At 43.5% G+C, this 57,671-nt stretch carries 52 protein-coding genes, 4 tRNA genes and 3 pseudogenes (1 of these 59 running past the window's edge); 34 read left to right on the top strand and 25 right to left on the bottom strand.

Features of this window, described 5'->3' with window-relative positions; all coding sequences use genetic code 11:
- Positions 1-98: the 3' end of a hypothetical protein gene (locus JK130_RS07910; RefSeq protein ID WP_218353776.1), read on the top strand. 1,612 nt of this gene lie to the left of the window's left edge; 98 of the gene's 1,710 nt are visible here — the last part of the coding sequence; its start codon lies beyond the left edge, outside the window; it ends in the stop codon at positions 96-98.
- Between the two features lie 318 nt (positions 99-416).
- A complete protein-coding gene (locus JK130_RS07905) occupies positions 417-1,127 on the top strand; it encodes a hypothetical protein (protein ID WP_218353775.1) in 711 nt (236 codons plus the stop codon).
- Between the two features lie 292 nt (positions 1,128-1,419).
- On the opposite strand, the gene JK130_RS07900 is transcribed toward JK130_RS07905, so the two are convergent.
- From JK130_RS07900 to JK130_RS07880, 5 genes are all read right to left on the bottom strand, one after another.
- The gene (locus JK130_RS07900) at positions 1,420-2,019 is read right to left on the bottom strand and encodes a methyltransferase family protein (protein WP_004588581.1); all 600 of its coding nucleotides are present in this window, start codon (positions 2,017-2,019) and stop codon (positions 1,420-1,422) included.
- 125 nt (positions 2,020-2,144) lie between these two features.
- Complete coding sequence (locus JK130_RS07895) at positions 2,145-5,255, bottom strand: efflux RND transporter permease subunit (protein WP_218353774.1); 3,111 nt, start codon at positions 5,253-5,255, stop codon at positions 2,145-2,147.
- Positions 5,256-5,315: 60 nt separating this feature from the next.
- Positions 5,316-6,251: an efflux RND transporter periplasmic adaptor subunit gene (locus JK130_RS07890; protein ID WP_218353773.1), complete on the bottom strand. Its 936-nt coding sequence runs from the start codon at positions 6,249-6,251 to the stop codon at positions 5,316-5,318.
- A complete protein-coding gene (locus JK130_RS07885; protein ID WP_218353772.1) occupies positions 6,251-7,585 on the bottom strand; it encodes a TolC family protein in 1,335 nt (444 codons plus the stop codon). Before JK130_RS07885 ends, JK130_RS07890 begins: the two co-directional genes overlap by 1 nt.
- A 454-nt stretch (positions 7,586-8,039) precedes the next feature.
- Positions 8,040-8,657 carry a cation efflux transmembrane domain-containing protein gene (locus tag JK130_RS07880; protein ID WP_137168620.1) on the bottom strand — a complete coding sequence of 206 codons (618 nt, stop codon included), beginning with the start codon at positions 8,655-8,657 and terminating at the stop codon, positions 8,040-8,042.
- Positions 8,658-8,736: 79 nt separating this feature from the next.
- Here JK130_RS07880 and cadR point away from each other — a divergent pair, with 79 nt between their 5' ends.
- The 7 genes and pseudogenes from cadR (at position 8,737) to JK130_RS07845 (ending at position 17,196) form a co-directional block, all read left to right on the top strand.
- Positions 8,737-9,126 (top strand): Cd(II)/Pb(II)-responsive transcriptional regulator, encoded by a 390-nt coding sequence (gene cadR, locus JK130_RS07875; protein ID WP_015065929.1) that lies wholly within the window; start codon positions 8,737-8,739, stop codon positions 9,124-9,126.
- A gap of 128 nt (positions 9,127-9,254) precedes the next feature.
- On the top strand, positions 9,255-10,019 hold the full coding sequence (locus tag JK130_RS07870; RefSeq protein ID WP_053911488.1) for a helix-turn-helix transcriptional regulator: 765 nt from the start codon (positions 9,255-9,257) through the stop codon (positions 10,017-10,019).
- A 76-nt stretch (positions 10,020-10,095) separates the two neighbouring features.
- On the top strand, positions 10,096-10,947 hold the full coding sequence (locus JK130_RS07865; protein WP_108566110.1) for a sterol desaturase family protein: 852 nt from the start codon (positions 10,096-10,098) through the stop codon (positions 10,945-10,947).
- Between the two features lie 420 nt (positions 10,948-11,367).
- A complete protein-coding gene (locus tag JK130_RS07860) occupies positions 11,368-11,973 on the top strand; it encodes a recombinase family protein (RefSeq protein WP_218353771.1) in 606 nt (201 codons plus the stop codon).
- Positions 11,974-11,987: 14 nt separating this feature from the next.
- Positions 11,988-13,618: pseudogene (locus tag JK130_RS07855) on the top strand (transposase family protein).
- Positions 13,608-14,411 carry an ExeA family protein gene (locus JK130_RS07850; RefSeq protein ID WP_246587731.1) on the top strand — a complete coding sequence of 268 codons (804 nt, stop codon included), beginning with the start codon at positions 13,608-13,610 and terminating at the stop codon, positions 14,409-14,411. The pseudogene JK130_RS07855 and the gene JK130_RS07850 overlap by 11 nt, the downstream one beginning before the upstream one ends.
- Positions 14,412-16,137: 1,726 nt before the next feature.
- On the top strand, positions 16,138-17,196 hold the full coding sequence (locus JK130_RS07845; protein ID WP_218353770.1) for a tyrosine-type recombinase/integrase: 1,059 nt from the start codon (positions 16,138-16,140) through the stop codon (positions 17,194-17,196).
- A 295-nt stretch (positions 17,197-17,491) separates the two neighbouring features.
- Here JK130_RS07845 and JK130_RS07840 read toward each other — a convergent pair whose 3' ends face one another.
- The 3 genes from JK130_RS07840 to JK130_RS07830 form a co-directional block, all read right to left on the bottom strand.
- Entirely contained in the window at positions 17,492-17,743 is a 252-nt protein-coding gene (locus tag JK130_RS07840; protein ID WP_218353769.1) for a GlsB/YeaQ/YmgE family stress response membrane protein, read from the bottom strand.
- 115 nt (positions 17,744-17,858) lie between these two features.
- Positions 17,859-18,449, bottom strand: a complete 591-nt coding sequence (locus tag JK130_RS07835; RefSeq protein WP_218353768.1) for a carboxymuconolactone decarboxylase family protein — start codon at positions 18,447-18,449, stop codon at positions 17,859-17,861.
- A gap of 464 nt (positions 18,450-18,913) precedes the next feature.
- The gene (locus tag JK130_RS07830) at positions 18,914-19,966 is read right to left on the bottom strand and encodes an NAD(P)-dependent alcohol dehydrogenase (RefSeq protein ID WP_218353767.1); all 1,053 of its coding nucleotides are present in this window, start codon (positions 19,964-19,966) and stop codon (positions 18,914-18,916) included.
- Positions 19,967-20,570: 604 nt separating this feature from the next.
- Here JK130_RS07830 and JK130_RS07825 point away from each other — a divergent pair.
- The 5 genes and pseudogenes from JK130_RS07825 to JK130_RS07805 all read left to right on the top strand — a co-directional run bounded on the left by JK130_RS07825 (position 20,571) and on the right by JK130_RS07805 (position 25,941).
- Positions 20,571-21,446: a DNA replication terminus site-binding protein gene (locus JK130_RS07825; RefSeq protein WP_218353766.1), complete on the top strand. Its 876-nt coding sequence runs from the start codon at positions 20,571-20,573 to the stop codon at positions 21,444-21,446.
- A 108-nt stretch (positions 21,447-21,554) separates the two neighbouring features.
- Positions 21,555-22,407, top strand: a pseudogene (locus JK130_RS07820) (IS30 family transposase).
- A gap of 123 nt (positions 22,408-22,530) precedes the next feature.
- Positions 22,531-24,129 (top strand): FAD/NAD(P)-binding protein, encoded by a 1,599-nt coding sequence (locus JK130_RS07815; RefSeq protein WP_218353765.1) that lies wholly within the window; start codon positions 22,531-22,533, stop codon positions 24,127-24,129.
- Positions 24,130-24,201: 72 nt separating this feature from the next.
- Entirely contained in the window at positions 24,202-25,467 is a 1,266-nt protein-coding gene (locus tag JK130_RS07810) for a DUF945 family protein (RefSeq protein WP_218353764.1), read from the top strand.
- Positions 25,468-25,584: 117 nt separating this feature from the next.
- Positions 25,585-25,941: a hypothetical protein gene (locus JK130_RS07805; protein WP_218353763.1), complete on the top strand. Its 357-nt coding sequence runs from the start codon at positions 25,585-25,587 to the stop codon at positions 25,939-25,941.
- A gap of 57 nt (positions 25,942-25,998) precedes the next feature.
- Here the strand turns inward: JK130_RS07805 and JK130_RS07800 are convergent, their stop codons facing one another.
- Both JK130_RS07800 and JK130_RS07795 read right to left on the bottom strand, forming a co-directional pair.
- Positions 25,999-26,364: a diacylglycerol kinase gene (locus JK130_RS07800; RefSeq protein WP_218353762.1), complete on the bottom strand. Its 366-nt coding sequence runs from the start codon at positions 26,362-26,364 to the stop codon at positions 25,999-26,001.
- 165 nt (positions 26,365-26,529) lie between these two features.
- Entirely contained in the window at positions 26,530-28,164 is a 1,635-nt protein-coding gene (locus JK130_RS07795; RefSeq protein WP_218353761.1) for an FMN-binding glutamate synthase family protein, read from the bottom strand.
- Between the two features lie 273 nt (positions 28,165-28,437).
- Here JK130_RS07795 and JK130_RS07790 point away from each other — a divergent pair, with 273 nt between their 5' ends.
- The 15 genes from JK130_RS07790 (at position 28,438) to rssA (ending at position 42,563) form a co-directional block, all read left to right on the top strand.
- Positions 28,438-29,385 carry an alpha/beta fold hydrolase gene (locus JK130_RS07790; RefSeq protein ID WP_218353760.1) on the top strand — a complete coding sequence of 316 codons (948 nt, stop codon included), beginning with the start codon at positions 28,438-28,440 and terminating at the stop codon, positions 29,383-29,385.
- Between the two features lie 54 nt (positions 29,386-29,439).
- Positions 29,440-31,032 carry a cation:proton antiporter family protein gene (locus JK130_RS07785; protein WP_218353759.1) on the top strand — a complete coding sequence of 531 codons (1,593 nt, stop codon included), beginning with the start codon at positions 29,440-29,442 and terminating at the stop codon, positions 31,030-31,032.
- A gap of 118 nt (positions 31,033-31,150) precedes the next feature.
- Positions 31,151-31,627, top strand: a complete 477-nt coding sequence (bfr, locus tag JK130_RS07780; protein WP_218353758.1) for a bacterioferritin — start codon at positions 31,151-31,153, stop codon at positions 31,625-31,627.
- On the top strand, positions 31,627-32,094 hold the full coding sequence (gene bfr, locus JK130_RS07775; RefSeq protein WP_218353757.1) for a bacterioferritin: 468 nt from the start codon (positions 31,627-31,629) through the stop codon (positions 32,092-32,094). The genes bfr (JK130_RS07780) and bfr (JK130_RS07775) overlap by 1 nt, the downstream gene beginning before the upstream one ends.
- A gap of 295 nt (positions 32,095-32,389) precedes the next feature.
- Positions 32,390-33,823 (top strand): cytochrome-c oxidase, cbb3-type subunit I, encoded by a 1,434-nt coding sequence (gene ccoN, locus JK130_RS07770; protein ID WP_218353756.1) that lies wholly within the window; start codon positions 32,390-32,392, stop codon positions 33,821-33,823.
- Between the two features lie 14 nt (positions 33,824-33,837).
- Entirely contained in the window at positions 33,838-34,443 is a 606-nt protein-coding gene (gene ccoO / locus JK130_RS07765; protein WP_218353755.1) for a cytochrome-c oxidase, cbb3-type subunit II, read from the top strand.
- 1 nt (position 34,444) lies between these two features.
- Positions 34,445-34,618, top strand: a complete 174-nt coding sequence (locus JK130_RS07760; RefSeq protein ID WP_218353754.1) for a cbb3-type cytochrome oxidase subunit 3 — start codon at positions 34,445-34,447, stop codon at positions 34,616-34,618.
- Between the two features lie 4 nt (positions 34,619-34,622).
- Positions 34,623-35,582: a cytochrome-c oxidase, cbb3-type subunit III gene (gene ccoP / locus JK130_RS07755; RefSeq protein ID WP_218353753.1), complete on the top strand. Its 960-nt coding sequence runs from the start codon at positions 34,623-34,625 to the stop codon at positions 35,580-35,582.
- A gap of 105 nt (positions 35,583-35,687) precedes the next feature.
- On the top strand, positions 35,688-36,167 hold the full coding sequence (locus JK130_RS07750) for a FixH family protein (protein WP_218353752.1): 480 nt from the start codon (positions 35,688-35,690) through the stop codon (positions 36,165-36,167).
- A complete protein-coding gene (locus tag JK130_RS07745; protein ID WP_218353751.1) occupies positions 36,167-38,554 on the top strand; it encodes a heavy metal translocating P-type ATPase in 2,388 nt (795 codons plus the stop codon). The genes JK130_RS07750 and JK130_RS07745 overlap by 1 nt, the downstream gene beginning before the upstream one ends.
- Positions 38,551-38,784, top strand: a complete 234-nt coding sequence (ccoS, locus tag JK130_RS07740) for a cbb3-type cytochrome oxidase assembly protein CcoS (RefSeq protein ID WP_218353750.1) — start codon at positions 38,551-38,553, stop codon at positions 38,782-38,784. The genes JK130_RS07745 and ccoS overlap by 4 nt, the downstream gene beginning before the upstream one ends.
- Positions 38,771-39,463, top strand: a complete 693-nt coding sequence (locus JK130_RS07735; protein WP_218353749.1) for a sulfite exporter TauE/SafE family protein — start codon at positions 38,771-38,773, stop codon at positions 39,461-39,463. Before ccoS ends, JK130_RS07735 begins: the two co-directional genes overlap by 14 nt.
- 242 nt (positions 39,464-39,705) lie before the next feature.
- Positions 39,706-40,626 carry a universal stress protein UspE gene (gene uspE, locus JK130_RS07730; RefSeq protein ID WP_218353748.1) on the top strand — a complete coding sequence of 307 codons (921 nt, stop codon included), beginning with the start codon at positions 39,706-39,708 and terminating at the stop codon, positions 40,624-40,626.
- 88 nt (positions 40,627-40,714) lie between these two features.
- On the top strand, positions 40,715-41,656 hold the full coding sequence (gene ttcA / locus JK130_RS07725; RefSeq protein ID WP_218353747.1) for a tRNA 2-thiocytidine(32) synthetase TtcA: 942 nt from the start codon (positions 40,715-40,717) through the stop codon (positions 41,654-41,656).
- Between the two features lie 7 nt (positions 41,657-41,663).
- Positions 41,664-42,563 (top strand): patatin-like phospholipase RssA, encoded by a 900-nt coding sequence (rssA, locus tag JK130_RS07720; protein WP_218353746.1) that lies wholly within the window; start codon positions 41,664-41,666, stop codon positions 42,561-42,563.
- A gap of 23 nt (positions 42,564-42,586) precedes the next feature.
- Here the strand turns inward: rssA and JK130_RS07715 are convergent, their stop codons facing one another.
- The 6 genes from JK130_RS07715 to JK130_RS07690 are packed head-to-tail and all read right to left on the bottom strand — an operon-like array spanning position 42,587 to position 47,017.
- Positions 42,587-43,225: a DUF2987 domain-containing protein gene (locus JK130_RS07715; RefSeq protein WP_218353745.1), complete on the bottom strand. Its 639-nt coding sequence runs from the start codon at positions 43,223-43,225 to the stop codon at positions 42,587-42,589.
- A complete protein-coding gene (locus tag JK130_RS07710; RefSeq protein ID WP_218353744.1) occupies positions 43,222-44,013 on the bottom strand; it encodes a glucosaminidase domain-containing protein in 792 nt (263 codons plus the stop codon). Before JK130_RS07710 ends, JK130_RS07715 begins: the two co-directional genes overlap by 4 nt.
- Complete coding sequence (locus JK130_RS07705; protein ID WP_218353743.1) at positions 44,006-44,746, bottom strand: hypothetical protein; 741 nt, start codon at positions 44,744-44,746, stop codon at positions 44,006-44,008. The genes JK130_RS07710 and JK130_RS07705 overlap by 8 nt, the downstream gene beginning before the upstream one ends.
- 58 nt (positions 44,747-44,804) lie before the next feature.
- The gene (locus tag JK130_RS07700) at positions 44,805-45,443 is read right to left on the bottom strand and encodes a LysE family translocator (protein WP_218353742.1); all 639 of its coding nucleotides are present in this window, start codon (positions 45,441-45,443) and stop codon (positions 44,805-44,807) included.
- A 17-nt stretch (positions 45,444-45,460) separates the two neighbouring features.
- A complete protein-coding gene (gene cobB / locus JK130_RS07695) occupies positions 45,461-46,174 on the bottom strand; it encodes a Sir2 family NAD+-dependent deacetylase (RefSeq protein WP_218353741.1) in 714 nt (237 codons plus the stop codon).
- A gap of 3 nt (positions 46,175-46,177) precedes the next feature.
- Positions 46,178-47,017 carry a sulfurtransferase gene (locus tag JK130_RS07690; protein WP_218353740.1) on the bottom strand — a complete coding sequence of 280 codons (840 nt, stop codon included), beginning with the start codon at positions 47,015-47,017 and terminating at the stop codon, positions 46,178-46,180.
- A gap of 332 nt (positions 47,018-47,349) precedes the next feature.
- Here JK130_RS07690 and JK130_RS07685 point away from each other — a divergent pair, with 332 nt between their 5' ends.
- From JK130_RS07685 to JK130_RS07670, 4 genes are all read left to right on the top strand, one after another.
- Entirely contained in the window at positions 47,350-48,219 is an 870-nt protein-coding gene (locus tag JK130_RS07685) for a glycosyltransferase family 2 protein (protein ID WP_218353739.1), read from the top strand.
- A 231-nt stretch (positions 48,220-48,450) separates the two neighbouring features.
- Positions 48,451-50,418, top strand: a complete 1,968-nt coding sequence (locus tag JK130_RS07680) for an acyltransferase family protein (RefSeq protein WP_218353738.1) — start codon at positions 48,451-48,453, stop codon at positions 50,416-50,418.
- A 268-nt stretch (positions 50,419-50,686) separates the two neighbouring features.
- Positions 50,687-50,771 (top strand) — tRNA-Tyr (locus JK130_RS07675).
- Positions 50,772-50,924: 153 nt separating this feature from the next.
- Complete coding sequence (locus tag JK130_RS07670) at positions 50,925-51,305, top strand: dihydrolipoyllysine-residue succinyltransferase component of 2-oxoglutarate dehydrogenase complex (protein WP_218353737.1); 381 nt, start codon at positions 50,925-50,927, stop codon at positions 51,303-51,305.
- Between the two features lie 285 nt (positions 51,306-51,590).
- On the opposite strand, the gene JK130_RS07665 is transcribed toward JK130_RS07670, so the two are convergent.
- From JK130_RS07665 to uvrY, 9 genes and pseudogenes are all read right to left on the bottom strand, one after another.
- The gene (locus JK130_RS07665) at positions 51,591-51,923 is read right to left on the bottom strand and encodes a hypothetical protein (RefSeq protein WP_218353736.1); all 333 of its coding nucleotides are present in this window, start codon (positions 51,921-51,923) and stop codon (positions 51,591-51,593) included.
- 51 nt (positions 51,924-51,974) lie between these two features.
- Positions 51,975-52,361, bottom strand: coding sequence for a hypothetical protein (locus JK130_RS07660; RefSeq protein ID WP_218353735.1), 387 nt, complete (start codon positions 52,359-52,361; stop codon positions 51,975-51,977).
- A 446-nt stretch (positions 52,362-52,807) separates the two neighbouring features.
- Positions 52,808-53,086: pseudogene (locus tag JK130_RS07655) on the bottom strand (IS3 family transposase); the annotation flags it as partial.
- A 367-nt stretch (positions 53,087-53,453) separates the two neighbouring features.
- A tRNA-Leu gene (locus JK130_RS07650) sits at positions 53,454-53,540 on the bottom strand.
- Between the two features lie 51 nt (positions 53,541-53,591).
- Positions 53,592-53,665, bottom strand: a tRNA-Cys gene (locus JK130_RS07645).
- Between the two features lie 37 nt (positions 53,666-53,702).
- Positions 53,703-53,778, bottom strand: a tRNA-Gly gene (locus JK130_RS07640).
- A 196-nt stretch (positions 53,779-53,974) separates the two neighbouring features.
- Entirely contained in the window at positions 53,975-54,541 is a 567-nt protein-coding gene (gene pgsA / locus JK130_RS07635) for a CDP-diacylglycerol--glycerol-3-phosphate 3-phosphatidyltransferase (RefSeq protein ID WP_218353733.1), read from the bottom strand.
- A 56-nt stretch (positions 54,542-54,597) separates the two neighbouring features.
- On the bottom strand, positions 54,598-56,415 hold the full coding sequence (gene uvrC, locus JK130_RS07630) for an excinuclease ABC subunit UvrC (RefSeq protein WP_218353732.1): 1,818 nt from the start codon (positions 56,413-56,415) through the stop codon (positions 54,598-54,600).
- A 7-nt stretch (positions 56,416-56,422) separates the two neighbouring features.
- Positions 56,423-57,067, bottom strand: a complete 645-nt coding sequence (gene uvrY, locus JK130_RS07625; RefSeq protein WP_218353731.1) for a UvrY/SirA/GacA family response regulator transcription factor — start codon at positions 57,065-57,067, stop codon at positions 56,423-56,425.
- A gap of 192 nt (positions 57,068-57,259) precedes the next feature.
- Between uvrY and JK130_RS07620 the strand changes: the two genes are divergently transcribed.
- A complete protein-coding gene (locus JK130_RS07620; RefSeq protein WP_218353730.1) occupies positions 57,260-57,487 on the top strand; it encodes a ChaB family protein in 228 nt (75 codons plus the stop codon).
- The last annotated feature ends 184 nt before the right edge of the window (positions 57,488-57,671 follow it).

Below are 57,671 nucleotides of genomic sequence, written 5' to 3'. Positions count from 1 at the left end.
AAACAGCAGCAAGCGCGGCTTGGTGGATATTTATATCTGCATTAGTGAGCGGCGGCTCAGCATTACTAGCCGGAGCATTAGCGAGTAATTTAATCTAACTACATCGGTCATTGTAATCGGATAAGCCCCGCATAGTCGGGGCTTTTTTGTGCCAATAAATTGTTAGCTTTAAAGTGCTAAAATTTATTCTACTAATTAGACGTGCGATTAATAGCGTGGTAGGTTAGATTTTACCTGCATTTTTCGGACGGTCTGTACACGGAAAAGTAATCAGATGTCATAAAATATCATGCCTGAACTTTAAACAGGCATCACGGTTTGTGTTATAGAGTAAATTTTCCAGGTATATGAGCACCATCATTTAAATTTTTATAGACTGCGGCAAAAAAACAAAGTGAACAGGGAAGGGCGCACAAATGGTAATTATTATAAAATCTATCGGATTACTGCTGTTTATTTTTATTATCTCTGGTTGTACGCCAGAACCTGTATTAACTGAATCGATGTTAAGACGCAAGGCTGCAGAAGCCGATGTGCAGTTGCTGGTACGCAAAGCCGAAAATATGATGACGTCACATTTGTTGGCAGAACCTTATAAGTATCTTGATGAACTTATGCTTATTGAGCGTGCATTGTACAATGCAAAGCTGGTCTATAAAAAAGCAAAAATTGTCGGCTGGGAAAACGAAAACCTTGTTTATCTAGAAAGGAGAATGCAGACATTAAATAAGCCTCTGGCTCTCTATACATTGGAAACTTTTCAACAAGCCATAGATCGCTCACTGATTTTAAAGCAGAAAAAATTAAATGTTGAAGCATTACCTCAGTACGATAAAGTTTTAGCGAAAAAAGCATTATTTCAGTACGTTGATACATTTAATCAGGAACTGAAGCAATGTTGTGTGGAGAGAATAAATCTAATAAACCAGTTTCTATTATCTGAAAAAGATAAATACGGCGATGTTATAAAGCTCACCCATAATACTATGCATTACATGGGAAAAATGATTCGCGGCGAAATCAGCGAAGCTCGTTTACGTGATAAAGTAAATCAGAAAAGAATACTTGTTGAGAAAGATATGTTTGTTGAGAATGATACTAAGCTGGTTCGAGTTTCAAAAGACTAGGTGTTTTTCAATGTAGAATACCAATCAGTCTATTAGCTGTAGTGGCTCGCGAACATAATCCCTCTGACTTGATTACATCGTACATTTTGGACTCACATTAAGTGAGAATATGACCGGTGCCTGACTCACTTTAATTGACAATGAACTCACGCTAATCGAGAACGGGCTTGCAAACATAATCAGTCGGCTCACTTTATTTAAGAATAACGACAGTTCATAAAAATGGACGTTAAAAGATACCGTTCGTTAGTTTATGCATATAAAGCAGCCTGCGCCATTACTTATTTAAGCGTCAAAACTTAAAGCGTGAAAGCTTAGGTATGTATCGGTTAGTGTCAGACTTATATTTTAGAAAATCATCGCCATGCACTTTCTTCAAATAAGGCTCTTCAATTTGTCGAACAATCACTTCAATGCAAATCCAACATACAAAAGCACATGCCCAAAGCAGCAAATGTGGGAACGTTATACACACCCCTGCCCAAAATAGAAAAATACCAAAGTAAATGGGGTTGCGAGACTTTGCGTAAATCCCGTGGGTAATAAGTGCAGTCGTTTCTTGCTGGTCAACGCCAATACGCCATGAATCTCCCATTTGAATTTGAGACAACAAAGTTACAGCAATTCCGCAGGCGCCAATCAAGGAGCCGAGAAGCTGAAATGGAATTGAAGGAACAAATAGTAGGGGCGCACGTCCTAAGTAACCAAAAAGAACTAGACCAAATGCAAAGCAAAACGTAACCACGAATATAGCCCCTGGTACAATTTCTATTAATGGTGCGTTTATAGATGCTGCTCTTATACCAAAATCACCATTTCTCTTATATTGAACAAAGCTTCTACCGAGGACGGCTAGCGCCAAAAAACTACTAATTAAAATAAGCGAAACCATATCTATCCTTATCGTACATGACGTTAAGAATATGATTGTAAAGTCTATACTTAATAAAGAGTCAATAGGTACCTAAAAATCGTTCAGGTAAAACTTGGGCATTTACGAATAAATGCCCAAGAACACTACTGATCCCCTTTACTATGCACGAGTCGATAGAGTACAGGCAGCACTACCAGTGTTAGCAAGGTTGACGATATTATCCCGCCGATGACCACCGTGGCCAAAGGCCGTTGCACCTCTGCACCTATGCCCGTATTGAGCGCCATGGGCACAAACCCTAAGCTTGCCACTAATGCCGTCATTAGCACTGGACGTAATCGAATCAGTGCTCCTTCAACAATGCTATTCACTAATTCTCCGGTTTCTAGCAAACGTTGCTTTATAAAGGACAGCATTACCAATCCGTTTAGCACGGCAATCCCAGACAACGCGATAAACCCTACCGATGCGGATATGGATAAAGGCATATCCCTTAACCAAAGAGACACTACACCGCCTGTTAATGCCAAAGGGATACCTGTGAAGATAATTAACGCATCGCGTATAGAGCCAAACGCAATCACCAGCATAGTCAATATCACAAGCAACGTAACGGGTACCACAATAGTCAATCGTTGACTCGCACTCTCGAGCTGCTCAAAGGTTCCACCATAGTCGAGCCAATAACCAGCAGGTAAATCTACTTCATCATTGATTCTCGCCTGAGCTTCTTCAACAAAAGTGCCAATATCTCTGTCACGCACATTTGCTGTGACAACAATACTACGTTTGCCATTTTCCCGGCTTATTTGGCTAGGTACTTCTTTAAATGCCAGTGTGGCTAATTCGCTTATCGGTACATGCTCACCAGAGGGCGTAACTATGGGAACGCTCTCAAGCTGAGTGAGTTCATTTCGAATGTCGTCGGCATATCGCACGACAATTTCAAAGCGTCTGTCGCCTTCAAAAATCATTCCAGCGGTTTTTCCACCTGTCGCAGCATTGAGCCATAACTGCAAGTCGGCTATATCCAAACCAAAGCGTGCCAATTGATTAGGCTTTGGTGTGACGGTGAAGATTGGAATGCCTTCTACCTGCTCAAGCCTCGCGTCATCAGCCCCTTCAATCGTTGAAATAACGGACAAAATGTCAGAAGCAGATGCAAAGAGGGTATCTAAGTCATCCCCAAATAGTTTTATGCCCAAATCTGCCCTTACCCCACTGATCAATTCATTAAACCGCATTTGAATAGGTTGGGTAAATTCATAATTATTGCCGGGCAAGGTAAACAAGTCCTCTTCAAACGTTTCGACTAGCTCGGCTTTAGTCATTGATGGATCGGGCCATTGCTCCCGAGGCTTTAAAATAACAAACGTATCAGTAATGTTGGGCGGCATAGGGTCGGTGGCGACCTCACCCGTACCCGTGCGACCGAATACCGTCTGTACTTGCTCATACTGCATAAGTTTCGCTTCAAGAGTTTTTTGCATTTCAACTGCTTGTTCTATCCCTGTCCCAGGGATCCGTATTGCCTGTACTAAGATATCACCTTCATTGAGCTGGGGAATAAACTCGGAGCCTAATTTACTGCCCATCCATAAACTGCCGACAACCAAAGCACTCGCTGCTACTACCACTAGCCATCTAAAACGCAGCGCTCCGGTTAAAACAGGACGATAGACTGCCTTTGCACCTTTAATAATTGGGCTTTCTTTTTCGCTAATTTTACCTCTCATGAAAATCGCTATCGCCGCAGGCACTACGGTAAAACAAAATACCATTGCGGCAAGCAAAGCCATTATCACGGTCGCTGCCATGGGGTGGAACATTTTACCTTCGACGCCAGTGAGCGTGAACAAGGGGATATAAACAATGGTAATGATCAATACACCAAACAAACTGGGACGTATGACTTCATTAGTGGCTTCATATACAACATTCAGTCTTTCTTTGAGCGGTAGAGTTGCGCCGTTTTGCTTCTGGGATTCGGATAATCGCCTGATACAGTTTTCAACAATGATAACTGCGCCATCGACAATCAAGCCAAAATCCAGTGCGCCTAAACTCATTAAGTTAGCAGACACATCGGTTTTGACCATACCCGATATCGTGGCAAGCATTGCCAGGGGTATTACAGCGGCTGTAATAAGTGCAGCTCGCACATTCCTAAGCAAAACGAATAGCACAACGATGACAAGTAAAGCGCCCTCGACGAGGTTTTTCTGTACTGTGTCGATGGTTTTGTCAACGAGGCTTGTTCTATCGTAAACCGCTTCAAGGATAACGCCCTCGGGTAAGCTTGTTTTAATGGTTTCGAGCTTACTGTCCACAGCTTTGGCGACCGTACGAGAGTTTTCTCCCACTAACATCATTGTCGTGCCAATCACTGTTTCTTGGCCATTTAACGTGCCGGCTCCAGAGCGCAGCTCTTTACCGAGGTTGATTTGGGCGATGTCTTGAATTTTTACCGGTACGCCATCAATGATCTTAACAACCACTTGGCCGATATCGTCGATGCCCTTCAGTTGGGCTTCCGATCTGATCAGGACTTGTTGCCCATTTTGTTCTACAAAACCAGCGCCTTGATTCGCATTGTTGCGTTCTAGCGCACTGAGAAGGTCACCTGTACTTATCCCAAAGTTTATCATTGCGACTGGATTAGGATTCACATGATATTGCTTTTCAAATCCGCCTACCGCATAAACCTCGGTCACCCCCTCAACAAGCGACAATTGGGGCTTAACTACCCAATCATGGATCTCCCTTAATGCCATAGCATCATAGGGTTGACCGTTGTCCTGTCGCGCCTGAGGCTCAGCACTTAACGAGTACATGTAAATTTCACCCAAGCCTGTGGCGATAGGGCCCATTTCAGGGGTTAACCCTGTTGGCAATTGCGCCGCGATGGCGGTGAGACGCTCGTTGACGAGATTTCGTGCGAAATATAAATCGGTGCCCTCTTTAAACACGACTGTGACTTGCGACAAGCCATAGCGTGATATCGAGCGGGTATACGATAAATTAGGCAAACCGGCCAGCGAGGTTTCAACTATAAACGTTATGCGTTGCTCAGTCTCCAAAGGCGAGTAACCTGGGGCTGCGGTATTTATCTGCACTTGCACGTTGGTGATATCAGGCACAGCATCAATCGGCAGTTGTTTGTAACTGTACATACCAAAAAAGGCGACAAACAAGGCGAACAACATCATGACACCACGGCGCTCAATCGACAGACGGAGTATTCGTGCAATCATGCTCTCACCTCACCGTTTTTATGGACTTGGCTTTGCTTTTGACAATAAATGCGCAGGTAATTAGTCATCATCGCCCGCCTCCATTTTTAATAAATCAGCTTTTAGTAGATAGCTATTTTCTACAACGACTTGCTGGCCTATTTGAACGCCCTTCACAATCTCTACTAAACGGTTGTCCGTGTTCCCAAGTTTTACTTGGCGGGGGTAAAATCGTTCCCCTTCTTTGACAAAAACAATGGTTTGCCCATCTAACTCTTGTATTGAACTTTTGGGGAGTGCCAGATTGACTTCTTGGAAACCAATCTGAATATAACCCTCTACCATAGCGCCTAAAGGCCAATAACCACTGCCATTATCAACGTTTACAAACGCGATAGAATAGGGTTTGTCATCCGGTGAGGACGTAATGTGGCTTATACTTGATTGTTGCTGCAATTCCTCAAGCCTTAAAGTGACTTCCATATCAGCGGCAATATGAGTACGTTGTTTGGGGAAAATAGCCAATTGAGCAATTGCGCGAGAGTAATTAGCAACAGAAAGCAGCACTTGACCGTTGGTGAGCTCACCATCATTGGCGTGTCTAGCTATGATTTTTCCAGACATCGATGAGGTGATTGAGTATTGATTTAAACTCTCGTTTGACTCAATGATTGCCAGTGTGTCACCTTTTTCTACTTTATCTCCAATATTCACCATGATACGTTTTACAACACCGTCGAAGCGGGCACGAATATGACTCAGTGACGCAGGATCATGAACTATCCGCCCAAAGGTTCTGGTTGTGAGCGATAATGTTCCTGATGCGGCCGATGCAGTCACGATATCGTGTTCAAGCATCCGTTCTTGAGATAACACTACGTACTCGGGTCTTTCTTCGGCTTCCTCATCGTCATCATCAGCCAGGGCGACAGAAGCAAACAGTAAAGTAACTAGCATGGCTAACACGCCAAGCAAGTCACGTGCGCTAGTGAGTAATGTAAATTGTGATGTATTCATTATTTTTTCTCTAGTAATTCTGATGATTGAGCAGACGTCGAGGGAGAGTCAGAAAACACGGGAATTCCCGTAAGTGCCTCTAGATCTGCGCTTCGAAGGTGGACTAAGCCTGCGGCTTTTATCAGTGTTCGTTGCATATCTATGAGTTGCTGTTGCGTTGTCACCCACTCTATATAGTTGTAGCGACCACTTTCATAGCCATCCCGCGCCAATTTCAATGCAGATTCCAATGTGGGAACGACATTGTCTTGAAGGGTCGTAACAGTGAGCAAGGCTTGGTCTTTTGCGCTAATGACTTGATTTAATTGGCGAGTGAGTTCACGAATTTTCGCTTGTTTTTGATAGTCGATACTGTCAAGCAATGCGCGCTGTTGTTCGTATTCTCCTAGATTCCGCTGCTTGGTATTTAACGGCACCGAAATACTGGCGACTAACGCTGTGTCATTAATTCCCTGCATTCTTCGGATACCGGCTTCCCACGCAATGTCGAACTGCTGACTGGCCTGAACCACTCTCAATCTGGCCTCTTGTACCCGATAGTTATCAGCATAAAGCAGAACGTGTGGATTGCTTTGAAGCTGTGAAAGCATATGTTCAAGTGATAGTGAATTTGGAAACGATAACAGTGTCCCTTCAACTTCCGCAAACGCAGCGGTAGTGTCACCCCACATGATGGCCAGGTCGCGTTTATACTCATTGAGTTTTTGTTCACTTATCAATAACGACAAACGCGCCTGCGACAACGCTGACTCTGCACGTTTTTTCTCAAGTGGTGAAGAAGCCCCCGCTTCAACCCGTGTTGAGACTGTCTGAAGCATTGTGCGAGCCAGCATTTCAGCTCGTTGCTCAGTCTTGTGCAACGCTTGTTGGACAATGACATTGATATATCGTCGAGTTGTTTCACCCAAGATGTCCAGCGTACGAATGCGCCGTTGTGTAAGCAGTTGTGCTTTTTTTGAACTCACCACATTCATTCGGCCGCTGACTTTATCTCCAAGCTCGATGACCGACGATAAGGTCAGTGTCAATTCGGCATCTTTGATACCAGACACTTCGCCTGTTCCCAACACATTTTCAACTTCAACCCCAACAGACATTTCAGGTCGTAAGCTGGCCATTTTTGATTCACCATCCAAAGCCGAAGATTTAAATTCGAACACAACTAAATCTGGGTTGTTTGATAATGTGCGTTTGAGCACATTTTCAAGCGTGATTGAAGACTTTTGCGCATTGGCAGATTGAACAGATATGCTCATGGTTACCAGTGCAGCAGATATCAATTTCAGATACGCTGAGCTAGCTTTTTTTATGCCCAATGGGCGTGAAGAACTCATAAAAGAACCTTTTGTTCATAAGATAACGACATACATGGAAAGCACCCATGCAAACATATAGGAGGGAATGGATTAATGTTGAGGTGGGCGCAAAAGGCCTTCGACTAGGCCGTCAGTGACGTTGCGGGAATAACTGTATTGATTGGTATATAACGGTTTAGATACGTCATTTATTGGGTGTTGTGCCAGAAACTTAATCTGTCCACATTGACACAGCACACAATGGAAACACTTAGACTCTTCACTCGACGTATTATCACCAGCATTTACATTTTTTTCGGGAACATCATAAGTGCCTATCGACTTTGATTGTTCAGGGACTGACGATACCTCCGCAGGGTAGTCATCGCATTGAGCGGCGAACGAAAAGCCCGATTGACACATGAGCAAAGTAATAAGTAGCCATGCCAACCTACGCAGTTTTGATGTGCAATTAAAAATTGGCATTTTCTTATCAACTTTGCGTATTAAGCGCTCGCTGTCTTTCATTTCCAGCATCTTCGAGGATCATTTTTGCCCCGCGCAACACAACGCACGAAACTATCACACCGATAACCAGATCAGGCCATCGAGAATCGAGCCAAAACACCAAAACGCCAGCAAAGATAACACCTAAGTTGGCAATCACATCGTTGGCTGAAAATATCCAGCTTGCCCGCATATGCACTTCTTCATTTCTTTGTTTGCGTATGATCACAAGACAAATGACATTAGCAACCAGTGCAACTGCCCCCATAGCCATCATTAGTCCCGATACAGGTTCGCTACCGTAAATTGACCGTCTTACAATATCAATGATAATCAACACACCCAGTGCCATCTGAAAAAAGCCGCTAATTCTAGCCGCATTGGCTTTGTGCAATAGCGATTTACCAATAGCATAAAGGGCAACACCATAGACAACTGCGTCGGCGAGCATATCAAGTGAATCGGCTATTAATGCGGTTGAATCAGCAAGCAACCCGATCCCCATTTCTATAACAAACATTGTCGCGTTTATTCCCAAAAGCCAATACAAAACCTGTCGTTGAGACTGGTCTTTTATTTCAACTTCGCACCCACATCCGCTCATTAGAAACACACTCTTTACTGATGAATAGTATGAGTATAAAGTCTATACTTGGTATAGAGTCAACGGTTAGGAGAAAAAAATGAAAATTGGTGATGTCGCAAAGACGACAGGTTGTAGTATTCAGACCATTCGTTTTTATGAAAAGAAGGGGCTCTTGCCTGAGCTTAAGCGCTCAAGTGGAAATTATCGTGTCTACGACAAGGGGACTATTGAACAACTCCTGTTTATCAAACAGTGTCGTTCATTAGATATGTCTATCATGGAAGTAAAAACGCTAATGGACAGTCGTTCGAGGCCAGATCAGAGCTGTTCAAATATCAATACGTTAATAGCTAAGCATTTATCAGACGTCATTATTCGCATTGAAGAGCTAAACGCATTAAAGTCATCACTCGAAAATATGGCGTCATCGTGTGACCAAGACAAAACCATTAGGGACTGTGGTATTTTAAATTATTTACACACTTAAAATTGTAAGAAGAACACAATTTCACTGTGCGCGCTCACCTTAACTTGTATCTATCGGCTAACATTCGTCATTTGTGTAGATTTATAAGGCAAAAATCAATAGCCTGAACTTTTGATACTGAGTCAGCCATGCATATTCATTTGTGGCCCTACAAAGCGATTTACATCGGAATCAGTCCTGATAATGATGTTCATGCACATCATGCTGTCCAAATTTGCATTGGTTTAGACAAAGACATCTCGGTTCAAGATTACAAGGCACAAAGTATTCACACCGGACAATGTATTGTGATTTTCGAAGATGTCCCTCACAAGGTTTTGGCACAGGACAATCAGATTGTAGTGATCTATTTAGAGCCTGAAGATAGGCAAAACCAACAATTTCTCAAAGCCTTACGTCAAGCCAGGAGTGATGGAATTAATACTCTGCCGCTTACTAGCAAAGAATTGGGATCCATTTCTCAGCATCTATTTACTGACGTCGATATCGACAAAGTGTGGAAAACAGTAAATAAAGCGGTAGGGCTAGTCTATAGTCCTGCGCTTTCATCGCGCCCTGAGGATAAACGGGTACGAGCGGTCATCGACATTATTGCTTCGCAGAGAGGTTGTGCAATCGATATGGCGTTTTTATCATCGAAGGTTTTCTTGTCCCCAAGTCGTCTAACACATCTTTTTAAGCAAGAAGTGGGTATACCTATTAGTCGTTTTATTGTCTGGTGGCGTGTGCGCGCCGCAATAGAACAACTGAGTAAGTCAGCAACATTGACTGAGGCTGCCCATGCTTCGGGTTTTTCTGACTTACCTCATATGAGTAAAACGTTTAAACAGCTGTTTGGATTTGCACCTTCCTCGTTATTCAAACCGCACACCATTAAAATTCACAGTAATTAGCCGTTTGATACAAGCCGAATTAAGTTTGACTAGGGAATAATATACGCATCAATAAAAACGCGAATGTGTAAATACTATGAGAACGTTGGTCCAATGGATGTTCAGCCCATTATTTTTTTTAAGCTTTATCTTTGCTGCATCCAGTATCTCCCAAAACACAGGATCTGCAGCTTGGCTTATACCCCTGCTTTTATTCGCCATCGTCGTATCTTTTGCAGCTGAGAAATGGTTACCATATGAAAAAGCATGGAATACACCGCAGGGAGATTTCGGGCGAGATATAGTGCATGCCATTGTCAATGAAGGCTCTTTGGCTCTCACGGTCGCGTTTATCCCAATAATGACCGCGATAGTGCCCCACTTCAGTATTTGGCCACACCATTGGCCACTACTAGTACAACTTGGCTTTGCCATCATCGTCGCTGACTTTGGGATAACGATGGCACATTATTTTAGTCATAAATACAAAGTGCTTTGGCGCTTACACGCGGTTCATCATAGCGTTGAACGAATGTACGGGTTCAATGGATTGTTAAAGCATCCCCTTCACCAAGCGATTGAACTAAGTGCAGGTACACTCCCATTACTTTTGATAGGTATGCCCTTAGAAATAGGCGCATTGGTAGGGTTTAGTGCTGCCATACAGTTGCTGTTGCAACACTCTAACGTTGATATGCGGCTTGGCCCGCTAAAATATGTTTGGGCTGTTGCTCCAGGTCACCGACATCATCACGTAAAAGACGGTACCAAAGGTGACGTTAATTTTGGGTTGTTTACACATTTATGGGATCACCTCCTTGGTACATTCGTCACCAATTCTAATGAACGACCCTCACCACGTAATGGGGAGCTAGGAATTGGTAGTCAACCAAATTACCCCAAGAATTACATCGCACAGCTTATTCAGCCTTTTATGAGAAAGGTATAAACACTTCACGGAAGTTGAAAATGTTCTTTAGAAACGAGCGAGATAACAGCATCTTTAAAGTCTTTAAAGAATTAGCACGATTGTTAAGAACAACCATGGGGAGAGGTCGCGTGCATTCCTCAATTTTTTCGTATTTTAAGTAATAAATCATCAAATGAGCACCATTGCCCAGAGCATTCATTAGAACTATCAATAAAAGATATCACGAGTACTTCAAATAGTGTTACTCGACTATAGTTGTCCTTCAATTGAACTCTCACAATCATTACTTCGCTAAATGTTCGAATATACCCTCGTTTATTCATACTTTCCAACCATGGCGACTGGCTTCCCTCTTATAAATAATTATTAGTACGAAAAACCCATTGCTATAATCAAGGTTCATTAAACAACAAAGTTAATGGATAGCACGAACTATTTATGATTTTCGGGTATCAACGTGTCAGCACCAAAGACCAAGGATTCGATTTACAAACGGATGCTTTGAAGAAGTACGGTTGTGACAAAATATTTTCAGATGTGGCATCGGGAGCGAAAGCCAGTAGGCCATCACTGGATAATCTCATTTCTCAATTGAGAGATGGGGATGTTATCGTTGTATATAAATTAGACAGACTTGGTAGGTCACTAAAACATCTCATTGAACTTATCGACTCGTTAACTGCAAAACGGATTGGATTAGTAAGCCTTAATGATCCTGTGGATACCACATCTCCCCAAGGCCGATTGATTACGAATATTTTTGCTTCAATTGCAGAGTTCGAACGGGAACTTATCGCCGAACGCACTAAAGCGGGTTTGGATGCTGCTCGGGCTAGAGGTAGACATGGTGGTAGACCTGAAGGTCTTTCAAAAGAGGCCGAGAATAAAGCCGCTGCTGCTGAAGCATTGTATAAAGCAGGGAAATTAAGTGTTACAGATATTTGCGTTCAACTCAGTATTGCCAGGTCAACGCTCTACAAGTACCTGAGAATAAGAGGGGTTGATATTGGAAAATGCGAAAAACAGGCCCAATCAACGAGCTAATGGCACACAAACGGATAGCGCAAGAGGTTCTAATTGATCTACACCGGAGGATAGAAAATCTTCCTGCGCGTGATCATGCGAGGCGAGAAATCATCAAGCAAGCCTCTAACCTCTATGGTGTCTCAGAAAGTACACTTTACCGCCAACTATCCCAAGTTAAAAAACCTAAGTCTGTCCAACGCAATGATGCTGGTTGTCCACGAATTATACCTGAAGAAAAGATGATGCAGTATTGTGAACTGATTGCTGCACTCAAAATTAGGACAACCAATAAAAATGGGCGCCATATATCTACCGTCACAGCATTAGAAGTGCTCGAATCGACGGGTATTGAATCAGAATATGGCTTTATCAAGGTTCCTAAAGGTTTGCTGAATAAAGCTACAGTAAATAGATACCTCACTCTTTACGGTCTGGACAAATCCAATCTGATAAAGAATGCGCCAGCGGTCAGATTTCAAGCTAAGCATAGTAATGAATGTTGGCAGTTTGATTTAAGCCCATCAGATCTTAAAAGTGTTGATGAGCCTGTTTGGTATGACAAGTCAAAAGGCTTACCTATTCTAATGCTCTACTCGATAGTGGATGACCGTTCGGGTGTTTGCTATCAGCAATATCGCAATGTACACGGCGAGACGCGGGCAATGCGCTGCGCTTCCTTTTTGATGCCATGTCCCCAAAAGATGATCCAGATATTCCTTTTCATGGCATACCCAGTGTTATCTATCTGGACAATGGGCCAATCGCAAAAAGCACTGTTTTTCTCAACGTCATGCACTTTCTTGGCATTGAAATAAAAATACACATGCCTGATAGCAAGGACAAACGACGTAAAACTGCTAGGTCAAAAGGAAAGGTTGAACGGGCTTTCCGCACTGTAAAAGAATGTCATGAGGTTCTATATCATCTGCGCGAGCCAAAAAATGAAATAGAAGCCAATGAAATGTTGAGTGACTATCTGAAGAAATACAATGATCACCAGCACCGTTTTGAGCAGCACTCTCGGATGGATGATTGGCTTAAAAATATCGACGGTACCGTAAAGAAAATGTGCACTTGGGAACGCTACTGTGCATTTGCCAGAGAGCCAGAGAAACGCACCGTTGGTATCGACGCAAGGATTACCGTTGATGGCAGTGTATATGAGATAGATGCTGATCTCGCGGGGGAGAAGGTCGTCCTTTGGTGGGGGTTGTTTGATGAAGAGCTTTATGTTGAACATGGTGGTCAACGCTATGGTGCGTACTTCCCAATAAGTGGGCCTGTCCCACTATTTAGGTATAGGAAGTTTAAAAAGACAAAAAACGAAGAGCGGCTGGATAAACTTGAGTCATTGGCAAAGTCACTGAAATTGCCTGAGTCTGGTGATGCTAATAGTGAGGTTATTTCTGCAATAAAAAAAGTTGTGGAGCCGGTACCTACAAGAGAGTTTGACGATCCTGATCCTTTCTACGAAAAACAGTATGAAAATATACTCAAAGCAAAACAGGCAATATCAAAATATTTGGGCAAAGCTTTAGCAGTACTACCTCAATGCGACAGGGATATGATTGACGCTATCTTGTCTGAGTCGTTAGACAAAGATGCTGTAATGAAACGAATAAAAGAATATTTCAATAATAGGAGCGGGGAGCATGCAAATTGAAGTCATGGAACACTTTGGGATAAAGAAGTATTTTCGAGATGCAGATTTCTTCGAAACCGACACAGCCAAACGGCTATTCAAACAACTCAAGAAAATCATACCAGAAGGACAACTCATAGCGTTAACGGGGGTCGTTGGTATCGGCAAAACGACCTACCTTGAACGTATTCAAAAACAGTTGACGGTCGAGAAAAAGGTGATTGTGGCCAAGTCGCTTTCAGTTGAGAAGTCCAAGACTAATTTGACAACGTTAATCACCGCATTATTTTATGACGTATCAGGTGACAATGACTATAGAGTTCCAAAACTTGGCGAAAAGCGTGAGCGTGATTTACAGGAATTAATTAAGAAAAGTAAAAAGCCCGTAGTACTATTTTGTGATGAAGCGCATGATCTTCACCACCGCACGCTTACAGGTTTGAAACGCTTGATGGAAGTCATTCAAGAAGGTGGTGGTAAACTTTCCATTGTCTTGGCTGGACATCCCAAACTAAAGAACGACTTAAAATCTCCGACGATGGAAGAGGTTGGATACCGAACTGTCACTATGTCACTTGATGCTTCTCAAGGTATTTTGCGGGACTATATTCATTGGCTCTTAGATAAATGCACAAACGATAATGTAAAGACCAAAGATGTTATCGAAGAGCAAGCAATTGATTATCTGGCTGAACATCTCACTACGCCGCTTCAGGTAGAGCAACATCTTACCCTTGCACTAGAAGAGGGTTATAAAGTTGGTGTTAAGCCAATCAGTGTGGTCTCCTGGAAGAAACTCTGTCCAGTAGAATAGATGAAATTGAACCCATGCTTATCAGACATGGCTACAATGAGCGCGTGATTGCAGAACAGTTCCGTTATCGACCAGCCGAAATCAGAAAGCTCTTTTCAGGCGGTTTAGATCCAAGTAGAGCAAAGGAGATGACTACCGAAATGCGTGAAGCAGGTTTGCCTATCTAATTCTTAAATAAAGTGAGCCGACATATTATGTTTGCAAGCCCGTTCTTAATTAAAGTGAGTCCATTATCAATTAATGTGGGCCTGGCAACAGGCTTATTCTCACTTATTGTGAATCAAAAAGATCGGATGTAATCAAGTCGGCGGGTATATGTTCGTGAGCCGCTACAATTAGCAAATGTAGGCGTAAACCTGGATAGTCACTTTCTGGGAGTAATTAACGCCAATCAGCGGGATAGAATTTGTATGTAGTTCAGCGTTGTGCCGTATATCATTGTGAACAGGCAAAAAATCTTGTGCACATCCAATTACTTCCATTTGCCTCGAGCTGAGTCCGGCAAGAGACTGGAGTAACTTACAAAGTTTGTCATCGATGTTCACTAAAAATTCAACACTAAACTGAACGGGCCTCGTTTTGAATATAAGATGCATCTAAGGCTACAACAGTAAGAAACGCTTATCCGATTAAACATTTAGGTAGGTAGGTTATTTTATGCAAATAGTAGTTGCGCAAGTTTTACCTCAGGTAGATACAATAGCTTGGGTAAGCCACTGAAATAAAATAATATATAACTTCACATAATGTATATTATGTTAAATAGGATATTATCAGATTGAAAGTGAGGGTTGTACAGCTCACCTACTTTATACGAATTCGCTCAGGTGCTTCGCTAACCGGTTTGCAGCTATCCTTGATGTTTTTCCAACGAGCTTGTTTAAACAGGCTTAGCGAGATTGGAAAATATGTGTTGCGTACATAAGTGTTCGATATCAATAATCGATAACTTTACCGCTTGGCGTTACTACGTCTTACACCCGTATTGTAATTACTGGATGAGTACCATTACTGAATAAACTACGTAACGTGCTGACTTTTCACCGGTTCAGGTTATCAGTATCAATCCACAATAATGAGTCACCAGATATGCCGCGATAAACATAAGTGAGAAACTGAAAATCGGAGCCTGAATATCGAAACCTGCTACAGGCATTAAATACGATTAAAATAGCTCAAATTTAAGGCGACGCTACGTAAAATCTGAAATGATTAAGGTACTGTTACCCGTCAGATTTCACACAGAACTCGATTTAGAAAGTAGTTTTTTTGTCCAAATTCGTCAGGAATATTCAAATTCCAACCATACTTTTTGAAAGACCACCTTAATTCATTTGAAGATGACTAAAACAATGCGAAGTAACTATAATTTTGAAAGAGTGCCTGCCACAATTTTACCGAGAAGCCATCCTAAAAGTAACAGAAACTGACAACCATTATTCCTATTTAACATGTTTATTAGACTTAGTCCTTTAGCTTTAAATCCCCATTCAACTGTAAACAAAGCTAAGTACTTGCAAATTACAACGCAAGCTGTATATTTATACAGTTGCCAATAAAAAGGCATCTAAGAAGAAACGGGCAAGTTTAGATATCGAGATCTACTGCGATCCATCACGCAAGATAACTGGAATTATCATGCGTGATGATAACGCATATTCGTATAGTTTGATCGAGTAAATTTTATATCTCACTTAATATCAATAAGTTAATAGCAAAGGAATTCATGGGTTACTCAGCTTTAGCACCGATCCCGGGGTTTGTCAGTGTCTATAAAGATGCGGTTAATAAATATTTCACCGACATATTTACCAAGCTGCCCCGCAATACTCAGCGTGCTTACGTAAGTGATTTCAATGAGTTTGCTATTTTTTGCGAGCAAGAAAATCTTGAAGGCTTTAATGATTCCATGCATAACAACGAAGACTGCATAAAACGTTATGTAGAAGTTCTCTGTCAAAGCCCCCTTGCCTATCGAACCATAAAGCGTCGCCTCAGTGCTTTGAGTAAATTTCTAGGAATTGCCCAGTTACCAAATCCTATTGTGCATTCCGTGTATCTTAAGGATTTTGTCAAACTTTCGCTTGCTCAGAACGAAAAATACCAGCTTAGTAGCCATCAGGCTGTTCCGCTTACCCTGGATATTCTGGAAAAAATCAACAATAACGTTATTCCAGATACCTTATTAGAGATGCGTGATCTCGCATTAATTAATCTGATGTTTGATGGTTTGCTTCGGGCCGATGAGGTTGTTCGTATACGATTGGAACATATCAATAAACGAAACAATGCTCTACTGGTCATAACGTCAAAATCTGATCAGTCTGGCAAAGGCTCTTATCGTTACATCTCGAACAGCACTATCGCAATGATTGACGAGTACATTAATGAAGCCAACTTCAATAAAGCAAAAGAAATCGAACGGGATATGCAGGATCCGCGAAGGATAAACAAGGGAATTTTGTTCAGACGAGTATCCAATCGCGGCCACGCCCTACTTCCTTATGACGAATCCAAAGCCGGTAAATCATCACCTATTTTAGAATATTCAAGTATTTACCGAATTTGGAAACGCATAGGCAATCTGGCAGATATCAAAGAAAATATTACCCCTCATTCCGGACGCGTTGGCGGTGCGGTTTCATTAGCCGAAAATGGCGCTACGTTACCAGAGATGCAATTAGCTGGCGGCTGGAATTCGCCAGAAATGCCTGGTCATTATGGCCAACAGGCCAACGTAGGGTTAGGCGGAATGGCGAAGCTATCCTTGAAGCGAGGAAGGTGAGTATATTCCTAATAACTAGGGTTTCGATAATCGGTTGTTGTTTTATCAGAGTTTTTTTACTGATACGGTTAATCAAATCAACCACTTATATAAATCTACATCACTGATTAAATTTTCAGTTTATATCTGCTCTAGCTATTATATTGTCGCTAACCAATTTAAATTATTCGTAATGCGTGAATTTAATTACTCATAATTTGGCCGTATCTCAATTTCGATATCAAAAAAAGCCTCGAAAATGAGGCTTTTTAGTTATTTATGTTTTAAACGCTTGGCTAATCTTGTAGTAAACCCGCTAGGCTCGTTTAACCAAACCAACAATAAAGAGAAGTACGATGGCACCTACGGTGGCCGTTATAATAGAGCCTATTAATCCGCCGGCGCTGATTCCAAGTAAGCCGAACAAAAAGCCGCCTAATACTGCTCCGATTATGCCGATAATGATATTACCGATAAGACCAAAGCCACCACCTTTCATTATTTTGCCAGCTAACCAACCAGCAATAGCGCCAATCAATAGAAATATTATTATTCCTGTTGCATCCATAACATTACCTTCTTCGTTAATAACTTAGTGTGTTAATTAATAATGATAATAATAACAAATGGTTCACATTGGATGAAAAAACATACTTTGTTGAATCTAAATATACCCCGTGTAACTATCGATGCTTTCCAACTTCCCAATCAGTATCAGACAGCAATGCTTCACCGGATTCAATTGCGCCAGGTTCCATAGTGGTCCCCATAGAATCATTCCACCGGTTTAAATACCCAAATAATGAAATAACACCCATGATTTCGACAGTATCCTGTTCGCTCCAATGTTGTTTCATTTCATCTATTACTGTTTTATCTACATTGTTAGGAACCGTAGATGCAGCTACCGTTAAATTTAAGGCGGCTTTTTCAGCAGCACTAAACGCAGAACTACTCTGGTAATCCCAAACATCTTCAAGCTGTTTTTGTTCAGCACCATAGCGTTCAGCTGCACGAATGGTGTGAGCCTGACAATAGCGACATCCGGTAACATTGCTTGATACGTAGGCAATGAGACGTTTGAAAGCACTGGTCACATTTCCCTGATTTTCCATAACCGCCATATTAAGGTTTATAAAGGCTTTAGCGATGGCAGGGCGATGCATCATGGTCAAAACACTGTTAGGGCAAAAACCCAGAGTTTCGTTAAAAAACTTAGCCATTTCTGCTACTTCGGGGTTGGTGTCAGCGGCAAGTGGTGTAACTAAAGGCATCGATAATTCCTGGATAAAATTTAACTGATTACAATCAATATAAACTGCTTCGTTCGGCTATTACAAGCTGACTTTATTGAATCTTCTCGCCTTATCTTCGCGAGAACTTATTGCATGAGGTGATTCAAAATTTTGGAAAATGCCCGTCAACCGCCCTATTTGTTCAAAACTTAAGTCCATATTAAACAGCGTTTAAAATACAGCGGTTGGTATCGGATATTGTTAATCGAAACCCGGTTTGTCACCCTTATCTATGTTGGATATGAACGCAAGTGGTCGTTCTAGAGGCTTTGTAACGAAGAAGAGTTAGATAAACAGAATGCTTAGGGTTCGGCATACAGGTAAGTAAACTAGGACGGTAGATTAAAGAATTGATATCAAATCGCTGTACGCATAAAAAACCGGTGACAACCTAATTAGGCTGGCACCGGTTTATGGTAAAAAGCGAATGTACGCGCTTCGGTTTATGCATCAACGCTTAGTGATGACATATCCATTACAAATCGATACGCGATATCGCCTTTAGCTAAATGCTCGTAAGCGGTATTGACCTCTTCTGGTCGAATCATCTTACATTCAGGGTGAATATTATGCTCAGCACAAAAATCAAGCACCTCTTGCGTTTCTTTAATGCCCCCGATTAATGAGCCAGCAATACGACGACGCCCTGTAACCAGTGGAATAGTAGAAGGCTCATCTAATGGACCTACCTGGCCTACGATAACCAAAGAACCATCTACATCAAGTAGGGGCGCATACTGGGTAACGTCATGCTTTACCGGCACGGTATCTAAAATAAGATCGAACGCATTGGCCGACTTTTTCATCGCCTCTTCGTCGGTAGACACCAAAATTCCAGAAGCTCCTAACTCTTTTGCTTCCTCATCTTTTGCATCAGAACGACTGATTACGGTCACTTCAGCGCCCATGGCTACAGCCAATTTAACGGCCATATGACCCAAGCCGCCCAGTCCGATAACACCTACCCGGCTGCCCTCTTTAACATCCCATGTACGCAATGGCGAGTAAGTGGTAATTCCGGCGCACAAGATAGGGGCTGCTTTAGCCATGTCTAATGCTTCTGGCAAGCGCAGCACAAACTGTTCGCGCACAATAATATGCTTAGAATATCCACCTTGGGTTATTGTCTCATCAATGCGATCAGGGGCACCATAAGTGGGTGTCATACCGTTTCGGCAGTACTGTTCTTCGTGGTTGTCGCATTGGTCACACTGCTGACAACTATCGACCATACACCCAACGGCCACATGCTGGCCTACTTCAAAACCTTTTACGTCTGGCCCTACTTCCAGCACTTTACCTACAATTTCATGTCCGGGTACAAGCGGATAGGACTGGGGTCCCCAGTCGCCGTTTACAGTATGCAAGTCGGAATGACAAACCCCGCTATAAAGTATTTCTATTGCAACATCGTTGTCACGAATATCGCGACGTTCGAAGTGATATGGCACCATGTGCGCATTTGAATCGTGTGCTGCATAACCAACTGTTTTCATCTATTACCTCGAAGTATCTATGAATGTGGGGTAATTACGTATTTAACTTAGTTTTAGCCTTACCGCTTTAGCAAAAATGCACTGTTTGTCTAAAAGATGTCCAGCATCGGCTAAATTAGTAGGATTTATGCCATATTCCAAGCCAGGATACTTCGCGTACCCGTGTTAAAACCAGCGTTTATAAACTATCATTCTTGCTATAAGCAATAGCTTTTAGGTTATTGATAAGAAATACGATTATTAGTAAATTTGCGTTCTATAGCTCGAGTCATCTATTTTCAGTAAACCAGAAGTTTATACATTTTGATCGCTTTTTTTTGCCTGTCCAACTAACCCCCTTTATTATGATTATTCATGGAAATGGTTTTCCTTCAAAGCCTGCTATTTCCTTTGAAGAAGGTTTTGGCCTTAAGAACTCTAAAGTCTCCCCTACAGACAGTTTTTGTGCCGCTATGCGGCATTTATTAGTTTTAATATACCTATGGTATGGTGCCGTAAATTTCAATGGAGAAAACTATCAGCCGTTGATACATCGTTAATTACACTAGTATATTACCATCTATTATTTTAACATGTATATATATACAGCATGTGAAGATATCCTATGAATCTGCTTCGTTACTATATGATGAAAATTGAAGAACATAGTGATGCTCTTGTCCAACTTGTGCATCAGTATGGCGAACCTAATAACGCAGTTATGTTTGCTTTGCCCCGAATTACCAAAGAACAAGAGCAAAAGATTATTGATGATGACTACGACTCTATTAACGTCACTACCATAGTAGGTCAGCAGGCGGTAAACATGGCCGCTCAGGCTTTTAAAGACATGTATGTATATGAAAATGACTTAAGTCGACGGTTTGTTCAGAAGTACCCCGGACTTATTTCACTGTCATGCGACTACACAATGTTAGCGGCAGTAGTTACAGAGCTAAATAAAGCGAAAGCCGCTTTTAAAGCTGAAGTGCAAAAATACAATGACGCAGAACAAAAGTTTTTTGAGGTGCATGATAGATTTCATTATCTCATCACCACTATGGCCTATCGGAAAGTGTATACCTTTCAAGGAAATTACAAGGCATTTTATTTCAATTGGTCCAGACGACCAAGAGTTGAGACCGACACTAAAGAAAACTGGATAGAGCGTATTGAGCGCGCCAAAGCAACCGTACCGGCAAAACACAATCAGTATTCATGGTACGCCCTGTTAGAAAAAGAAAAAGAGCAGGTTGCAGGTTGTGCCGCTTTAAAACTGAGCATCCGACGACCTATAAAGTTAAGACCCGAATGCTCAGCACGAGATAATGAGGGCAAAATGCTCGGATACAGTGCCGGTTTGCCTTTTTTACTGACTAATGCAGAAAATCGTCCTAAAGTCTCAGAGCTTAAAAACTATGAAAGAACTCCCATTAAAACCCGCTCGGGAAAATGGCAATTGTTGTTACCTCGTCTTCATTTGTATCAAAAGGTTCCATAATAGGCCCGAATTCAGATAATAAGTGCACCACTCATGGTTAAACGGTGAGAAGAGATCAACTGCCTGTTGGTGGTACTCTGTAATCGCCAAAAAACATGAGTAGTTACCATGAGATACAAGCAGTTGATCGAAGGACAACGATACCAGATCGAAGCCTACTTAAGCGAGGGTTTCAGCTATCGGGAGATTGGGAAACGGCTGAAGGTGAGTCACAGCACCATTAGTCGGGAAGTCCGGCGCAACAGAATAAGGGATAATCACTACCTGCCCGAAGTGGAGCCCCGAACAGATTGCAGGCGTGGGCAAAATTATTGGTCATATCGTCAGTCATGAGTGGATTTACGGCTTCGTACAGCGCGATAAATTGCGCGGTGGAAAGCTCTACAAGCAGTTACGACATGGCCACCGTAAATACCGTAAAGGCAGCTACGCGAAGCGCGTTATTATTCCGAATCGGGTTGGCATTGAATGCCGTCCTGCCATAGTAGATAAGAAGAAACGGTTCGGTGACTGGGAAGCCGATACGGTATTAGGCAAGAACGGCACAGGTGCCATCGTGAGCCTGGTTGAACGAAAAAGTAAGCTGTACCTGATACGCAAAGTGCCAGCAAAAACTGCTGCAGATGTAGGACGGGCAATGGTTGGCATGTTATGGCGCTACCGTCGCCATGTCCGGACGATTACAGCCGATAACGGCGCAGAATTCTGCGCACATGAGCTGGTAGCGGATAAACTAAAAACGGACATCTACTTCGCTAATCCATACTCATCGTGGGAGCGCGGCCTAAACGAAAACTTCAACGGATTGCTGCGGCAATACATCCGAAAGGGCACAGATTTACGGACAGTTACAGACAAGCAAATTGCAGACGCTCAACGGGCACTTAACCTTCGGCCAAGAAAGTGCCTGGGATATAAACAGCCAGCAGTGGTGTTTGATAAATTACGTGGCGCGGCTTAATTTAGCGAGTGGTGCACTTCGGGGTTGAATCCGCGGGTGGGTAATTCCAACCTTCGCTACTTTTGATGATCCCAGTATCAATATACAGGTGTACTCATTCTATTGTGACTAAAAACGTACTCTATGAGCCCTGAATCTTCAAACATACCGCTAAATGTTGCTATTGTTGGTGCAGGCCCGGCAACCGTGTATCTACTTGCCGCCCTGGCCCGTCAGCGCACCAAGCTAAATGGCACCGTCACTATTTTTGAAAGCTCTGATGTCATTGGACGTGGTACCCCATACAGCAGTTATTCCAGTCAGTATAAAATGCTATCGAATTTGAGCGAAGACGAGGTGCCTGAACTGCACATATCTTTCTGCCGTTGGTGCGAAAAAAATTATATTACCCGAGATAAAAACACGCAAAATATTGTACCGAGGTACCTGTTAGGACAATATTTTGAAGATGCGTTTCACTACTATTTACGTATTTTACAGCCCTATGTCACTCTTATAACCCGATGCGAAATTACCCGAATTGAACCAGCCGGAGATAAACAATTTTTGGTGTATCACCACAGCCGGCCCCTGGGTGCTTTTAGTCAGATTGTGATAAATACCGGGCATGGCACCATAGATAGAAGCCAAAGTGAGGGCAACCACCCTCCATTTGCGCATTATTTCAAAACACCCTATCCCTTACAGCGCATATTAGATCGTAAATGCTCTCAGGTAATAATACGCGGAGCTTCGTTAACGGCGATAGATTGCGCATTAGCGGTAGCGCAAAAACATGGCTATTTCATCGAAAACTGCTACGGCCTGCACTACGAGTCCCGAACCCCATTGCACATTACAATGTTTTCTACCTCAGGTCGCTTTCCTGGGCCCTGGTTTGCTTCGTTAGATTTACAAAGCGACATTGCTCAGGCGTTTGAAGAAAAGCTTAGTAAAGACAATACGATTTGTCTTCAAACTCTTTTTGATACGGGGTTTATTGAATTTTTAGCACATAATGCGCCGGCGGTTTATCAGCAGGTCAGGTTCAAGAATATTGAAGAAGTAGTGGAATACCTATTATCTAACCGTCAAAAACTAAATGTTGAAACATTACTAAAAGTCGAAGTTCTTAGTTACTCAGTGAACCGCGAATCTACTGAAAACTGGCAAGGCGTATTAGAATGCTTTGGTAATGTTTTACATCGTTATTCTCATTTGCTGAACAAGCACGATTTAGACTGTTACCAACAAGTATTAAAGCCTTTCATTGCAAAAGCTAATGCCGCTTTACCATCGCAAAGCGCAGCGAAAATACATGCCCTATTGCAAGCCGGATGTTTGTCATTGCAGCAGCGCGATATTCCGAAAACAGAATTTAAAATACTTAGCACTTCTGTAAGTTGTACAAAAGGCACGTTATATGTAGATTGCACCAGCGGTGATAGCCTTGAAAGTTGCTGTACTATGCTTCAGCCTCTTTTACGGGCAGGATTTTTAACGCATAAATCCAGGGCAACGCCTGATAGTCTCGATTTACGCGTAAACCAGGATTTTCAAGCAATCGGGACCCACGAACCATCACCTATTTTTATCGGTGCCCCCTCACTAATCAGCACAACCCTAATGACATTGCCAGGATTAGAAGTTAATGATTATTTATCAACAACCATTGCCAAGGCGTTGTTATGTGGACACGCACAGTCCCCAACACTGACCATGCAATCGCATCGTTGCTCTTAATTGGATCTGTCGTGCTCACTCTTCGTATAGTAATAGTATTGATTCACTGGATTTATTGATGAAAGGAATATTATGAAAAACAAAGCAATCGTGGGTGGGATTGGTTTAGTGGTTATTATTGTTGCGGGCCAGTTCTATACCAAAGCTGCGTATGAGGAGAGTATTGATGCTCAGGTCAAGCAGCTGAAAGAACAACTTCGTGGAAAATCTGTTTCATTAGCCCACCAGCCTGCAGAGCGAGACATATTTAGCGCCAGCGATGTTTTTGAGATAAATATCAGTGCCGACGACACACGCTTGCAGCTGTTAAATCTAAACGGTGATTTAACCTTTAATGCGCTTAACAATTGTACCCTTTTGCCTTTTTATATCACCTGCGACACTGCTCTTGAGCCGCTAAGTTCTGCCGCAATCAATATGGCCAAAACTTACCCTGTTGAGTACAAAGCCGGCTGGTCTGCTAATGTCTTATTCAATAGTGTTGAAAGCTTTCTGACCACTGAAGAAACCGTGATAGACGATTTTGACGGAAAACTGGTCCTTGCTCCTACATCCATATACAGCGAAACTAATTTAGAGATGTCTGAGTACGAAATTGAGGCCAATTGGAAAGGCATGACACTGACCGGTAGCTCTACCGGCACTGATATATCCCTTGGCCGGTTCCAGTATACTGCTGAAGCTGAACTTGAAGACAAAAATTTTTTTACAGGTGAGTCGACCATCGATTTAACTGATATAAAAATTGTAAGTAACGCCTCTGCAATGTTACCCAGTGAGATACTTATAGATAAAATAATGGTCTCGACTGAAATGGAACGCGAAGAAGATGCATTATATGAATTAGAGTACGAATTTCATATTGATAACATAAGTACCGGCACCACCAAAGATGTGATCAGCAATGTTGAAGCTGACATCAGTATTGATCAGCTTAGCCCTGAATTGTTAAGTGCATTGCGTACTATGGACTCGCAGTCTCAGGGTAAAGCTTTTGATTCCGCTATTAATATCTTCGGGCAGCGTGAACACAATATCACTATTGAAAAATTTGGATTTCACTTTAACGACGAACCTATATCTATAACCGGCGATTTAAAACTGGCCAGGCATAAAGCGGCTGACTATGACAAAGGCGAGATAGGTCAAAAAATTAATGGTGTTGCAGAGATATCTATCGCAAAAGAGTTAGCCGAATCAAGCCCGCTGATAAGCCTGGTGTTAGCAGAACAAATTAAACAGGAAGTTCTGACATTGGAAGACAACACCTATAAAGGAGATTTTGTTATCAAGCAGGGTGAAGTAATGACGAACGACAAGCGTTTGTTCAAGTTATAGATTTAAGCTTACCACATGACATACGCTGGCACTTATACACAAGCATTATGTGCTTTAAATCTGTTTTTCTGGTCTCAGCGTACCCACTTTAATTGTATAAGATAAGGAATAATATTGATGTCATACGAGATTGATGAGCATCACGCTAAAACACTAATCGGGGTGTTAGAACAGTCTGCCCACTGGAAGGTTCATCCAGAGAAAAAAGGACCATTTTCAAGTGCCCAGGAAGCAATAAAATACGTTGAAACACACAACGAGCCATTGTGTATTCGGGTTCCGGTTGCTGGGACGGACGACCACCTTACGGTAAAAGTTACTTCAAGTGGCGAAGATGTTGTGTTTAGTAACGTCAGTTTTGACGAACCCGTTGAAAAACGCGTTCACAGTTCGCACCTGAAGCTAATCGAAAGTACCGTCACCGACATGCTGAATGCTAAATTGCCTGAAGGGCAAAAAGTGGCGTCGTTTTAACTTATCATTTAAGCCTTTATTACCAAGCCAAGACGATGCCTATCGTCTTGGTGGCTTTCAAATTTTAAGTAAAACTGAGCCCCAAACTATTGCCACCAGCAGCAAACTCACAAACACAGCAGCAGACCCTATATCTTTTGCTTTGCCAATCAGAATATGTACCTCATCGCTTACTCTGTCTGCTAATGCTTCTATGGAAGAATTAAGAAGCTCAGCAATAATGACAATAAAAAGGCTCATGATCATAAGCAACTTTTCACTTAATGAAACATCCAGATAACACGCCAACGGCAAAAGTAAAGCTATTGCCGCAAGTTCTTGTCTGATAGCAGGTTCGCTAATAAAAGCCAGTTTCAGCCCATTGATGGAATACTTTGAAGCATAATACAAACGGGAAAAGCCCGCGGTCTTGGTTTTAAACATACAATACCTATTACCACCGACACACACGTTTCAACTTTGATAAGAGTTACAACGCGTGCTGACCAAATACATATCTTTGGTTACTGCCGGTCTTCTTTTTATTATTATGTTTAAATAATGCAATAGTTTGTGACAAAGCGCCAGCTTTTATAATACTTAACGCATTTATTCATCTACATTTTTTGTTTCTTTTTCAATATCAGCTAAGTGACTTGAAGGCATAAAGCTATCAGCACTGGCTTCCATAAAATGCAATCTTAAGGATTCAGGCAAGTCATCTTCTAACAAACTTGCACGTTTAACCAACGGAAAAATCTCATCATAACGCTTAACTTCACTTTGATTTACTCGCCTGAATATATGCGTCCGGTTTAAGCGATCGGGCGAACTGTGTCCGGTGGAAGACAAAATATCCATTAGCGACTCCACGGTTTTATGATGATAGTTACGTACCCGCTCCCCTTTGTCCGTAGGATCTAGCCCTTTACTAAGTTTAGGATCCTGCGTAGCGACTCCCGTGGGGCACGTGTTGGTGTTACATGATAAAGACTGTACGCAACCCAGCGCCAGCATCATGCCCCGGGCGCTGTTACACAGGTCAGCCCCAAGGCTTAAATTTTGCACCATATGAAACGCGGTAAAAATTTTACCTGCAGCAATAACTTTAATATCTTCGCGAAAACCAAAACCCGTTAATACATCATCGACAAATGCCAGCGCTTCACGTAATGGAAAACCAACAGAATTTGAGTATTCTAACGGCGCAGCGCCAGTACCTCCCTCACCTCCATCAACAGTTATGAAGTCAGGCTTTATACCGGTTTCGAGCATCGCTTTACACACGGCAATAAACTCGCTTTTTCGGCCCAATGCTAATTTAATCCCAATTGGTTTGCCCCCAGACAGATCGCGTAACCTGGTAATAAAACTCATCATTTCTTTAGGGGTAGAAAATGCGGTATGTCGGGGCGGCGACTCAACCGTAGTGCCTTGTTCAACCCCTCTTACTTTGGCAATTTCGGCGGTGTTTTTATGTGCGGGTAAAATTCCTCCATGACCAGGTTTGGCGCCCTGAGACAATTTTATCTCTATCATCTTAACATTGTCATGACCGGCTTTTTCTTCAAAAGCCAATTCATTAAATGAACCATCTTTGTTTCGGCATCCAAAATAACCGGTACCAATTTGCCAGATAATATCCCCACCATGCTTCAGGTGATACGGTGTTAAGCCGCCCTCCCCCGTATTTTGCGCAAATTGCCCTTTGGCTGCGCCTTTGTTCAGCGCCTCAACTGCATTTGCACTTAAACTGCCAAAGCTCATGGCTGAAACATTCAACAAGCTAGCCGAGTAAGACTGTTTACAATCGGGCCCTCCTATTATAATTCTGGGGTCCTTGTCCATTTCTTCACGATTCATCGCGGATAACGAATGTCCTATCCATTCATAACCACTGGCGTACGTATCCATTTGTGTACCATAAGGGTGGGTGTCCAAAGATTTTTTTGCCCGCTGATACACAATAGAGCGGAACATCCGATTTACCGGACGTCCTTCAGTGTCTTTTTCAAGAATATATTGCTGAATATAAGGACGAGTGCTTTCAATGACCCAACGCATGCGACCTATCACAGGATAGTTTCTCAATATAGAATGCTGTAACTGAATAGCGTCACGCCAGGTAACAATGGTGGTAGTCAGCGTTATTATCAGCAGCCAGAGCGCCGGGGGCCATATCAGACCAATCACAATATTAAGTATTAGTACCGCGGTAACAACGGTTAACATTGTTCTTCGCATGCAAACTCCTTATTTTTGTTCAATCGGTATGAACTGATATAAGCCCAGGATCATATATGACACCGAATTAACCTTTTATTACTGATTCTTAATTGTATCTTCTACGTAAATTGTATTAATTCCCCGACTGTGCCTTTCATCACTACAGACCATATGGTAAAAAGCCTTTACACGCTTTGTTGACCACGGTTTTCGATGTAAATCAGTTTTTTAAGTGGGTCAGTTTTTCTTTTTGCGCGATTACCGCACCTTTCTTGGAGTTTGCAAACTCATATGTGGATTTGGCTTGTCTTTGTCATACTGTTAGTTGTTGTTTATTGGTATACCTACCCACGATTAGGGCGGTTGCTGCTTAACGCGTATCAGCAAAAAGCCTATAAACAAGCAAACCTGGTACGCCGGCGCTATTCGATAAACGGTATCAGCTTAAGTGTGTTAGAAACTGAAGGCGCCCGGAATAAAGACAAACCGTTGTTGATGATGATACATGGCTTTACCGCCGACAGCTCAGTTTGGCTGTCATTGGCCGCCTTGTACAAAGACGACTATCACCTGGTAATTCCAGACCTGCCGGGCCATGGACATACCGGTTTTTCAGACCAGTGGAAATACACCATCGAGGCTCAGTCAGTCATATTAAATGCCTTAATCTGGCGTTTGGGCTATCAAAAAGCAACATTGATTGGCAATTCAATGGGCGGATACATCAGCGCGTGGATGTCACGTTACAAACCTTCCGCGGTTCACGCGCAGATTCTGCTGTGTCCAGCCGGGCTGCCTTCTGTTAAAAAGAGTCGGTTGGATACATTATTAGATAAAGGCCAGAATCCTTTTTTTATCACGCGCCGACGTGCCTATTATCGTTTCTTTGCCATGACAATGACTTCTCGTCCTTACATCCCAAAAGTGGTAAAAGATGTGCTGGCTGACGAACATATACGTCGCGTTAAAGATTATCAGCGGGTTTTCGCCGATTTTGCGGAAGCAGGCTATATGAATAAGACAGAGCTTGGCAAAACTCAGGTTCCCACTCTTATCATCTGGGGCGCAAAAGATGCTATTTTAGACGCCTCGGCGTTAGACAACTGGTTAGCGTGCTTATCTTGTGATTATGAGGTTTTTCAGGATGTAGGCCACATGCCCATGCTCGAAGCACCGGGCCGAACCTATCAGCGTATACAGCATTTTTCACATCGGCTTCGCGCAAAAAATGCCGCCTGATGTTTATTACAATAATGTAGTTTTTTAATTTTCTTACCGGACGTTACCTGCCAAATGGAATACATTTTTCTGCTCTTTGCTTTTGCCTGTGGTCTTTCTGTTAAACTTGCTGGCATTCCACCCATGGTGGGCTACCTGGCAGCCGGTTTTGTACTGAACGCGCTGGGTTACAGTATGACGGACAATTTGCAGGACATTGCAGATTTGGGCATTACCATCATGCTATTCACTATTGGCTTAAAGCTGAATGTAAAAGACTTAAGCAAGCGCGAAGTCTGGCTGGGTAGCATCGCCACTACCATGTTGTGGGTGGTGGTAGCCGGCGTGGTAATTATGGCCTTAGGTGTTGTCTTTGGTACGGCCACCGGCGCTATAGACTGGCAAACAGCTGCTTTGATAGCATTCGCGCTGAGTTTTTCAAGCACGGTGTGTGTAATCAAAGTTCTTGAGGAAAGCGGTGAAAGTAAAACCCGCCATGGTCGATTGGCCATTGGTATATTGGTCATGCAAGATGTGTTTGCTGTGGTATTTATGGTTGCTGTTACCGGTAAACTTCCCTCTTTATGGGCCATTGGCCTGTTTGCACTTGTTCCCGCTCTGCCTCTTATCAATCGTGTCATTGACCGTTCCGGGCACGGTGAATTATTACCCCTTACGGGGTTTGTCCTGGCTTTAGGCGGCTACCACCTGTTTGACCTGGTGAATATCAAAGGCGACTTAGGAGCCTTGATCGTAGGCATTTTACTTGCCCGTCACTCAAAAGCGGTGGAGTTGTCTAAATCTTTGCTGGCGTTTAAAGATCTGTTCTTAATTGGTTTCTTTTTATCCATAGGGCTGACCGCACTGCCCGATATGAACATGCTGTTATTATCCCTTGCCGTTTGTTTACTGCTTCCGGTAAAAGCCATTATGTACTTTGGGTTATTTACGCTGTTACAACTTCGGGCCCGTTCCAGTTACCTTACCAGCCTGGTGCTTTCAAACTACAGTGAATTTGGGTTAATTATCGGCGCGCTTGCCGTGTCGCTGGGGTTATTAGATGAGCATTGGCTTGTGGTGTTAGCTCTCAGCGTTTCTATTTCGTTTGTGGTGACCAGTTTACTTTACCGAAACTCCCATAGCCGATATGTAAAGATTAAATCTAGCATTACCCGGTTTGAACGTGATAAACGCTTATCTGAAGATATTTACCCGAGTTTAGATAATGCGCATTTTCTGGTTATTGGCATGGGCCGGGTGGGTCTGGGGGCTTATCGCTCTTTAAGCAAGCTGGTAAGCAGCGATGTAATCGGAATGGATGCCGATCGTCCCAAAACGGTTCGATTACGAAAAAAGGGACTAAACGTTATTTGCGGTGATGGCGAAGATATCGATATGTGGGAAAATCTTAATATTTCTCAAGCGCGTTTGGTATTACTGGCCTTACCGTCAATTGAAGATGCCATCAATATAACCCGTCAATTAAAATTTGCGGGCTACACCGGAAAAGTGGCGGCCATAGCGCGTTATGAAGATGAAGTAAATGCGCTGCTGGAGCATGGTGTCGATAAGGTATTTAACTTTTTCACCGAAGCCGGTTTAGGCTTTGCTGAAGAGAGCCTTGCATATGTTCATGCAAATCAGGACGTTATTATTCCTCACAAATAAAAACAAAGGTTTAAGTGATAACCATTATCGTTAGTATGTTATTGTTTTAAAGCCTTTTTTTGACTAATAAGACAGAAGCGCTTATACTTTTCATCTCATTTATCGAGAGGATCTGCACATGCAAGGCGACCGCAAAATTATAGCCATGCTCAACGAAGTGCTGACGAGCGAGCTTACATCCATTAATCAGTATTTTTTGCATGCTCGCATGTTCAAGAACTGGGGTCTTGAACAGCTGAACAGTAAAAACTATAAAAAATCGATTAAGGATATGAAGCAGGCTGATGACCTAATCGAACGAATTCTTTTTTTAGAAGGCTTGCCAAACCTTCAGGCGCTCGGAAAATTGTATATTGGTGAAGCACCGCAAGAAATGATCGGGTGCGATACGCGCTTTCAAACCGAGCAGTTACCCTTATTAAGAAAAGCCATCGCGTTGGCTGAAGAAAAACAAGACTATGTTAGTCGCGAATTACTTGAAGGCATACTTACATACGAAGAAGACCATCTGGACTGGCTCGAAACCCAGGAGTATCAGATTGATACTATGGGACTCGAAAATTATCTTCAGGCTCAAGTAAAAGGAGACAAATAATGAAAGGCAATCAAACCATAATCTCCGGTTTAAATGCGTTGCTGGCTTACGAGCTAGCCGCTATGGATCAGTACTTTATCCATTCACAAATGTATCAGGACTGGGGTCTGAACAAACTGTATGAGCGCATCGATCATGAATTTGATGATGAGCGCGGTCATGCGACAAAGCTAATTGAGCGGATGCTGTTTTTAGAAGGCAAACCCGACATGCAAACGCGCACCGGTCTTAAAATAGGTGATGATGTTCAAGCTATGTTAGAAAGTGACCTGCGTGTAGAATACGAAGTTGATGCTAAACTACGTGAAGTGATTGCGCTGTGTGAGCAAGAAAGTGATTACGTTACCCGAGATATGCTAATAGAATTGCTTGATGACACAGAAATGGACCATGCTCGCTGGCTAGAGCAACAATTAAACCTTATTAAATTGCTGGGTCTGTCCAATTATTTGCAAGCTCAGATGTAATATCGAGTTTGCCTGGTTAAAAGTAAAAAGCTGCATTTTAATGCAGCTTTTTTTTGTCTATAAATTACCAGCTTTAAGCAAGCAGATTAAGGCCAAAACAATACCTGTACAGCTTTCACACCTTTCCCAAATTTTTTAACACAAACTATTTTTTTAGCGACTGCACAAACATGCTACGGTTTGTAGTATCTTTTTATATACAGACACATTATTATCCGCGTAATTGTTGATTCGTTTAAAACGTGAACAACTGGTGTTATTGACACCTGTTACTTTGAAGTGGAAGAGCCAGTAAATGAGTGAAATCAGTCAGGAAAAGCCGGTATACAACTACAAGGTTGTGCGGCAATTTACCATCATGACCATTGTCTGGGGTATCGTAGGGATGAGCTTGGGGGCGTTCATTGCCGCTCAATTATTTGCTCCGGTTCTGAACTTCGATTTGCCCTGGCTTACATTCTCACGATTACGACCGCTACATACAAACAGCGTTATTTTTGCGTTTGGTGGTTGTGCATTATTTGCCACCTCGTATTATGTGGTGCAACGAACCTCTCAGGTCAGACTGTTCAGTGACAAACTTGCGGCATTTACGTTTTGGGGTTGGCAAGCGGTTATCGTCAGCGCCATTATTACCCTGCCCCTGGGGTTAACCACGTCAAAAGAATACGCCGAACTGGAATGGCCAATAGATATCTTAATTGCTCTGGTCTGGCTGGCTTACTGTATAAACTTTTTCGGCACCATGATTATTCGACGGGTGAGTCATATCTATGTTGCCAACTGGTTTTTTGGCGCATTTATTCTTACTGTATTGATACTGCATATTGGCAACAGTATGGCGATACCGGTTTCGTTTGGAAAATCTTATTCGCTGTACGCAGGAGCAGTAGATGCGATGATGCAGTGGTGGTACGGCCATAACGCGGTAGGCTTTTTCTTAACCGCCGGTTTTTTAGGTATGATGTATTATTTTGTACCTAAACAAGCGGGACGGCCTGTCTATTCCTATCGCTTGTCTATCGTGCATTTTTGGGCCCTTATTTCGTTGTATATTTGGGCTGGCCCACACCATCTTCACTATACCGCTCTGCCCGACTGGACCCAGTCATTAGGCATGGTGATGTCTATAATTTTGTTCGTGCCCTCGTGGGGCGGAATGATAAACGGCATCATGACATTATCGGGGGCATGGCATAAATTACGGACCGATCCGGTGCTGCGCTTTTTGGTTGTCTCTTTAACCTTTTACGGTATGTCTACCTTTGAAGGCCCAATGATGGCCATAAAAACCGTCAATGCGTTGTCTCATTATACCGACTGGACAATTGGACATGTGCATTCCGGCGCTTTGGGCTGGGTTGCGATGATCTCCATCGGATCCGTATACCACCTGATCCCGATTCTTTTTGGTCAACGCGCAATGTATAGCGTACGCCTGATTAATGTACATTTCTGGTTAGCCACTATCGGTGTAGTGCTTTATATCGTGGCAATGTGGTTCTCGGGGGTATTGCAGGGCTTGATGTGGCGGGCAGTCAATGCTGACGGAACGTTAACGTACAGCTTTGTAGAGTCTTTAGAGGCTTCTAAGCCATTTTATGTTGTGCGCTTTATTGGTGGCTGTTTTGTGGTGGTAGGCATGTTGGTTATGGCCTACAACACCTGGAAAACCGTTCGTGCGCCTAAGGGCAGCATTGCCGCCGACGCAGCTACGCAGCCAGCATAATAAGGAATTGACGAATGAAGAATCCTCACGAGTTAATAGAGAAAAATGTCGGCTTACTCACTATTCTTATATTAGTAGCAATTAGCCTGGGCGCGCTGGTACAAATTACACCGCTGATGTTTCAACAGCAGACCATGGAGCCAGTGGAAGGACTTACCCCCTATACCGCTTTGCAGTTAGAGGGTCGGGATATTTATATTCGCGAAGGTTGTGTAGGGTGTCATTCGCAAATGATTCGCCCCTTCCGGGCAGAAACCGAACGTTATGGCCACTACAGTGTGGCCGGGGAGTCGGTCTGGGAGCACCCGTTTTTGTGGGGCTCTAAACGCACCGGACCCGACCTGGCCCGCGTAGGCGGACGTTACAGTGACGCATGGCATTTAGCCCACTTGCGAAACCCTCGCGATGTAGTGCCCGAGTCTAATATGCCCGGCTTTCCATGGTTATTAGAAAACACACTAACCGGTGAGCTTACCGCTAAAAAAATGCAGGTATTCCAGGGGTTTGGTGTTCCTTATACAGAAGAAGATATATCCGGTGCTAAAGAAGCAGTAGCCGGAAAAACGGAAATGGAAGCGCTAATTGCTTATTTACAATCACTCGGGACGCATTTGAAATAATATGGATCAGGGCATTGTAGGAACAATTTTTACATTAGTGGTTTTTATCTGCTTTTTTGCCGTGGTGTGGTGGGCATTCAGTAGTCGAAACAAGAAAAAGTTCGATGACGCGGCCAATCTGCCGTTTGCAGACGAAGACCATCAGGAATCAGACAAAAAGAAGCGGGAGTCTTGAGCTCATGAGCATGTTTTGGACAATCTGGATCTCGGTAATTACGCTGGGTACCATTATTGGATGTTACTTCCTGTTGCGGTGGTGTCTTACTAATTTCACTGATGTAAAAGAAGGTGAAAGTATGGGCCACACCTTTGACGGCATCGAAGAGCTCAATAACCCCTTACCTAAATGGTGGACCATACTTTTTTATGTCACCATTGTGTTTGGGTTTATCTATTTAATTTTGTACCCGGGGTTAGGCAGTTACCAGGGATTATGGGGTTGGAAAAGCTCTAACCAGAATATTCAGTCATTAGCTGAATCTGAGCAGGCTCGGTTGGATGCGGCGCAGGAAGGCATGTATGTTGAATACGATGTAGCTCTGCAAAAGGCCGCACAAAGGTTTGACCCGATTTTTGAAGCATTTGCAAAAACTCCGGTAGAAGAACTGGCAAACAATCCTGATGCGGTAAAGATTGGTCGACGCTTATTTTTACAAAATTGCTCTCAGTGTCATGGCTCTGATGCGCGCGGCCAAAATGGTGGCTTTCCAAACCTTACCGACAATGACTGGTTATATGGTGGCAGCGGTGCAAAAATCACAGAAACACTGATCAATGGTCGTCAGGCGGCGATGCCGGCCTGGTTAAATGCCATGGGCGAACAAGGTATTGATGAAGTGGTCGCCTATGTTCTTAGTCTAAGTGGCCGACAAGTCAATCAGGACCTGGCCGCGAAAGGAGAAACTCGTTTTGCAGTATGTTCGGCGTGTCATGGTGCTGACGGTAAAGGTAACCAGATACTCGGGGCGCCTAATTTAACTGATAATATCTGGTTGTATGGGGGCAGTAAACGTGCGGTAACCGAGACCCTGAACTATGGTCGTAATGGCGTGATGCCCGCCTTTAAAGACACACTGGGCGAAGACAAAATACATGTGGTCGCTGCTTACGTTTACAGTTTATCCAATCAACCGCAATAACGCGTGGATTACCTACAATTATAGGTAGTTTAGAGCGCAGTGTTTTAATGATACTGCGCTGTAACCGCTTCTGAGTATTTTTTAAACCGGTATTTATAGCCCCTTATGCACGATCCCTGGTACAAACAATTCTGGCCCTGGTTTTTTATAGTCGTTCCTTTCATTACCTTAATTATGGGAGGGGTATTGTTGTACCTGGCGATCAACACCCAGGATACATTGGTAGTCGATGATTACTATAAAGAAGGTCGTGTTATTAACGCGACATTAGCCCGCGAACAGGAAGCAAAAGTCAGAAACATCAGTACTTCACTGGATATAAATGAAGGAAGCGTGTCGCTACGGTTTATAACCGGCGCACCTGATAACGGAACTGCAATCAGACTCTCGTTTTATCATACCACTTTGGCAGAACGCGATGTTTCAGTACTGCTGAGCCGTGATGCTACCGGCGTTTATCGAAGCTTTCTTGAACATGATCTTGCCGGAAAATGGCGCGTTACCATAGAGCCGCTGGATTTGGTCTGGAAACTACAAACCGTGCAGTTTTTACCTCAAGAAAAACCCATTTTAATCAATCCTTGATGCAAACTGATATTTGTTTTCATTGCCACCAGCCTGTGCCCAATGGCTTGGCAATACAAGAAAAGGTGTTAGCTTCAACGCGATCTTTTTGTTGCTACGGTTGTCAGGCTGTTGCACAAGCGATTGTGGCCAACGGCTTAGAAGATTACTACCGGTTTCGGACCCAACCTGCTGAATCGGCTAAAACTACAGACCCTGTCCCTGCAGAGCTTGTAATGTTTGACGAGCCTGATGTTCAGCAGGAATTTGTATATCAGCATGGAGAGCTGAGCGAAATTGAGCTAACTATTGAGGGTATCAGTTGCGCGGCCTGCGGCTGGCTTATTGAAAAACAAATGGCAAAAACGCCTGGCGTAAAGCAGGTGGCGGTAAATGTGTCTCAGCGACGCGCATTGATAAGCTGGAACCCGGATGAAACCCGATTAAGTAAAGTACTAAAACGCCTTGGACGTATAGGATACAAAGGTTTTCCTTTTCAGCCTCACGAACATGAAGCATCGTATCATCGTGAACAGCAGCAGTTTGTGAAAAAATTAGGCCTCTCAGGCATTATGACCATGCAGGTAATGATGCTGATGGCAGCTCACTATTTTGACCTATTGGGTGACATGAGCACCCTCACCCGCCAATATTTTAATTGGATAGCCTTATTATTAACCACACCGGTGGTGTTTTATTGTGCATCAATGTTCTATAGCAGCGCTGTTAAAGCGTTGGCGGCACGCACGGTTAATATGGATGTCCCGGTTTCTCTGGCCATAGTAATTACGTATATTTCCGGAGCCTGGGCCACCTGGCAGCAAGTCGGACAGGTGTTTTTTGAATCTGTGTGCATGTTTATCTTTTTGTTATTACTGAGCCGGTTTGTAGAACATAAAAGCCGGTACCAGGCAATGCAAACATCGGCCAACATGCTTAAATATATGCCGGTCTCGGCGACCAAAATTGAAGCCAGTGGTCAGACAACCGTTCTGGCGCGAAAACTAAATCCGGACGATCGCATTCTGGTGCTTCCGGGAGAAATAATCCCCGTCGATGGCTGTATTTATGAAGGCAGCTCTTACATAGACGAGGCTATGCTAACGGGTGAATCAACCCCCATCGCCAAGCACTCTGGCGATGCTGTATTCGGGGGGACGCTCAATGGCGACCAAAGCCTTAAGATAAAGGTCAGTGCTACGTTAAATGCATCGCTTATCAGTCAGATTGTCAGATTACAAAGTCAGGCTATGGCCAGCCGTCCGGCGGTAGCACAGCTGGCCGACAAGCTGGCGACCGGGTTTGTCTTTACCGTCTTAATTATTGCTTCAGCCTCATATGGTTACTGGTACTGGCAACAAAACCCGGATGCATTGTGGATAGCGGTGGCAGTATTGGTAGCCACCTGCCCTTGCGCTTTGGGTCTTGCAACGCCTGCAGCGTTAACCTGTGCGATGGCAAAACTAAACCGGCATGGTGTCTTACTCAAACGAAGTGATATTCTGGAGTCGTTAGCAAATATTGATACCATTGTTTTTGATAAAACAGGCACGCTCACCCAGGGTAATTTTAAAATTATGGCGTCGTGGTTTATAGACCCCGACCAAAAAGAACAGACATTAAGTCTGGCTGCACATTTAGAAATGCAGTCGCAGCATCCTCTTGCTTCAGCCTTTACCACGTTACCGCAAGCAAAATATGGTCACTTCGATCTTCAGGTTATCTCGTCGCCGGGTGAAGGGCTCACCGCTGCCTATAAAGGTGATGAATATAAAATAGGCTCACCGGCCTTTACCGGTACAAACGATATTGCGTTGCCATTTTGCGCAAATGTTGTAATGACATGTAATACCAAAGCCATAGGCGCATGGCGTATCACTGACTCGGTAAAACCCGGCGTAGAAACTGTACTGCGCTCATTGGCGTCAAAAAACATCTGTATATTAAGTGGCGACAGCCAGGCTAATGTAGCCACGGTTACAAAGACACTAAACATAAATACAGGCTACGGTGAGCTTAGTCCCGGTGGCAAACTGGCGAAGCTACAATCGATGCAACACTCAGGTCATCAGGTAATGATGGTGGGCGACGGCATAAATGATGCGCCAGTGCTGAGTCAGGCAAATGTATCGGTAGCTGTAGGTAATGGTACTGATATTGCCAAAGCCAGTGCGGATATTATCTTTTTAAGCGAAAACTTAACCTCATTACCTTTGCTGTTTCAGATAAGCGCTCAAACAAAACGCATTATACACCAGAATTTTGTATGGGCATTAAGTTATAACGCGGGCATATTGCCTATGGCGGTGAGCGGATTGTTACAACCCTGGATGGCAGTTGTAGGTATGTCGTTAAGTAGTATTATTGTGATAGTAAATTCGACCCGCCTGATAAAGACATCTATATGAACATTATTTATGTACTTATCCCCTTAGCTGTAATTATTGTAGCTATTGCTATTGCTGTGTTTTTTTGGGCAGTACGCAGCAAACAATTTGAAGATTTGGATCGGCAGGGTTATAGCATTTTATTTGACGACGACCTGTCTGAAGAAGAAAAAAAACTCGCAGACGAGCGAAAAGCACTCCATGACCAGGGTTATGATCGAGACTATGATCGAGACTATGAGCGAGATTAACCTGTTCTCAGCGTTGCTTATTGGTTTGGCCGGAGGACTTCATTGTATCGGAATGTGCTCGGGAATAGCCGCAGCTTTACGTTTTGCCACACCTGAACAAGACAATCACTGGCCCTACACGCTTAGCTACAACGCCGGACGAATCATCAGCTATACCTTGTTTGGCGCTTTGGCAGGGACATTGGGACAACTTTCTGTGATGAGTTTGCCCCATGCCCTGCCGCTTTTAAAACTCACAAGCGGTATATTGTTGCTGGCCATGGCAGCTTATCTGGGTCGATGGTGGCTAGGGTTGCGCAAGTTGGAACAGCTGGGTGGAAAAGTCTGGATACGCATCCAACCATTGTCAAAGCGATTTATTCCGTTCAGGCACCCCGTAGCTGCACTGCCTTACGGAATGATTTGGGGCTGGCTGCCATGTGGGCTGGTGTATTCAGCATTAAGTTGGTCTATGGTTAGTGGTGATGCCCGGCAAGGCGCGCTTATCATGTTATGTTTTGGTCTGGGCACTTTACCCGCTTTATTAGCTGCAAGTATCGGGGCATCGTGGTTGGTGTCTGCACTTAAAAGCAATGGGTTACGACAGACGGTGGCCGGCTTGCTAGCGTTATATGCCGTTTTATTGCTAGCTACCCTTTTTGTATCTCATCTTCAAAACATGCCCGTTCAACATCACTGACATTTCGGCATAAGTGCTTTTATTCTGGTATCAGCATTCATCAGTTGGCGGGTTAAAATAATGGGGTTTGCTTAACATCCGATTTCAGGTTGAGACCCCGATTCCTTTAATTACTCAATTTTGGGCAAATTGAACTCAATCGTGTTCTTTACAGATCCCTGCCTTTAAACAATAAACAGGAAGTAACGGGTAAATGGTATTACACTTATACCTATGCGCATTAATTCACAGGATTAAAGGCGATGATTACTTACGATACCATTTTGGCGGTTATAGATAACAACGTTGACACTCAGCCGGCATTATCCCGTGCTCTTGAACTTGCTGAAAAAACGGATGCCACCGTAATTGCACTATTGGTGGTCTATGACTTCTCATATGAGATGACCACCATGCTTTCCAAAAACGAACGGGAGGCCATGCGTGACGCTGTATTAAACGACCAGCGCAATTGGCTGAATGAAGAGATTCGCCGTTACACCAAGCGACCCGTCGAAGTAGTGATCAAATGGCAAAGCAGAGTTTTTGAAGCAATAATAGGTACGGCAATACAATGTAATGCCGATCTTGTCGTGAAAAGCAGTCATCAAACTGCAGATTTGGTTTCCGTTATTTTCACACCTACCGACTGGCATTTACTGCGAAAATGTCCGCTCCCCGTTTTGCTGGTTAAAGAGCATGCGTGGCCCCTTTATGGAAATATTATTGCCGCAATAAATGTGGGCTCTGAGGATCGCGAGCATCTCCAACTCAACAATAAAATAACCCGTATCGCCCAGGACTACGCCAGTTTACTTACCGGTAATGTCCATCTGGTAAGCGCTTATCCGCCGGCTCCGGTGAGCATCGCGCTTGAAATACCAGAGTTTGACATTCAGGCATACCATCAGGCAGTACAACAGCACCATCAACAGGAAATGGTCCGACACGCCGAACAATATCAGCAGGTAGCAGAGCACTGCCATGTTCGCGAAGGCTTACCTGAAAAAGTAGTGGCCCATATGGCGGATAGTCTTGACGCCGAACTGGTTGTTATCGGAACCGTTGGCCGGGTGGGATTATCGGCAGCCTTTATTGGCAATACCGCCGAAAGAGTCATTGACACATTGCAGTGTGATGTACTGGCGATAAAGCCCGACGGGTTTGAATCCCCCATCTATTGAAACATTGGCATTAAAGCTCGGCTAAAGGGTGACGTTCGTTGCTGGGATTTTGTATAATAGAGTTTTTGAGAGCCTGAACAGAAATTGTATGAGTCAACATGCCGACAAGAGCCATCCAGAGCCGCTAACCCGCGCGCAGAGTAACCAAAAATACAGTTTCAACAAACTGCAAAAGCGTCTTCGCCACAATGTGGGCAAAGCGATTGCCGACTTTGGCATGATTGAACATAATGATAAAGTTATGGTGTGTTTGTCTGGCGGTAAAGACAGCTACACGATGCTGGATATTCTGCTGTTACTGCGCAAGGTGGCCCCCATATCCTTTGATATTATTGCAGTCAATTTAGACCAGAAGCAACCAGGATTTCCAGAGCATGTATTGCCAAATTATCTTGAGAACCTGGGTGTAGAATATCAAATTGTCGAAGAAGACACCTACTCCATCGTAAAAGACAAAGTGCCCGAAGGCAAAACGACCTGTGCTTTATGCTCACGTCTTCGGCGCGCTATTTTATATCGAACGGCAACCGAACTTGGTGCGCCTAAAATTGCATTAGGGCATCATCGTGATGACATGCTCGAAACACTCTTTTTGAACATGTTTCATGGTGGTACAATTAAGTCTATGCCCCCCAAGCTGGTTAGCGATGATGGCCAGCACATTGTTATCCGGCCACTGGCTTATTGCACCGAAAAAGACATTAAAAAGTATTCTCAGGATGTGGGGTTTCCTATTATTCCTTGTAACTTATGTGGCTCTCAGGAAAACCTGCAAAGACAGAATATTAAACATATGTTGCAAGACTGGAATCAACGTTTTCCGGGCCGCATAGAGTCTATGTTTAAAGCAATGCAAAACGTAGTACCTTCGCATATGCCAGATCGCCAGTTGCATAATTTTGCTAACGTGACCCGAAGTGACGGGCCAGTAGCTGATGGAGACATCGCGTTTGACCAGCCCGAGGTTACTGCGAAGCCTGTTCACGACACTCAACAAACGCCAGTACAAATTATCAATTTAGTGGAATAAAAACAGCATGAAAATAGGTATTGCACTAGGTGCGGGCGCCGCTCGAGGCTGGACCCATATTGGTATTATCCAGGCTCTGGAAAAACTGGGTGTAAATATTGATATTGTCGCCGGCTGCTCAGTAGGTGCCTATGTTGGAGCCGCCTATGCCAGTGGCAAGCTTGATGAGCTTCGCCAGTGGTCATGTTCACTGACCGAATGGCAGGTGTTTTCTCTTATGGGCGTGGGTATCCATAAAGGCGGGCTGGCCAGCGGCGAAAAGGTTTTTAAAAAACTAAAAAGCGACTTTTGCGCGTCAACATTTGAAGAAATGCAGAAAAAATTTGCGGTAGTCGCAACCGATTTGCACTCAGGGCGTGAAGTGATGTTTGGCTCGGGTCCACTGGATACGGCAATCCAGGCATCGTGTGCTATACCGGCTTTGTTTAGCCCGGTGTCTTACCAGGGCCGCTGGTTGGTTGATGGCGCCGTAGTGAATCCGGTACCGGTAAATTTGTGTCGCCAACTGGGTGCCGATTTTGTGATTGCCGTAAACCTGAATGCCGATTTTCGACCCCAAAGACTTGAAAAACCGGCCGAAAAACACGAAGAAAACGATCGTAAAACCGAGCATTTCTTACAGAAAAGTTCAAGCGCAGTACGGCAGTGGTTTTCGCCGGATAACGGCACCGACAATAAAGCCCCACCGGGTATTTTGAGTGTAATGAGCAGTTCTCTGGAAATTCTTCAGGCTCGGGTAACCCGTTCCAGATTAGGAGGTGACCCGCCTGACATACTAATAGAGCCGTATTTAGCCGATGTGGGTTTACTTGAATTCCACCGTGCTACTGAACTGTGCGAAAAAGGCGAACAAACGGTCAATCGGTTAGCTGAACAAATACGTTATCAGCTTGTTCTTAACGACTAATAAGGGGCTGGCACCAAGACGCTCTATTGAGTCGAAGCGATTGCGGTAATACGCACGGGTGGCTGGGGCAATTTTAACGCTTTGCTCTGGTTCAACCATTCTTTAGGAAGCCGTAACAACCCACTGGTGATAGAGGGTGCCCCCTTTAATGGTGCCTGTAGGTAAGGATTGTCAAATTGCATAGACAGCCCCTGAACCGAGGGCATCATAAAAGACAAGAAGCTTCCCATTTCGTTGAAAAAGGCTTCGTATTGCTCCACCAGCATCGATAACTCGTCTGCAGAATAGTCACTTTTCAAAAACTCAGGCTTGGTTTCAAGCTGAACCGACATATCGCACCGGCCCGCAGCCTCTGTAAAACCAATCACTATTTTAGCGTCCGCCAACTTTAATGCTTTTTCAGAAGGCAGCGTAAAGCGCTGCTCAGCAGAAATAGTCATGGGTAAAGACAGTTTTGGCGTGACAATGACTGCTGACTCAATGTTACACAGCTTACCACTTTGGTTATTTAAAAAACCAAAAGCAAACTGCAGCGCTTGAGTGTCATCGCCCTCAAGCTTTCGCGTATGGCTATAAAACTGTTTATATTCAAGCTCGAGCTTTTCTGTGGCAATGCACAGCGAGCTGAAAAAAACCGCCACTGCAGCTATCCAGGTTTTCATTTTGTAAAAAACTTCTTATTGAATCGAATCATTGACTGCAATTCTTCAACATAAGCCGCCCCACGCTCTGAATATTTCATCAGCCCTTCAGCCAGTGCCATACCGGTAATGGGCTTTTGGTTCATACGTAACCTTGCACGTATACTACGCAAATCCTTGTAAGCTCTGTGCCGATTAAGGTTACGCATATAGGTATATGTTGCTCTTGAGATATTATCAAAACGCGCAACTTCGTGGGCCGCGCCTTTATTACGTTGTGAAGGAACAAAGCCGCAGCCGCGCTTAAAGCACCACAACCCAAAAAAGTTATAACCTTCACGGGCGAACCGGCTGGTCCCCCAGGCAGATTCGTTAGCAGCCTGAACTAATACCAACTCCACCGGTAAAATATCCACCTTTTGAAGCAATCGATTAAGCTGTTCGTCTACGGCAACTGACTCTTTTACGCCATACTCGTTAACTAACCAGGCAATACGCTCCTCATCGTCTTCAGACAAATTTTCACCGCTGGTCATTTTGCGCTGTAGTGTTTGTAAATAATGACGCAATGACAACAAGTATTCATTTTGCTTTTCGACTTCAGGACGCAGGTAGTCAAAAAACGCAATCTTGCGTTCACTGACATTTTCAAAAGAAGAGAAATCGGGTACTGGTTCACTGGCTTGCTCACTTTCGGGCACATCCAGTATATCTGGCTCGCCCGAAGTCAGGATCCAGGCATTGATGACAATGACCGCCAAAATACCCAGAGTAATCAGAACAATTTTTGTAGTTTCACGTTTATGCATCAAAAGTCGACTCATGATTAGAATGTTCAGACGACAATTCTTCAGACTTGGCGCCAAAAAGATCATCAAATAAAAGGCCCACAGTGGCATAGTAAAGGGGCATAACCCAAAGCATTGCCAACCCCAGGGTAAACGCACTAAGTAGCAGTAATAAAATAAAAATTCCGAACAGGCTTATAAACCCTGACAGGTATTTATTCACCACCTTGAACGACAGTATTATTGCCGAGGTCACCGGAATTCTACGCTGAGCAATAATTGGCAGGGTAAATACACTGGCCATAAATACATACATACCAGGAACAATAAGAAGATAAAGCCCCAATTGCACGATAATAGAGACGAACAACTGCGCCACCGCCAGTGATAGAATTTGGGGTAAGTAATCAAATAGATTATGAAACCGGGTGTGCCGCCTACCCGCCAGGTCACTGGCCTGCATAATTAGACCGGTAGTGATAGGTGCCATCAAAAATATCACAATAACATCGATAAATGCTTGTTGAGACTGGGATAGCTGGGTGAGACCTTCTACCGAATAGCGACCGACCAAAATTGCCATCAATGCAGCGACAACCAGTAAAATAACGCCACAACCAGCGATTAAAAGCTGATAATTAGATTTCACTAAACTGTTAGATCGCAGCAATATATTTTTGACCGAAAAATCGTAGTCGCCTGACAATGCTTTTTCCAGACGGTCCCCTTGCGGGTTATAGTTTGTGTTGCTCACCCATTCCTCATTGCGCTGATGTTCACAGCATTAGTATACCTGAAAGTTCGCCGCGTCTCTAAGCGAATACCAGTTTTGCCGCCAATCCAAGCAGCAGTACCCCCATGGTACGATCTAACCAGTAACCTTTTTTTCCAAGTAACTGTGTAACCCGCCCAGAACCTAAAATAAAAGAGAGAAAGCAGAACCACATGCCGGTTGCGACTGCCAGGTAAATACCATAGGTCAGTTTAATTCCCATAGGAGTATCAACATCAATAAAAGCGGTAAATAATGATAAAAAAAACAGCGTAGCTTTAGGGTTAAGTCCGTTAGTCAAAAAGCCCATCCATAACGCCTTTTTGGGGCTAATTGAGCTTTTGACCGGAATCTTAGCAGCCTGTTCTTTGTCGCTAGTGGCCGTAGGAGGGCCACTTTTAAGCGCCCCTATTGCCAGATAAATCAGGTAGGCGGCCGCTAAATAGCTGATGGCCTGATACAACCAGGGCGTGGTTTTTATTACCACAGATAGTCCCACCAGCGAGTAGGCCACATGAATTAAAATACCCAATCCAATACCAATGCTGGTAAAAATAGCGATACGTCTTCCATAAGCAAGGCTGTTTCGAACAACAATGGCAAAGTCGGGGCCCGGGCTGGCTACCGCCACCAGATGAACCAACGCAATAGTGATAAAGTCTTGCCAAAACATAGCCATTGTCTCTTATAAAATCGTTACGATAGGGTTTTTAAAAACGTATTGAAAAACGCGGGCACCGTCTCACTGGCTGGCCCTTGCCAGGTTTCGTCAAACAAATCCTTGTTGGCCGCTGATTGTAAATTAATCTCAACACTATGAACATTCGAATCCCGGGCAATTTCGACAAAGCCAGCTGCAGGATAAACCTGGCCAGAAGTACCAATAGCAATAAACATATCAGCTTGGCTAAGTGCGGTCATGATGGTTTGCATATATTTGGGTGTTTCGCCAAACCAAACAATATCAGGACGAACCTTACTGCCAGGGTCACAACAATGGCACCGCGTATTGCTATCGTAGGGCGCCGTATAATAAACCTGCTGGTGACTGCTTAAACAGCGATAGGAAAGTAAGGTACCGTGCATATGCAGCACATTATGGCTTCCCCCTCGCTCGTGTAAATTGTCTACATTTTGAGTAATAATTGTGACGTTATCACCTAATCGCTGCTGTAATTCAGCTATCGACTTGTGCGCTGCATTAGGCTGAACATCAGCGCGTTGTAATTGAGCACGACGCGCATTATAAAAACGATACACCAGCTCGGGATCACGCAAAAAAGCCTGGGGAGTCGCTACATCTTCGATTTGGTGGTCTTCCCAAAGCCCGTTATTATCGCGAAACGTGGCTAGTCCCGATTCTGCTGAAATCCCTGCCCCGGTTAATATTACAATTTTGGGTTGTTTCATTATTTACCCCATTTGTATGGGCAGTGTCTTGTCACTGCCCCATTCAGTCCAACTACCGTCATATACCGACACGTGACTGGCGTTACATAATAATGCGGCCATCCCGATAATACACGCGGTTATACCTGAGCCACAGCTACAGATAACCGGCTTTTTTAAGTCGATATTTTGAGACCCAAATATGGCATTAAGTTCGTCGACAGATTTGAACTTGTTATCGCGTAAAAGCGTCTGATAATGAATATTAACCGAGCCCGGTATATGTCCGCTTCGCACACCTTTACGGGGCTCAGGCTCGCTGCCGGCAAAACGAGCCGGACTTCGGGCATCTATAATTTGAATGTCTGTATGCAGTGCCTTAACTACCTCGGGGGTATCTACAAACCAACCGTTTTGCGAAACTACGTTATACAGCTGCTTAGAAGGCGCGGTTGGCTGCTCCCGATTTGTTATCCCGCTGTTCGCTCGCCACTCAGGTAGCCCTCCATTTAATACCTGTACCTTCTTGTGCCCGACCGCTTTGAGCATCCACCATAGCCTGGGCGCACAAAAAACGCCGAAGTTGTCATAAACAACGATATCGGAATGTTCAGTTAACCCCAGCTTTCCCAGCAGGATACTTAGCGTGTTATCGTCCAGTCGTTGGTGTACGCTGTTATTAAAATGAAGGCTTCCTTCATTGTCTAAATCAACACGTTGAGCCCCAGGTAAATATTCGGCTGAATTTTGTTCTGATTTTGCCTCTGTCAAACCAGGCATAGTCATAATGGCATTTAAAACAACCACGGGCTCTTGTCCGAGTTTATCGGCCAGTGTTTCGGTAGAAACTAACATGTCGGTCATAATACGCCTTCTTATTCAAACAAATGGTTTCAAACGTTTAATTTTAAAACGAATACGGTTTCAATCAAAACTTGTTGCAACTAAAGCAATACTAAAAAATGGTATAAAATCTTTAAGAATCAACATAATTGACTACGACAAACATTCAGATACTACACGTAAATAATGTAACTATTTCACAGCATTATTGTAGCTGTGTGAAATGTAGTTTTTTTTCATCATAAAAACCAGAGGTTTACTGAGCCGCAATCCTGGTTTGTTCTTTGCTGTAGGTGATATCAGGAGTTTGCTGTATTCCCACAGCCCCTTGAATACATAGCGAGGACGATCGGATGAAAGACAATTTTAGTGTGGTCACAATTGTTAAAAACCGGACAAAACAACTTTCTAATCTGATTGCAAATTTAGAGCAGGCGCAGTTACCACCTTCAGAACTTGTAGTGGTATGGATGGCGCCCCCATCTGATAAATCATTAGTACAAAGCAAAAAGTTTTGTATCAAGCATAAATTTGCAACTTCAGAGGAGCTACCGCTAGCTCAGGCTCGTAATCGCGGGTTTTTTGCCTGTGAATATGAGCGTATTGTGCATATAGACGTTGATTGTCTGTGCGCGCCAGATTTGTTCTTAAAACTGATGCAAAACTGGCAAGATAGAACCATTTTCACCTCGCCCATTCAGCCAGTTGTGGATATGCCAGAAGAGATTTCTTATACCGCCCTGCGGGCTCGCAGAGATTTACACGTCCCCAAATCGGTAAGTCAACGCAGCCAAAGTAAGACCTTTCACTCGGCGCTTTTTGCCATTGATCGAGCCAGCTTTAATGAAGTTAATGGTTTTGATGAGCAGTACCATGGGTTTGGAATTGGAGATATCGATTTCGCCACCCGATGTTCGGCTGCCGGTATAGATTTACACATGCTTGATACGTTAACCTTTAATCAATTCAGGGCGAATTATCAGTATCCGGTGAATCATTTGCTTGATATTGTTACCAACGCTAATCTTTTTAAATCAAAATGGGGTTACTACCCGGCAACTCATTGGTTGAGCGCGTTTATGCAGGCAGGGTTAATAGATGAAAATTATGAGAGCAATGGGCTTTGTATTAAGCGCATGCCGACCGCAAGTGAGGTTTCTACAGCGCTTAATGTAGAAACTTCTCATACCCAAGCTGCTAACGTAGCGCGAATTTCAGCCTGAAAAAATTATGCTGAAAGTTTATATAGATAAGCAAAAATTGTTTTAGTAAAAGGCAGATGCGGTGAGAATGTGTGAAGCAGGCTTTAGACGCCTGCTTTTTTGTGTTTAAAACATAAAATAATAAAACTGCGGTATGTCTGTCCATATATTAGTCCATGTAATAGCCCACGCCTTATTACAATATCTGCAGCAGTCTTTAAGACATTTTAAAAGTGATGAAACAGTACGTCTATGCAATACAGAAGTGAGATTGACGGCCTGCGGGCGGTGGCGGTTTTACCCGTCTTGTGGCTGCATGCAGATTTACCAGGATTACCGGGTGGCTTTTTAGGTGTAGATGTATTCTTTGTTATAAGCGGGTTTCTTATTACCAGCATTATTAACCGTGAGCTTTGCGAAAAACGGTTTTCAGTAATCACATTTTATGAGCGCCGGGCGCGTCGTATTTTGCCCGCATTGGCTTGTGTCGTTATTGTAACGAGTATGATCATACCTTGGGTAACCCTATCGCCTAAGGTACTGGGCAGTTACGGAGAGAGTTTACTGGCGGTTACCGCCTTTGTTTCTAACCTGTATTTTTGGCAAACCACTGGGTACTTCGGAACCACATCTGAGCTATCTGTGCTGCTGCATACCTGGAGCTTGGCCGTAGAAGAGCAATATTATGTGTTGTTTCCTTTATTGGCTTTGCTCATATTCAAATACGCGCGGCCGTACTTTGCTCACTTTTTAATAGGTATTGCATTGTTTTCTCTCGGGTATGCTCAGTGGTACCAAAGTGTTGACCCTATCGGTAATTTCTATTTGCTGCCAAGTCGTGCGTGGGAGTTGATGGCCGGGGCGTTAGCCAGTCTATACATTAATACTGCGAATTATTCGCAAGTTGCTGCGAATACGAAAAATGTTCTGAGCTTAATCGGGCTTGTATTAATACTGGCCTCTTACGCCTTATTTACACCCGCCACCGCCCATCCGTCCATGCTCACTCTGATTCCTGTATCAGGTGCGGTGTTACTTTTACTTTTCGCCACTACTGGCACCACGATGGCCGCGATGTTGTCCATGCCTGTCCTGTTGTTTATCGGCATTACGAGTTATTCGCTGTATCTTTGGCACCAGCCGGTATTAGCTTTGCTGCGGATTTATCATGATGGTGAACTGACACATCTTTTCAGTATTTTGGGCATAGTATTATCATTTATATTGAGCATTGCTTCATGGCGCTGGATTGAAACACCGTTTCGAAACAAACAACGATTTTCCAGCACCAGGATATTTAAATATTCCGGGACCTGCCTGCTCGGTTTTTCATGTCTGGGGTTGCTGTTTTATAGCAATGTAACCTGGCGTAGCGTTATTGAACCAGAGAATATGGCCCGTTATCAGCAACTCGCTACCGCGTATTCATCGCATACCCGTCAACCTATGGTTAGCGAACCATGCAAACTATGGTCATCCGTGCTGGATCCCGAGTTTACCCGCAAGTTTGAAAAGTGCGCTCAACAGCATCAACAAGCAGTATTTATTTTAGGTGGCAGCCACGGTATGGATTTATACAATGCCGTAGCAATGAACAGCGCTGCACCATTTGTAGTGAGTGTGTCACGAGGTTCGTGCCGGGCCCATGCCTATCGAGGCCACCCGAAGAACAAACCCCACTGTCAATACCAGGATTTTTTGTCGTTCGCGAAAAAGCATGCCTCCCATATTGGATTAATTGTTTATACGCAAACGCCGGACAAGCTATTTACCGGCGCTTCTATTTTTGCGGGCACCATCGAGAATATAAATAAGCATTATGTAAACGAGGTTGTGCGTTACCTGACTAAAGTTAAACGCGTCGCATCTGCGCCTGTACTAATGATAGGTATGTTACCGCCGTTGACCACCCATCCGGTTGACTGGAATTATCGCCAACCCTTTAGTGGCCAATTACCAGCTTATGTCTCTGACAAAGCGATTGCTCACTCGGTAGCTCTGGATGATATTTTTAGTAAAAAGCTTAATGTTGCCGGTATTGGCTATATTTCAAAGCTGGAGGGATTCAACCTACGATTACCGGAAGATTTAATCGTAGAAGGCGCGATAACCTATTCAGACCGTCGTCATATCAGCACAATTGGTGAACAGGTGTTTGGCAGGCGTCTGCTTGAACACGCCTATGGTCAAGGGTATCGTATACTTGAACCGGCCAGGTAAAAGGTTGAACCCATGGTTAGTGTGCCTTCAGGTTTCATCTGCAGACTAGCTAGCTTACTGATAAAGCACGCTTTTTAACCTTATTGGGCTATGCTGTCGATACAATATATCCGATGGGTTGTACAAAATATAACCCTATGATTTTATTAATAGTTTTTCTAAATAAAACTTGACGCCGATATCCACAAACATTACACTGCATTCCTCTTTTGGTTAGACACTAATTGAGAAGACAACCAGGTAATTCTTTAGCCTTTTGTCTCTGTGTGGAGTGGTACCCAAGCGGTCAACGGGAGCAGACTGTAAATCTGCCGGCTCAGCCTTCGCAGGTTCGAATCCTGCCCGCTCCACCATCTTTCTTTTTCTATCCCAGCTATTCCCACCGTTGTTTTACGTTACCTCTTTCATAAGTTTTTAAATAATATTTATTGGTAGCAATAAAGCGCAAGCCGTCACTGTCTCTACAGTCATAAAACATAATTTTATAATGCTTTAAGAATGGGGCTGTGCACTTCCCCTTTAATGTGTCCCTTGAAATTGATGGGGCTGATGTCACTGCAAACATCGACACCTCCACCGCAGCACTGTCTGTCAGCAAAGCACCGGCCAAAAAAGCTACACGGTCAAAAGGCAAAACTCGCGCTAAAGCCGACAATGAGCCTAAAGCCGAAGATACTGACACGCCAGCGCAAAAGAATGAAGCACCGGTAAAAGAGGAAGAAGCTGCCAACGAGTCACAGGAAAAAACGCCAGAGGCAATATCCGCAAAGGATGAGCAGCCTACTAGAAATCCGATGGCTTCAGCGGAAAAGTTACCCTTTGAGCCGGACAACAAAGCTAATGATGCTCCTGTTAAACAACGTTCGGCTAAATCACTGTTCGCATGATTCAGTGTATCGTCCGATTCTTTAAAATTCTATTCACGACGCTGGGCTCGCTTTAGTTACCGGCATCGTGATTGGGGTGTCTTACTTTATATCAGTCTTTCTCAGCGCATTTGGCATTATTGCCGCTATTGGTCTACTGATATGTGCAATATACGCAGGGAAAGAGCCTAAAAAATAATTACCCCTTACTTAAATATACTTGAAATCGTACTTGGAAAATAAAAAATCCGATACTAGCGTCTAGTATCGGATTTTTTATTGCTTTAATTTAAGAAAAACTGAAAGCTAAGGATGAGGGAATAAGCCACCCATTTCACCATTGCTTTTAAAATTACCAGTGGGCCAAGCATAACTTCTAGAAGCTCTCCATTCTTGAGTACCTAAACTCGAAGAGCCGTCTTGAGTTCTAAAGTCGACTGTGAAATCAACGTAAATGGTTCCTGGCCTATAAAACGAATTCCAACCCTCGTCCCAAACTTTTATGGTAGTGTAGGAATCAATTGCCGACGTAGCCTCTTCAATCTTATTTTCATTAATAGGAACTCGAACAACTTTGTCATCTTCTGCTGCTGTGTCCATAGTAGTAATAAGTTGATCTGACTTCTCTATGGCTGACATTATATCGTAAGCTTCTTGGACCACTGTATACTTTTTAACAGCGAGATCGAATTATTCAAGTGTAAGACCAGCATATTTAGCTAATCCAGTTTTGTATTCTGTCATAACACTATGAACTTCCTCCAAAAGTGCATGCGATATCTCTAAACCGCTTTCCCTCAATTGACGAAGTTCAATCATCGCCGAATGCTCTGATAACTTGAAGCCTGGCCCTTGAGCAATCGCATGAGGAGTCTCTACTAGAGAGTTCATGAGTCTCATGTATTCCTTTCCCGACAGATCCAATATATCGGCAGTTTCATTGATGCGAAGCTTTGATTTAACTACAGGCTGTGCGGATTTCAGCATACTATCTGACACCTGCCCGCCACTATGGGCAAAAAACGAGCTAGTTGCCAGTACACCTAAAATAGTTAATTTTGAAGCTAAACTTACCATGTAAATTTCCTTTTTACTTTTTGTAGATTCAAAGTAACCCTATCATGCTTTGACTAAAAAATAACCCGTATCTTGCCGCGATTCTGGGATTATCTCCAAATGGGCATTTTCCATTTGATCTTTAGACAGTTTACAATTTTGAAAAATTGATACGAGTTTATGGTGAAATTCTTTGCCATCTCAAGGAGCTAAGTTAATTTCAGACAGGTGTATCCACTGCCAAATAAAAAACCCGAACCTTGAAGAAGTAGGAACCGGTTTTACAACTCGGATTTTTAATGAACTTAACCCAAGGAGTTGGCGCAATTATGTCTGTTCGACGTGCGGGGGAGTAATTCTAACCGCAGCGCGCAATGGTTCTATCAATATTGTAGAGATGTACCCGGCATACTCTTCACTCGAAAGCGAAATTCCTGATAGAGCTAGAGTGGACTTCCCAGCTTTCACTAGACATTTTGTTGTTCCAAAAAATACGCTTCTTCGAATTTAGCAGGTGATACACCGCTTGTATGCGAATGGCGTTTTTTAGAATTGTAAAACATTTCTATAAAGTGAAATATCTCAGTCTTCGCTTCGTCTCTTGTTGAATATATCTTTTTTCTGATCATGCGCTTTTTAAACGTAGCAAAAAAGCTCTCCGCTACCGCATTATCATGGCAGTTACCTCGACGGCTCATAGAAGGAACAAGGTTGTGCTCTTTCATAAACGTCAAATAATCTGCACTGCTACGGCAGACACTGAGCCTCTAATAAAGAGTAAATCCCATTGCTTACAGGTATTCGTGTTTGCATTTCGTAATTGAACAATGATCTGGCACCAATAAAAAACCGGGTTTTGAAAGGACTCACATTTTTAGTGATTCAAAGGCTTCGGTTAAATTTTTCAGAACCACTATTCGTAATATTATTAGTTTCCATTCAATCGATATACATCATTTTGCTCGACCATGACACAGAAGAACCTGGAACTGAACGTCTTTTTAAAAACATTTAATATCGGCTAATCATACAGACTGTAAGATGGGGAAATTGGGTAGAGCTAAGGGTTTGAGTGCAATGGTACTTGGATTGCTATCGATGGATACTAAGAAATGGTGCCCGGGGCCGGACTTGAACCGGCACGATCTTACGATCGAGGGATTTTAAATCCCTTGTGTCTACCAATTTCACCACCCGGGCATTAAGGGCTCGGTCATCAGACCTGGTGCAATTGCCTTGGTAAAAGCAATTTGGAGGCGGAACCCGGAGTCGAACCGAGATACACGGATTTGCAATCCGCTGCATAGCCATTCTGCCATTCCGCCAATATCGGAACCGTGATTCCTACCAAACTAAAAAGTTTGGAGCGGGAAACGAGACTCGAACTCGCGACCCCAACCTTGGCAAGGTTGTGCTCTACCAACTGAGCTATTCCCGCATAAATTGTCATTTAAATCGAACGACAATTTGGCGTTTGGTTTGTGTTACTTGCTGCGCCAAACGTGCGATGCATTCTACCTACCCCACCCTGACTGTCAATACAAAAACCGCTATTTTTCAATGAATTTTGCATTTTTCGGTTTGTTTGCTAGTTTTTTATTCACATTGTGCAATAGTCAACCAACTTGGTTTATTTAAGGTTTAACTGAAAGATGTTTCCAGGCAGATAATGTGTATTTCACCATAGACCACAACGACAATACTGCGGCGATATAAAGTAGAATATAGCCTAGGGTTACCCAATAAATGGGAAAGCCCATAAAGCTTTCTAAGCCAGACAGTAATCCGATAAGTGCCAGCATCTGCGCGGTAGTTTTGGCTTTACCTATAAAAGAAACCTTAACTTCATCTCTTACACCCTGGCTGCCCATCCATTCGCGCAGCGCTGAAACGTAGATTTCTCTGATCAGCAAAACGATTGCCGGTATTGTTATCCACAATGTTGCGTAACTGTGCGTTATCATTAGTAGCGCAGCGGCAACAATCAGCTTGTCAGCCACGGGATCTAAAAATGCGCCGAATGGCGTGTTCTGGTTTAATTTACGTGCCAGATAACCGTCGAACCAGTCGGTAATAGCCGCTAACCAGAAAACAAACGCACCGAGTTCGTGCGCCCACTTCCAGTCTAGAAAGTAAACCATTACGAATACCGGAATTAGCACAACTCGAAAAAGGGTAATTAAATTTGGTACTGTCCACATAATAACTTCTCTGTTCGCCTGGTTGGATTGTACCCAAAAGATGGGTTGGCGCACCACTAATGGTGCAGGTGGTCGTAAATAGTTTCGGCTAAATCAGTGCTAATGCCCGGCACACTGGCAATTTCGCCCTTGCTAGCACGCTTCAGGCCCTGCAGGCCGCCCATGTATTTTAACAAAGCCTGTCGACGCTTAGCCCCTATGCCTGGAATGCCTTCAAGCGTAGAGGTGTTTTTAACTTTCTGACGACGGTTTCTGTGCCCTGCAATAGCAAAACGATGCGACTCATCTCTGATATGCTGGATAAGGTGTAATGCAGGAGCATGACTTTCCATTGGGATGGTTTCGTGAGTATCTTCAAGAATCAAGGTTTCCAAGCCTGGTTTTCGTGTAGTACCTTTTGCCACCCCAATAAGCATAGGCTTGATATCAGCCGGCCAGTCGGTAAAAAAAGCCTCAGCCTGCGCCAATTGACCTTTACCGCCATCAATAAATAATATGTCGGGTATCTTGTTCGCTTCGCCAGGAGTTTTATAACGCCGCTTTAACGCCTGAGCCATTGCCGCATAATCGTCTCCGGGGGTTATTCCTTCTATGTTATAGCGCCGATAATCAGTTTTTAAAGGCCCTTCGCGGTTAAATACCACACACGAAGCAACCGTTTGCTGACCCGAGGTGTGAGAAATGTCAAAACACTCCATGCGTTGCACGGGCGTTTCTCGCTCTAAAGTTTCCTCTAAATCTAAATAACGAGCATGTACTGACTTTTGTTCTACAAATCGAGCTTCTAACGAATTATTAGCATTGTTTTGAGCCAATTCTAAATAGCGCCTTTTTTCATCGCGTGCACCGCGGAAAAATTTGACCCTGTGGCCCGCTTCATTACTCAAAACATCGGCAATAGCACTTTCATCAGTAAGTTCTAACGGTATAACAATTTGCTTAGGAATAACTTTATTACCCGCCAGATAAAACTGTAACAGAAACGATTCAAATACTTCCTGTTCAGTCGCGGTAGAAGGAATTTTAGGAAAAAACGACTTCGAACCCAGTAACTGTCGGTCGCGAATAAACATGGATTGAATACAGGCTATGTTGCCTTTCATGGCATAACCAAATACATCCATTTCATCCTGGGTCCCAGAAACCCATTGCCGTTCCTGTACTTTGCGCAATGCCGTGATCTGGTCGCGGTATCGCGCTGCAGCTTCAAAGTTCATGTCAACAGACGCCTGCTCCATCCGGTCTACCAAAGTACCGATTACCTGCTGGTTTTTCCCTTTCAAAAATAATCGCGCCAAATGAACCTGTTCACCATATTCGGCATCACTCACATGACCCTCTACGCACGGAGCACTACACCGCTTCATTTGATACTGCAAACAAGGGCGACTTCTTGCGCGATAATAGCTGTCTTCACACTGGCGAACCGGAAAAATCTTCTGCATCGAACGTAAACTTTCTCGTACCGACCAGGCACTAGGATACGGCCCGAAATATTCGCCCTTGCGTTTTTGCGGACCACGATGAAATGACAGCCGAGGATGTTCGTGGGCAGACAAAAATATAAACGGGTACGATTTATCATCTCGTAAAACCACGTTGTAACGTGGTTTATATTTTTTAATGAAGTTGTTTTCTAATAAAAAAGCTTCCATTTCGCTGTTGACTACGGTGACATCCATAGCGGCAATATGCGCCACCAGCGAGCGGGTTTTTGCGTTATCTACCTGATCTCTGAAATAGCTAGAAACCCGTTTTTTCAGGTTTTTCGCTTTTCCTACATAAATCACCTCTTCCTGGGCGTTGTACATTCGGTAAACGCCCGGCTGATTAGTCAGGTTTTTAAGAAAGGCAGCAGAGTCGAAAGAAGACATATCAGATTTACAGTGAATGGGAGTCGATCAATTTATGCCTTAAAGCCAGGTGGGTAAGCTCTACATCAGTGGTTACACCCAGCTTTTCGAACATGCGATAGCGGTAAGTATTCACGGTTTTTGCGTTAATGCACAATTCACTGGCTATTTCAGGCACACGTTTTCCCCGGGTCAACCTTAAGGCAATACTTAATTCACGATCTGAAAGTATCGCAAAAGGATTATTTGTATCTGGGGCAAGCTTGCTGATAGCGATACTTTGTGCAATTTCTGGGGCAAGGTATTTTTGTCCGGCCACAACTTTATAAATTGCGCGTATCATCTCATCGGGCTCAGCATCTTTTGTCAGAAAACCAAAGGCGCCAATTTGCATAACCTGAGCCGGAATCGGATGTTCCTTATGCATAGATAAACAAATTACGCGGGTATTTTCAGACATACGTAAAATCTTTTTGGTGGCTTCGAGCCCGCCCATGCCTGGCATATTAACATCCATTAATACCACATCAGGCGCATTACGCCGACAAAGCACTACCGCATCTTCACCAGTTTTAGCTTCTGCAATTACGCTAAAGTCTTTTTCATCATCTAAAATACGCCGAATTCCTGTTCGAACCAGCTCATGATCGTCTGCCAGGATAATCTTTATCACGTTATTGGTCACCGATAGTCGTTGTTGTATTCGTGGGAACGGGTACATCCTGCACCAACCACATCATATCATGGTTCACAGAGCTGTGAAGTCTTCCCGACTGGTCACCTTCAGCTATTTGCCTGAAGTTTAAACGAATCCTTGAATTACGGCGTAGCAGATAAAACAGATTCATTATTAGAGAGCAAATGTATGCCATATAATAAAAAGTCAGAGTTACCGGATTCTGTTCGCGATAACTTACCCTCTCATGCCCAGGATATATTCAAAGAAGCTTATAATAGTGCCTGGCAGGAATACAAAGACGCTGATGACCGAAACGGGGACGACAGTCGCGAAGAAGTCGCTTTTAAAGTCGCCTGGTCGGCGGTAAAACAGAAATACCATAAAAACGAAAAGGGCAACTGGGTTAAAAACTGACAACCTCCCTACCTTTTTACTAATTTTATCTGTTCAGGGGGACGCCTGCCCCCCCTATCTTAACATGGACACCCACCATCATTACGTGGACACCCACCTTCCATTTAAGACACCCACAACCTGTCTTTGTGGACAGTAGCCGGCAGGTCGCTATCAGGGCATGATATTATTCTTTTTAACCCGT

The organism is Alteromonas lipotrueiana (genome assembly GCF_019249245.1).
Classification (GTDB): Bacteria; Pseudomonadota; Gammaproteobacteria; order Enterobacterales; family Alteromonadaceae; genus Alteromonas; species Alteromonas lipotrueiana.
The sequence above is the reverse complement of the archived record's forward strand: the minus strand, read 5'-3'. Positions and strand labels throughout refer to the sequence as shown.

Coding starts and splice junctions, on each gene's coding strand:
- JK130_RS07905 (WP_218353775.1), top strand. CDS start 417: ATGGTAATTATTATAAAATCTATCGGATTACTGCTGTTTATTTTTATT.
- JK130_RS07900 (WP_004588581.1), bottom strand. CDS start 2,019: ATGGTTTCGCTTATTTTAATTAGTAGTTTTTTGGCGCTAGCCGTCCTC.
- JK130_RS07895 (WP_218353774.1), bottom strand. CDS start 5,255: ATGATTGCACGAATACTCCGTCTGTCGATTGAGCGCCGTGGTGTCATG.
- JK130_RS07890 (WP_218353773.1), bottom strand. CDS start 6,251: ATGAATACATCACAATTTACATTACTCACTAGCGCACGTGACTTGCTT.
- JK130_RS07885 (WP_218353772.1), bottom strand. CDS start 7,585: ATGAGTTCTTCACGCCCATTGGGCATAAAAAAAGCTAGCTCAGCGTAT.
- JK130_RS07880 (WP_137168620.1), bottom strand. CDS start 8,657: ATGAGCGGATGTGGGTGCGAAGTTGAAATAAAAGACCAGTCTCAACGA.
- cadR (WP_015065929.1), top strand. CDS start 8,737: ATGAAAATTGGTGATGTCGCAAAGACGACAGGTTGTAGTATTCAGACC.
- JK130_RS07870 (WP_053911488.1), top strand. CDS start 9,255: ATGCATATTCATTTGTGGCCCTACAAAGCGATTTACATCGGAATCAGT.
- JK130_RS07865 (WP_108566110.1), top strand. CDS start 10,096: ATGAGAACGTTGGTCCAATGGATGTTCAGCCCATTATTTTTTTTAAGC.
- JK130_RS07860 (WP_218353771.1), top strand. CDS start 11,368: ATGATTTTCGGGTATCAACGTGTCAGCACCAAAGACCAAGGATTCGAT.
- JK130_RS07850 (WP_246587731.1), top strand. CDS start 13,608: ATGCAAATTGAAGTCATGGAACACTTTGGGATAAAGAAGTATTTTCGA.
- JK130_RS07845 (WP_218353770.1), top strand. CDS start 16,138: ATGGGTTACTCAGCTTTAGCACCGATCCCGGGGTTTGTCAGTGTCTAT.
- JK130_RS07840 (WP_218353769.1), bottom strand. CDS start 17,743: ATGGATGCAACAGGAATAATAATATTTCTATTGATTGGCGCTATTGCT.
- JK130_RS07835 (WP_218353768.1), bottom strand. CDS start 18,449: ATGCCTTTAGTTACACCACTTGCCGCTGACACCAACCCCGAAGTAGCA.
- JK130_RS07830 (WP_218353767.1), bottom strand. CDS start 19,966: ATGAAAACAGTTGGTTATGCAGCACACGATTCAAATGCGCACATGGTG.
- JK130_RS07825 (WP_218353766.1), top strand. CDS start 20,571: ATGAATCTGCTTCGTTACTATATGATGAAAATTGAAGAACATAGTGAT.
- JK130_RS07815 (WP_218353765.1), top strand. CDS start 22,531: ATGAGCCCTGAATCTTCAAACATACCGCTAAATGTTGCTATTGTTGGT.
- JK130_RS07810 (WP_218353764.1), top strand. CDS start 24,202: ATGAAAAACAAAGCAATCGTGGGTGGGATTGGTTTAGTGGTTATTATT.
- JK130_RS07805 (WP_218353763.1), top strand. CDS start 25,585: ATGTCATACGAGATTGATGAGCATCACGCTAAAACACTAATCGGGGTG.
- JK130_RS07800 (WP_218353762.1), bottom strand. CDS start 26,364: ATGTTTAAAACCAAGACCGCGGGCTTTTCCCGTTTGTATTATGCTTCA.
- JK130_RS07795 (WP_218353761.1), bottom strand. CDS start 28,164: ATGCGAAGAACAATGTTAACCGTTGTTACCGCGGTACTAATACTTAAT.
- JK130_RS07790 (WP_218353760.1), top strand. CDS start 28,438: ATGTGGATTTGGCTTGTCTTTGTCATACTGTTAGTTGTTGTTTATTGG.
- JK130_RS07785 (WP_218353759.1), top strand. CDS start 29,440: ATGGAATACATTTTTCTGCTCTTTGCTTTTGCCTGTGGTCTTTCTGTT.
- bfr (WP_218353758.1), top strand. CDS start 31,151: ATGCAAGGCGACCGCAAAATTATAGCCATGCTCAACGAAGTGCTGACG.
- bfr (WP_218353757.1), top strand. CDS start 31,627: ATGAAAGGCAATCAAACCATAATCTCCGGTTTAAATGCGTTGCTGGCT.
- ccoN (WP_218353756.1), top strand. CDS start 32,390: ATGAGTGAAATCAGTCAGGAAAAGCCGGTATACAACTACAAGGTTGTG.
- ccoO (WP_218353755.1), top strand. CDS start 33,838: ATGAAGAATCCTCACGAGTTAATAGAGAAAAATGTCGGCTTACTCACT.
- JK130_RS07760 (WP_218353754.1), top strand. CDS start 34,445: ATGGATCAGGGCATTGTAGGAACAATTTTTACATTAGTGGTTTTTATC.
- ccoP (WP_218353753.1), top strand. CDS start 34,623: ATGAGCATGTTTTGGACAATCTGGATCTCGGTAATTACGCTGGGTACC.
- JK130_RS07750 (WP_218353752.1), top strand. CDS start 35,688: ATGCACGATCCCTGGTACAAACAATTCTGGCCCTGGTTTTTTATAGTC.
- JK130_RS07745 (WP_218353751.1), top strand. CDS start 36,167: ATGCAAACTGATATTTGTTTTCATTGCCACCAGCCTGTGCCCAATGGC.
- ccoS (WP_218353750.1), top strand. CDS start 38,551: ATGAACATTATTTATGTACTTATCCCCTTAGCTGTAATTATTGTAGCT.
- JK130_RS07735 (WP_218353749.1), top strand. CDS start 38,771: ATGAGCGAGATTAACCTGTTCTCAGCGTTGCTTATTGGTTTGGCCGGA.
- uspE (WP_218353748.1), top strand. CDS start 39,706: ATGATTACTTACGATACCATTTTGGCGGTTATAGATAACAACGTTGAC.
- ttcA (WP_218353747.1), top strand. CDS start 40,715: ATGAGTCAACATGCCGACAAGAGCCATCCAGAGCCGCTAACCCGCGCG.
- rssA (WP_218353746.1), top strand. CDS start 41,664: ATGAAAATAGGTATTGCACTAGGTGCGGGCGCCGCTCGAGGCTGGACC.
- JK130_RS07715 (WP_218353745.1), bottom strand. CDS start 43,225: ATGAAAACCTGGATAGCTGCAGTGGCGGTTTTTTTCAGCTCGCTGTGC.
- JK130_RS07710 (WP_218353744.1), bottom strand. CDS start 44,013: ATGCATAAACGTGAAACTACAAAAATTGTTCTGATTACTCTGGGTATT.
- JK130_RS07700 (WP_218353742.1), bottom strand. CDS start 45,443: ATGGCTATGTTTTGGCAAGACTTTATCACTATTGCGTTGGTTCATCTG.
- cobB (WP_218353741.1), bottom strand. CDS start 46,174: ATGAAACAACCCAAAATTGTAATATTAACCGGGGCAGGGATTTCAGCA.
- JK130_RS07690 (WP_218353740.1), bottom strand. CDS start 47,017: ATGACCGACATGTTAGTTTCTACCGAAACACTGGCCGATAAACTCGGA.
- JK130_RS07685 (WP_218353739.1), top strand. CDS start 47,350: ATGAAAGACAATTTTAGTGTGGTCACAATTGTTAAAAACCGGACAAAA.
- JK130_RS07680 (WP_218353738.1), top strand. CDS start 48,451: ATGCAATACAGAAGTGAGATTGACGGCCTGCGGGCGGTGGCGGTTTTA.
- JK130_RS07665 (WP_218353736.1), bottom strand. CDS start 51,923: ATGTCAGCCATAGAGAAGTCAGATCAACTTATTACTACTATGGACACA.
- JK130_RS07660 (WP_218353735.1), bottom strand. CDS start 52,361: ATGGTAAGTTTAGCTTCAAAATTAACTATTTTAGGTGTACTGGCAACT.
- pgsA (WP_218353733.1), bottom strand. CDS start 54,541: ATGTGGACAGTACCAAATTTAATTACCCTTTTTCGAGTTGTGCTAATT.
- uvrC (WP_218353732.1), bottom strand. CDS start 56,415: ATGTCTTCTTTCGACTCTGCTGCCTTTCTTAAAAACCTGACTAATCAG.
- JK130_RS07620 (WP_218353730.1), top strand. CDS start 57,260: ATGCCATATAATAAAAAGTCAGAGTTACCGGATTCTGTTCGCGATAAC.